The following is a 56371-nucleotide window of genomic DNA, read 5'->3' on the forward strand; positions in this document are numbered from 1 at the left end:
CGGAACCGGCAGTGAAGTGATGAGTCGCATCGCCGCGCCAATGGTCGGCGGGATGGTCACAGCTCCCTTGCTTTCCCTGTTTGTCATACCGGCAGCCTATCGTCTGATGCGCCGCCGACGCCTTCCAGTTGAACCCAACCTCCCTCAAGGAAAAGTCGTATGAAACTGACCCTGATTGCAGCTGCTAGCACCGTAGTTACACTGTCTTTTTCTGCCCTGGCGGAGGACATGCCGGGCATGAAAATGGACGGTATGGAGGGCATGCAGATGAAGCAAGAAACAAAGCAGGCTCCAGTAGCCACCGCCGACGGCACGATCAAGGCTATCGATCCTACGAAGCATACCGTGACCATTGCCCACGGCGCTGTTCCAGCCGTGCAATGGCCGCCGATGACCATGGCTTTTTCCGTTACGGAAGATCAGATGAAAGGGCTGACGACTGGAGACCGTGTATCGTTTTCCTTTCGCCTAGAGGGTGGCAAAGCCACAATTGTTTCTATAAGGAAATGAGCCTGCGATGATAAAAAACCGGCACGGTTCTTCGTGTCGGTTTGTCTCTTCAAAATCTCTCTTTGCTATGCGGACGCTCGATATACCTTCGAGACCTTCGCGTTATTCGGTTTCGATGGCATCTTGCTTCCCCCACGCTTCTTGATTCGCCTAGCAGCTCGTTAATCTTACTCGCGCGCTGCGTCGGCAGGCGTATAAGAACATCTTTCAGGTAAGCATATGGATCGTGCCCGTTTAGGCAGCCCCGCAAGGTTTGATGCTTTCAGGGATCAGTCCGAAATAAAGCAGGTTGTGATAGAGAGCGATGAGCCAGCCCATGACTGCTAATGGCAGTGCATAGCGCCAAACACCGGCGTCCGATAAAAAGCAGGCGACGCCCAATACAAGGACGAGTGGAAACATGAAGGCTCGTTGAAACCAACAGAGCACACAGGGCAGTTGCCCCATGACTTCACCAACGAATAGCACGGCGATTGTTGATACCAGAGCGAGCAACCAAGCACAGAGCAGTAGTGCCCAAGCTCCGGATTGATGCTGTTTTAACGGGGTTTCCATAGGATTCAGTCCGCTTTCTTTTGAGCGCGCGCAGATTTGCTTATCACCTAAGGCGCGTAGAATGAAGGTTCTAGCAACTATAAGGTCAAGCGAAATGAGTCCGACCACATATACAGTCGGAGCCTTGGCGAAGGCGACCGATACCAAAGCGGTAACCATCCGCTATTACGAGCAGGTCGGCCTCCTGCCCTCCGCAGGTCGTTCAGCATCGGGCTATCGCTTCTACACGGACGAGGAGCGCGACCGTCTACTGTTTATACGCCGTAGCCGCGCACTGGGCTTCAGCCTTGACGATGTTCGAGAGTTACTAGGCTTTGCTGATACACGCGACGCTTCCTGCGCTGGGGTGGACGCAAAAGTCGAAGGGCAGTTAGAGCAGGTTCGAGTGCGCATCCGAGACCTGCAAGGTTTGGAGTCGGAATTGGAGCGCTTGATAGCTTGTTGCGAGGGTGGCGTGATCGAGCAATGCCGCATTATCGAGTCAATGTCCAATCGTCGTTAGCCGTGCTAGGCGTGCGGCTTGAAGCTCTCTCGCTATGCCTGCAAGATGCGCGTAATTTCCTTAGACTTACTAGGGCAGGTTTAAATCACCAACCGCAGTGCTTGCAGAGCTGCAACGTGCCCCCGGATAAAACAATGGGCACCGCTGCCGGCGTCAGCAACTTCTGAGGCTTGTATGCCAACCAACTTGGAGAGCTGAAGCGGGTTACCCATAGCATTACCTCACGCCGCTGGATCGCATCGATGAGATTCGAGGGCTTATAGAACCCCACCTTATTTTCGGGAAAGTTTGGGCGTAGCAGTTCGATACTGCCGCTTACAAAATTGCAGCCGATGTACTCCTTCTCACCAATGGTGTGAAGTTTCCTTCCATGCCCTGGCTGACGCAGTAACGCTGTCCTACAAGGGGCAGGCCGGCACCCTCGTTCTTGAGACCAAATCTGATCGTCGTGCTGTGTGAGGTAAGCTGCTCATTGATGATTCAGGCGACGGCGAGATGGCTGCATGGGCAGGGGCGCGTGTCCTGACCGACAATCCCGGAGCGATGATGTATCCGTCCACGATGTTCCGCATAAACAATGTCACTGAATAACTGGATCAAAACCGAGGATAGGACAAGCTCTCCGCGCTCATGGCCGCGGAGGAAGAGCGGACTGACAAGCGCTTCCTGCGCAAAAGTCCAATCATCCGACTTAAAATTCATGGCATCTAGTGGTTGCCGATTTTGGTTCCGACGACTTCGTATGTGTTCGGATTTTTTTTGGATCTTCGCTTGACGCGGCTTACAGCTGGGCCAGTCGTAAGGAAAGACTACGATTGGTCTCAGGTAAATCATTCATCCGACACTTCCTTGACTCCTTACTTAGTGCTGGCTCCAAGGCTGGGAGTCTAAACTAATTTTATCCATGCGCTTATAACTGGTCGAGTACCGCGCATCCGCACCTCTCACGTGCGAATTAGAGATTTCTGGTCGCTAAGTGAGCACGGTGTAGCAACTAGCATTGTAAAAACTCAGAACCGTAAACGGTTGATCGCACGGTACGCGCGTGAACATTTCAAGAAAGCCGCCGAATATTACAAAATTGTAATTTCTCAATCATTCCCCCGTTATCTACAGATTGCAACGATACAACTCGGCGATGATACAGGAGGCGCGACCAGCTTCCTTCAAACAACAATTCCAGCCGAAGAGCTTTCTAGTTCTGCCGAACCGAAGGAGTGATTAATGATTAACAATACAAAATTTTCGATAGCCGCTATGGCAATGGTTGTCAGCTCTGTGCCGCCCATGGTGAATGCGGAAGAAAAAAACGGCGGCTTTATAGAGGGTAGTAGTCTTACCGTCCTTAACCGCAACTACTACTTCAATCGCGAACATCGTAATGGTGAGTCAAGCCCTACAGGCAATGGATATTCCGAAGCATGGGCAAACGCGATTATTACTAAATTCGAGTCTGGATTTACCCAGGGCACAATCGGTGTCGGAGTGGATGCGTTTGCTATGATTGGAATAAAACTCGACACGGGTGGCGGCCGTAATGGCGGCCGTAGTACATTTGATGTCCTTCCAGTCAATAGCAACGGAGAAGCAAGGGACGAATACACAAAAGTGGGAGGTGCTGCAAAAATTCGCGCCTTTGACACCGTAGTAAAAGTCGGTGACGTATTCCCATCCACCCCAGTTGTGGCTGCTGGCGACTCAAGACTACTACCGGAAAGTTTCACTGGTGTCACAGCAACAAATACTAGCATTGAAGGCTTGACCGTTCAGGGCGGTCGCCTACATGCCATGAGCCAGCCAGTTTCGAGCAACATGCGCGACAACTTTGCGACCTTCTATGCCGGGCCTGTTAACTCGCCTTGGGTAGGCTACTTTGGTGGCGATTATAACTTGAACAAAAACGTCACCCTTAGTCTTTACTCCAGTCGCCTCAAGGACGCATGGAATCAATACTATGCTGGCACCGGGCTAAACTACTCATTATCAAATGAGCTTTCCGTATTCGGAGGCCTTAACTATTATAAGGCTGTCGATGAAGGAAAAAAATTACTTGGCGATTTCGACAATAACATATGGAGCGGTAAAGTAGGCGTGAAGTATGGCGCGCACACACTTGCACTATCCCATCAGCGAAATAATGGAAATAACGACTTCGATTACCTGCGTCAGTCGGACTCAATCTTTCTTGATAACTCAATTCAGTACAGTGATTTTAACTCACCTAAAGAACGCTCTTGGATGGTTCGCTACGACCTCGACATGACATCGTATGGTGTGCCTGGCTTGTCGTTTATGACGCGTTACGGTCGTGGCACTGATGCTGATTACTCTAACGCCAATACGACGTACATGAGACGCGATGCGGATGGAAACCCACTTACTGACCAGAAACGTTGGGAGCGTGACATCGAAGTAAAATATGTCGTTCAGACAGGTACCTTGAAAGATATGTCTTTCCGCCTACGGCAAGCTAATACTCGCGCAACCACATTTGAGTCGGATCTGGATGAGGTTCGTGTGATTATTGAGTATCCATTAGCTATTCTTTAAGATCTGCGCAGGATGAATCGTCCTAGACGAACATTCCGTTTTAGCTGAAAAATTTCAAAAATGTAATTTTTCAATCATCTTCCTGTTAGCTTAAGTCACCTATAGTAAACTGGAGTTTAGAGCAATCTGCTAGCGCATCTGGCTAGATTGCTACAGGTAAGTAACACCCTTGCAACAACCTGGAACTCACTGCTGTCAAGTTGAAGCTCCGCATCCACTTTTAGATTACTCATCTAAATACGATGTATTTTAAGACGCCCTTCGGGGCGTCTTTTTTATGTCTGCAGTAAACACCCCCCACATTTTATGTCTTATGACGCACGTCAAAAATATGACCCCCTATGCCAAGAGCGTAGAGGCTAACCACCTTTACGGCATGTTCCGGCCACTGTGTATCTGACTGTATTCAGTACTCCTTCAGAGTCTTCGTATGTCATAGCTGCGGGCATCACCCCGCACCCTTCCGCTGGTCGTACCATGCTAACTACATTCACAACATCTAATTTCATTCCGTATTTATATTGCTTAGCTACGGGAATATTTTTTCCATGCCTAATCGCATACTGCTCCATAGCTACGGAGTTGGCACTCATTCTTTTTTCAAAAACCTTGTCACTATCTTTAGCAAATACGTTTGAAGAGATCGCAGCGACCACAATAAAAATAACAGAATTAATAGTCTTCACTTTTTGCACCTCACATGTCAATAAAAACCCCGCAACCGGAATCGGGGCGGGGCTTATGTGTAGCACCACTACATTTACTTACTAATCGGGCCCTTATCACCGCCTGACATTTTCGGAGGAGTTTTTTTCAGCTCTTTGGCTAAAAACTTCTCCATAGCCTGCTCGGTAGCTTGAGTAGCTCTAGCAATAGTCCGGTCTCCACCACCCTCAGCCAATGCAGTGGAAGAAAGAATCAATGCTCCTACAAGAGCGTAAATTTGTGCGATTTTCATTTCGACACCTCATATTAAATTCTGGTATTAGAGTATCAATACGAAGCTATCAATACGGTGGCACTAAGATTACATATCCGTCATCATTGATATAAGTAGCCCGCCAATGAGGATCAGCAGCGGGCTTTAAAAACAAACTGCTATACTATTTCTTGTTTTTCGCTGTCTGCCTCTTCATCTTTACGGTGTGCCCAGTGATATAACGCAGGAAGTATAAGTAGGGTCAACGCAGTGGAGGACAGTATTCCCCCGATTACAACGGTAGCTAGGGGCCGCTGGACTTCCGCGCCTGTTCCAGTAGCTAGAGCCATGGGGATAAAGCCAAGGGATGCCACCAACGCTGTCATTAATACTGGACGCAGCCGCGTTAGCGCTCCTTCATTGATCGCAGAATTCAACGAATGTCCCTCTTCTCGAAGGTTGCGGATAAAAGCAATCATCACCAGACCGTTCAGCACTGCCACACCCGACAATGCAATGAAACCAACACCCGCCGAGATCGACAGTGGGATATCACGTAGCCACAAAGCCATAACACCACCCGTCAATGCGAATGGAATCCCGGTGAATACCAGCATGCCGTCTTTGAGATTGTTAAACATCATGAACAGCAGGGTGAATACCAAGAGCAGAGCCACAGGGACAACTATCTGCAAGCGTTTGGCAGCTGATTGAAGTTGTTCAAACTGCCCACCCCAGGTAGCCCAATAACCGGCCGGAATCTCTACCTGTTGATCAATGGCGATGCTAGCCTCCTTAACGAATGAGCCGATATCCCGTCCACGTACATTCGCGCTGACAATGACCAGACGCTTACCGTTCTCACGACTGATCTGATTCGGGCCAAGTACAAGATCGAGGGTCGCCACTTCTGAAAGGGCAATAAAACCGATCTGATCGGCATTGCCATTGAGCAGCGCCGGGACTGGAATCAGCAGTGTGGACAACCCCTCAACGTCCTTACGCATGGCGTCGGATAAACGCACCACTATGTCGAAGCGGCGATCTCCCTCATACATCGTCCCGGCCTGGCGACCACCGACAGCCACCGCAATGGTGTCTTGAACGTCTCCAACGTTCAGACCGTAACGTGCGGCTTTGTCGCGATCTATGTTTATGGTCAGTACAGGTAGCCCCGTTGTCTGTTCGACTTTGACCTCGGAGGCGCCATCGACCCCCTGCATTGACGCGGCAATTTTCGCAGCGGTACTGTTAAGCACTGCCATGTCATCACCGAAGACCTTGACCGCCACATCACTTCGCACGCCTGAAATCAACTCGTTGAAACGTAGTTGGATAGGCTGGGAAAGCTCATAGTTGCTACCGGGCATAGCAGCCGCTGCTTTCTGGATCTCTTCTGTTAACGTCTCCCGGGACTTACTTGGATCAGGCCATTGATCCTTCGGCTTGAGCATCACATAACTATCAGAGATGTTCGGCGGCATTGGATCGGAAGCAATCTCTGCAGTACCGGTTCGAGCAAACATCCGTTCGACTTCAGGCACTTTTTCCAGCACAAGCTTTTCCAGGCGCTGCTGCATTTCCACCGATTGCGTCAGACTTGTACCGGGTACTCGTAATGCTTGCAGTGCAAAATCGCCTTCGCTGAGACTAGGTACAAACTCACTGCCCATTCGACTGGCGACCACGCCACTCGCAGCGATGACACCTAATGCCATGGCAAATGCCAGCGATCGATGACTCATGACCCAATCCAGCGCGGGGGCATAAGCCCGTCGCGCTCCTCGCATTATCACGTTCTCTTCTTCCTTGACTTTGCCCGTCACGAACATGGCAATTGCCGCAGGAACAAAGGTTACGGACAGCAGCATCGCGCCTAGCAAGGCGATCACGACGGTGAACGCCATGGGGTGGAACATTTTCCCTTCGACACCGGTCAGGGCAAAAATAGGTAGATAAACGACCATGATGATCAACTGCCCGAAAATCAGTGGTCGACGGGCTTCCTTGGCTGCTGCAAACACTTCGTGAAAGCGCTCGGAGCGAGTGAGGAGGCGCCCGTGATGGTGCTGCGCATTGGCGAGGCGCCGTATAGCATTTTCGACAATAACCACTGCACCGTCGACGATAATACCGAAGTCCAGAGCCCCCAAGCTCATCAGGTTGGCGCTGACTTTGTTGGTGAACATGCCTGTGAAGGTAAAGAGCATGGCTAGAGGAATGACCATGGCAGTGATCAGTGCTGCGCGAATATTGCCTAGGAATAGGAACAAAATCGCGATTACTAGGATTGCACCTTCAATCAGATTCTTCTTGACCGTGGCAATAGCCTTGTCTACCAAGTTAGTACGGTCGTAAACAGTGATCGCAACCACCCCTTTGGGCAGTGAACGGTTGATTTGCTCTAGTTTGACTGCAACGGCCTGAGAGACGGTACGGCTGTTCTCGCCTATCAGCATGAACACCGTGCCGAGTACGACTTCACGACCGTTTTCGGTCGCCGCACCGGTACGCATTTCACGCCCAATATCCACGGTCGCCACATTTTTAATACGTATAGGGGTGCCATCGACGTTGGCGATCACGATATTGGCGATGTCGTCGGTGGTCGCCACTTGGCCAGGGGCACGAATCAGTAGTTGTTCGCCACTGCGCTCAATGTAGCCGGCTCCTACGTTAGCGTTGTTGCTTTCCAGCGCGGTCACAATGTCTGTCAGGGTCAGCTTGTAAGCGGCCAAGCGTTTTGGATCCGGAGCAATCTGGTATTCCTTGGCGAATCCGCCAATGGTGTTAATTTCGGCGACCCCAGGAACGTTGCGCAGCTGAGGTTTAATAATCCAATCTTGGATTACCCTCAGGTCGGTCGGCGTATAGGGACTACCATCCTCTTTTACGGCGTCTTCTTGGGCCTCGACAGTCCACAGAAAAATCTCACCCAAACCGGTAGAAATCGGCCCCATGACAGCTTCCACGCCTTCGGGCAATTGTTCCTTTGCCATCTGCAATCGTTCATTGACCAATTGCCGGGCGAAGAATAGGTCGGTGCCTTCCTTGAAAATCACCGTAACTTGTGAAAGACCCGAGCGTGAGAGTGAACGCGTCTGCTCAAGTGCCGGCAGACCTGCCATGGCGGTTTCAATAGGGAAAGTGATGCGCTGCTCAGTCTCCAGTGGCGAGAAACCTGCGGCACCAGTATTGATTTGCACCTGGACGTTGGTGATGTCGGGCACGGCGTCGATCGGCAGCTTCTGGTAGCTAGCAATGCCGAGTCCGGCCATGAGGAGAACCGCGAGCAGGACGATTATGCGTTGCTCGATGGCAAATTGGATTAGGCGTTCGAACATGAGAACCTTCTCGTGGAAGTGGCGGATCAGTGGGCGTGTTCAGCCGAGGCTTTACCCAGTTCTGATTTCAGAATGAAGCTGCCGGCAGCAGCGACTTGAGCACCGGGCTCCAGGCCCTCTGTGATCTCAGCCAGACCTGCTGCACGACTACCTATTACTACTGCTTGCGCCTTAAACCCGTCATCAGTTCGAACGAAAACTGTTGGCCTATCCTCGACCGTCTGGATTGCTGCTTCTGGTACTGCGACTTTCGCCAGCCGGGTATCGGTATCAACCAGTACGGTTACGAACAGCCCGGGACGCCAAGCCCCTTGCGGATTCGCTATGGACACACGGACAGTGGCGGTACGAGTCTGCTCACCCAGTAAACTCCCAACGTAGGCCACGGCACCCGTAACTTCCGCATTCAACTCAGCGGCACTAACCGTGACAGACTTGCCCACCAGGACTTTGCTCAAATCCTTAGGGGAAACGCCAAAAGTCACCCAAACATGCGACAAGTCCGAGAGCGTGAACGCATTGCTGGTTTCACTGACAACCTCACCAAGGCCCAAGTGCTTTTCGACCACAACGCCATCGAACGGCGCACGCAGCTCATACCGGTTGCCACCACTGGTCACCGAACTGCCACTAAGTACGCTGATTTTTTGTCGGGCATTACTGACAGCGATTTCGGCCTCTTGCAGAGCCTGACGGGCTTGAAGGAAATCCTGTTCGGCAGAGATTTTGTCCTGCCATAACTGGCGTTCACGCTCGTAGGTAGTGCGCGCCAACTCTAGACGACGTTGCGCTGCGGCTTGCTCACTGCGCTGATCAGAAATTTGTTGACTGGCAATCACGGCTAGTAGCTGACCTTTTTTCACTGTTTGGCCAAGATTGACATGTACCGACTCGACGACACCAGGAACCCGGGGTACCACATGCGCAGTACGGTCTTCATCGAAACGGACTTCTCCAGGAAACGGCAATGAGAGGCTGATGCTCTGTTCCTTAGCTTCGATTAACTGAATGCCGGCAGATCTGATCTGATCGTCGCTCAGAGTCAGGTGACCTTCTTCTGCTTCCCCTTCTGCATGCCCGCCATCAACTGACTCCTTGGCCGCACCCTCGTTGCTGTGATCAGCATCGTGGCCCTGCTCTTCTTGCGTCTGTACGCCGGTGGACGCTGTTGACGTGCTACCCATCCAGAGCGAACCAACACATATGCCCACCGTGAGGGTCAGTGCGGTGACAAGGATTTGTTTTTTATCCATGGGACTCCCTACGCAGCTCAGTGGGCAGTCACGGATTACCGTGGCACTGCGATGCTGAGTAGCGGTTAAAAAAGTGTTATATGAAATTCAAGGGGTATGAGTGAGCTTGTCGACATCACCGAAAATTCGCTCGATACGCACCCAGGCGTCTGTCGCCTCGGCAATGGCCTGGATGTACTGACCGCGTGCGCTGATTAAGGTGCGCTGGGCATCTAGCACATCTAGGAAGTTGAATTTCCCCATTTCGAAACCACGGGTAGCGGTATCTACAGCACTTTGCGCGGCAGGCAGGATGGTTTGATTGAACGACGTGATTTCAGTGTTCGCTGTCTTCCACTGAGCTAGAGTGGTCTGAATTTCTGTGCGCAGGCGTAACTCGCTGGCATTGCGAAGGTCGCGGGCCTGATCAGTTCGGCGGGCGGCTGCCAACACATTGCCCTGATTACGATTGAATAATGGGATGGGCATCGACAGCCCTACGACATTCACGCGCTCACGCTCCCGTTCATCGTATTGGCTACCTAAACTTACGGTTAGGTCAGGAATGCGCTGGGCTTTCTCCAAGCCAAGTGAGGCTTCACGCTGGTCAATTTGCAGCTTTGCCAACCGTAACTCCGCAGTCTGACCGATGCGATTAAGGAGCAGCGAAGGTTCCGGTACAGTTGGCATTGGCTGACTTGAATCACTTACAGACGCAAACGCCGGCAAAGGCACACCCATGACTCGAGCGAGTTGTTGATAGGCATTTGCCTCATCTCGCTCTGCCCGGTTCAGCTCTAGGCGTACCTCCGACAACTGGACTTCTGCTCGCGTACCTTCAACAGGCGACGACTTGCCACTACTGATGCGACCTTGAGCTACATGCAAGCCACGCTGTGCGAGCTCAAGTGATTGACGTGATAACAGCAACCTTTGCTGAGCCGTAGATGTGTTGTAAAACGCCTGAATGACATCGGCACGTAGAGCATTACGCTTGCGCTCCAATTCAATCTCGGCTGCATCTTGCGCTCGACTTGCCACTTCGATCCTAGCGCCTCGCTTACCGCCAAGCTCGATCGGCTGATTGATCATCACCGTCGTAGTGCGCGAATTTCGCCGGGTATCCTCAGCCTCCCAAGACAACTCAGGATTGGGAATCAAGCTCGCCTGCTGCCGATCTCCCTGAGTGATACCAATTTCCCACTGTGCTGCCGCTAGGTCAGGATTGTTGGCAAACGCCATTTGAAGCACTTGATCCATTGTCAGCGCCTGTGAAGCCGAACCAGCGGAAAAAGCCGTGCCTGATAGTGCAAACGTGCAACTTAGGCCTATTACCAACAAGGATTTTATGATACGCAAGGGGGTAATGAACTTTCTAAGCCAACGCAATTTTATACTTCCTTTAAAGCGAATTTTCTCAACGTGGTAACTGTAGAGTTCTTCACTTATCAACAAGGTGACTGAAGGATTACAAATATGTTATCCAGCTCTACTGCTGTAGGTTTTGCTCTAAAATAGGAGGTGTTAAAAAAGAAAAAACTTAAGGCGGCAATATAATGAAACAAAAATTCAGCAATTATCTGCCGAAGCGCACTTGTCAAATTGGGGTATTCATATGAGCACTCGATGTGCTATATAGCCTCTGGATTATTTCCAGCGACATATTGTCGCAACCCTGGCTTTGGTGCCTCAAAACCGCAGCTTTGGCTTGACTCTGAAGCAGCTACAGGCTTTAGAGTGAGGGCTGTCATCTCGTAAGTTATTCAAACCATATGAGGATTGAAAATCCTATAAAAAGATAATACCAATCAGAAAACCACACTAATACGTTTATTATTTTTCTGAGCCCCCTTTAACTCTAGTCATTAAGAAGGTGAAATGTCATGCGAATCCTTGTAGTTGAGGACGAGCTCAAAACTGCCGAATACTTACATCAGGGACTGACTGAAAGTGGCTACATTGTTGATCGTGCGATAACTGGCGCGGATGGACTACATCTGGCGCGCCAATATGTTTATGATTTGGTGATACTTGACGTTAATCTTCCCGAACTTGATGGCTGGGGTGTTCTTGAACGTCTACGACAAAGCAGTAATGCCCGGGTCATGATGTTGACGGCCCGAGGGCGCCTAGCGGACAAGATACGCGGACTAGATTTGGGGGCCGATGATTATCTGGTTAAACCGTTTGAGTTTCCTGAGTTACTTGCACGGGTACGAACCCTGATGCGTCGCAGTGAGCACATACCTGTTCCGCAGGTACTAAAAGTAGCCGACCTGGAACTAGACCAAGGACGTCATCGTGCTTTTCGCGGTGAGCAGCGCATAGATCTGACAACCAAGGAGTTTGCGCTGCTGCACTTGCTGATGCGCCAAACTGGAGAAGTGCTTTCTCGCACCCAAATCATTTCACTGGTCTGGGATATGAATTTTGATTGCGACACTAACGTTGTCGAGGTTTCAATCCGTAGGCTGAGGGCCAAAATAGATGACCCCTTCGATAACAAGTTGATCCACACCCTTCGCGGTGTTGGTTACGTATTAGAGGCGCGTGTATGAAGCCGGTCAGCCTGTCAATGCGACTAGGTTTGACAGTAAGTATCTTGGGGGCGTTGTTGGTAGTGTTTTTGGCTGTCTTGGCCTTTTTTGCGCTGACGCATGAGCTGGATAAGTTGGCAAAAAACAGCCTGATCAATAAGATGGAGCAGGTAGAACATAGCCTCTCGCTATACGATGACACGGCCGACGTAAATTCAAAACCGCATTCGTTACTGGATCAGGTCATGGGACATGACAATCTGAATCTGACCATCTATGACCTGAAAAACCTCAGGGCGCCCTTACTGAAATTTGGGCCTGGATTGTCGGATCCGCGGACTGAGTTGAAAGCTGCGACTGCTGCCGTTGACAAGGTTTCCTATTCCACCAATTCAGATGGTGAAGGTCGACACTTCCTTACCGCATCCAAGCTCATCCCATTAAAGAATGGTGTAAACGTTCCCGTATTGCTGTCGATGGATTGTGCGAACGATGAAGCGCTGCTCAGCGCCTACTTTAGGTCGACGGTTATTGCACTACCGCTTTTACTGATACTCATCGGAGCAAGTGCTTGGGCCGTAGTACAACACGGACTTTCTCCACTGAGAGAGTTCCGGAAGGTCGCCGCCATGATCTCGGCTCAAGATCTCAACCATCGACTTTCTGTTGTTAAAATGCCTCAGGAGCTTAGTGAGTTGGCTCATGGCATCAACTTCATGCTGCACCGGCTCGACAGCGGTATTCAGCAGCTGTCGCAATTTTCAGATGACTTAGCCCATGAATTACGATCCCCGATCACCAATTTGATGGGCAAGGCCCAGGTTACGCTTTCTCGGGAGCGTCCGGCAGAAGAATACAAAGCTGTGCTGGAGTCATGCACCGAGGAGTTGGGCCGTGTCACGCGAATTGTCTCGGATATGCTCTTCTTAGCTCAGGTCAGCCATCCCGCGGCACTTGCCCCGTTCGAAACAATTACCTTAGAAGATGAAGCATTTAAGGTGGTCGATCTGTTTTCACTGTCTGCGGAAGAGAAACGTATCACCCTGAATGTTACCGGAAATGGCAAGATCATTGGCGACAGGTTAATGATACAGCGAGCAATATCCAATCTATTGTCCAACGCAATACGCCATTGCCCTGCGGGACAATCTATTTCAATTATTATTGAAAACTATGCCAAACAGGTATCGCTACTTGTAGGCAACCCTGGAGCAGGAATCGAACCTCAGCATCTGCTGCACTTGTTTGACCGCTTTTATCGAATTGATACAAGTCGCTCGCGTGCTGAGGGTGGCACTGGTCTTGGCTTAGCTATTGTTCGATCGATCATGAGCCTCCACCAGGGAACTGCGGATGTTCAAAGCATGCCTGGCAGCATGACCGTTTTCAGGCTGAGCTTCCCAAACCTCGACGGACAGACCACTTGGCAACAGGCTAGAAAGGTTCAAGGGTAAATTCCCGCAACAAACCTGTGCAACCCTCCCTGCACCACTGGATATGCGCCTGTGGTCAGGTTTTTTAATGTCCGCTGAGTTCTGAGTACATCGCAACAGCCCCTACTCCGACATGAGATGTTTGCAAGATCCCGCTCTAGTGCTGCATGCCTTCGTTTTCTTCAAGCGTTGCATGAAACTGCAAGTTTTCCAATTGAAGAGTCGTATGGCTGATATGGAATACCTCGCTCATCAGCCGAGTCACTTCAGCCAATATATCTTGCTCAGCTCGGGAGCTACGCAGGATTACAAGGTGAGCACTCATGACATTCTTGCCGCTGGTCAGGGCCCAGATATGCAGGTCATGGATATCCTCAACGCCTTCAACCGCCCTGATGCACGCTTCCACTTCAGCGATATCGATGCCATCCGGAACCCCCTGCAACAGGATGTTCATGCTTTCTTTGAGCAAAACCCAGGTTCTGGGAAGCACCCACAGGCCGATAGCTGCGGCAACGATCGAGTCAACCCAAGTGAATCCGGTAAAACGAATGATCAATGCCGCCCCTATTACGCCCATGGAGCCCAACATGTCGCTCCATACTTCTAGGTACGCGCCTTTTACGTTAAGACTTTCGGCACTGGCAGACATTAGCAACCGCATTGAAACAAGGTTCACAACTAGTCCGATCACTGCGACGATCAGCATCCCTGTCGATTGGATTTCTGTCGGGGCTTTAAACCGCTGATAAGCTTCATACAAGATGTACATCGCCACCATGAACAACAAAATCGCGTTAAAAGCAGCTGCGAGGATCTCAAATCGTGCATAGCCGAATGTCCGCTTTTTATCCGCAGCGCGTTTGGCAATTTGAATAGCTATCAATGAAATAGCCAAGGCAGTGGAATCGGTTAGCATGTGAGCCGCATCGGATAACAACGCCAAGCTGCCTGTCACGAAAGCCCCAATGACCTCCGCGATCATGAAGCTTGTCGTTAACGCCAAAGCGATCCACAATTTTTTCTCGTGTCCTGCACGAGCTTGACCGTGACTATGACCAGCGCTCATATGACTCTCCATGTGGGTGAAAGGATGCGGTAACTACTCAAAATATCGTCAGCGGGTCAATCTTCGTCAAGAAGAGATTTCGGTTTTGGAGAGAGGCATCAACTGAAAAGCGCTTATTTTGGCGCGACCTGTGTTCCCCCAAGGCACCCATACTCTAGAAAATAGCAGCACTGCAAATACGCGTATTATTTGTACCAAAACTTCCCGGAATCCCACCTGTCATGATGCCTACGCGCAACATCCAAACATGGGATTATGTATGCAGGAGGGTACGACGTTACGTAAGGATATGCGCACGTTCCAGCCAACAGTAGCCGCCCCCATAATCCTTGGAACGAATCGCTATACGGGCTTCGCCGAAGCCCTCATGAAGGTCAGTCGTCTCCCCACGGATCGAATTTGTCCCCATACCTAGCGTGTAAGGCACGATTGCGTTCGATCCGCCTAATCCACGGATCGTAGTCCTCTGGCAATGCGGCGAGCTTAGCGCTGATGATCATTTGCACCGTTTCGTCACGCAGTAACCTGCTGGTCAGCTCGCGGTATTCGCCACGCGTAACCACACCATAAATGGCGTGATTGTCCTTTACATAGAGGTCGGTCATCCCCACCCGCATATGGCCATATTTTTCTACGTCATCGGGGTAGATGTCCTCTAGGCTGAGGTATCCCATATCGAACTCCTAGCTAAGAACTTACTCGCTGAATAGCACTTTATGTACGCTCCACAATGTTCAAAGGCGCCACCGATAGCGTGCAACAACATTAAATTCGGCCCTTCGCGTCAGCGCCTACAAAAAACCAGCCAGCAGCAGGCGATATAGTGTGCGCATGATAACTTCAGCTCAGACATCACTGTTCTGAGAACCCACCTTGAGCACAGCCACCGTACACAACGATTTCAATACACTGATCAATGCACCAAAATTTTCGGACGACCCGGTTGGTCGGCGTCAAATGAAGCGGTGGCAGCTCATCGCGGAAGACATCTACAAAAGCACTTCAACAGAGGCGTTGCTCGAAGCTAGAGACAGAGCTGAAGGCTACATCCATGGCCTTGTGGACGCTGGGCATCTGACGACGAGAGATTCCGACCGTGACTACCTCATTTTGAGCATTGTCCAACGCAGGCGTGAGTTTTTGCAGAAACTGCTGAACGAGTTTGGTTATTAAACCAAGGCGAGCTATGAATTCATCCGATGGAAAAATGGGTTCCACCGGATAGCGGCAATTTGAAGCGCTCCGCACGTCTAACTCGGAGCGCTGCTGATCAAAACCGTAATTGCAATTCAGCGCTCATCAACTGCCATGTGCTGAACCCGCATCCGCCTTCTTCCCTCCAGATCTTGCCTTTGTCATCCACTCTCCCGTTCATGAATTTCAATCTGCTGCTGATCCAGGGAAATCACTCGGATTGCGACGACATAGCGCACCCTACTTCATCTAGCATATCGGGGAGGTGGGTAAAGAAATCGCAGGATGATGGAGCTAAAGGGGAAGAAGGAGCAGGAGCATCAATGCCTTGTGGGCGGTGATTGATTATCCTGATAAGCAAAAGCAGAAACAGAACAAATCAGCAAATCCTTGATGCTATCGGTTCGGTGCAAAGAGACCGCTCAGCACGAGAGGAATAATCATGTTCATCTTAGATGTATCAGGCATTGGTTGCGTCAGCAAAATCACTAAAGCAATTCAGTCCTTGGACAACAAAGCTACGATTTCCGTGGATCGGTCCGCCGGAAAGGTGAGTGTTGAAAGTAGCGAAAGCTCAGAGCAAATTCGTAAAGCTGTCGAGGCGTTAGGTTTTCCTTCCCAAATCAGCACTTGAATGCTGACACCTACCCTTGGCCCATAGTCAGCGCCCCTTATGCAGATGGCTCACAAGACCCTGCGCTACTAATCTCCTCGCAGAGCTTTGAGCAAACCTTTGAATGCACCATTCAAACGAGTAAAAGCGGCATCGAAACGTATCCCATTTTCTGTGTATTTTGCGACCTCAACCTGCTGATCGACAGTATTTTGATCGATGGCAGGTTGAACCGGAGTGCTGTAAAGCAAACCGCTTCCGTAAATATCACTTGCTGAATCTTTTCCGGCAATATGTTTTACATTTGGCGTTTTCATAGAAAACGTATTAGCAAGGTTTTCTCTATTCTGACTTGCAAGCACAGTAGAGAAGTCCACATCTCGAGCCTTGAAGTTCGGCGTATCGGCGTTTGCGATATTATTACTCAGGATTTCAGCTCTTTGACTACGATAAAATAACGCTCTTTCTGATGTGCCAAGTGCTTTCTCAAAGTTAATGCTCACACTCAATCACCCTTGATGGCTCAATTTTTTTCCAGGAACAACTAATACTTTGATTTTGCCGCAGTGCATCTAGGTTCATACACGAAGCTCCGGCATAGAAATCTAAAAACGACTTCACCTTGAAAGCACCTAAACCAAATCAATTACCCACCTAAAGCTGAGGCTAAATAAACAGCCGTGCGACTCGAAAAGATCGATACTTTACGTATTGAATAGCGTATTCCTCAAGAGAAATATGCCAACCTGACACAACTGTAATATTCAGCTAAGGCTTCTGACAGGGCATGAGTTTTATAGTCCTATTGAGCCTTAAGCTCTCCCCTAAGAATCATCGTTTGATGTGGATTTAGGGATTACCAATACTCCCAGAGGACACTAAAATGAAATCCATCAAAGCTTTGTTCATCATTGCAGCCCTAACCGTCTCTTCTTTTGCTATGGCTGAAGGCGGTGGTGATCGGACGTTCGCCCGCATGGAAGTAGCTAGGAATAATTCAATGGAATCGTATCAAGTAGCCCAACAACAGAGCACCCAGCCCCCGATCGCAGAAAGCAAAGTCAAAGCGATGGGCCACAAGAATTGCTGAATAGCTTACTGCGCATCAAAACTGACAGAAATGTAATCACTGTGATGGTTCAAATGTGGCAATTTCTGAGCTCGCTTGCCGTAAACACTCGTTTTTAGTGACGGCGAGCTAAGCTCATTCGGGCGCATCCCCCCGAGAGAGTTCCTTCAACCTGTTGAGCAACTCATTGGTTGTTTCGCACGGCTTCCCTTTTTCACTGATCGGACGTAAACGGCATGAATTCCAAAACCTCTAGGCGGACATTCGTTAAAGGCCTGGCCGCTGGTGGCGTTCTCGGCGGCCTTGGTCTGTGGCGCACTCCTGTATGGGCAGTGACCAGTCCTGGTCTGCCGAGCATTCTCACCGGTAACGAATTTGATCTGTTTATTGGTGAAACCCCTGTAAATATTACTGGCTCGCCGCGCACAGCCATGACCATCAATGGTTCGTTGCCCGGACCTTTGCTTCGTTGGCGCGAAGGCGAAACGGTCACACTGCGTGTGAAAAACCGCCTAGACCAAGACACGTCGATTCATTGGCACGGGATCATTCTGCCCGCCAATATGGACGGTGTACCGGGGTTGAGTTTCCATGGCATCGCGCCCGACGGGATGTACGAGTACAAATTCAATGTGCATCAAAACGGCACATACTGGTACCACAGCCATTCAGGCTTGCAGGAACAGGCAGGCGTATACGGTCCAATTGTCATCGACTCTAAAGAGCCTGAACCTTTTCAATACGATCGCGACTATGTGGTGATGTTGACTGACTGGACCGATGAAGATCCTAGTCGTGTCATGGCCAAGCTCAAGAAGCAATCGGACTACTACAACCACCACAAACGTACCGTGGGCGACTTTATCGGCGACGTCAGCAAGCAAGGTTGGTCTGCTGCTGTGGCCGACCGCAAGATGTGGGCTGAAATGAAAATGAACCCCACTGATCTCGCAGACGTCAGTGGGGATACTTACACCTATCTCATGAATGGCCAAGCGCCTAACGGTAACTGGACCGGTATTTTCAAGCCGGGCGAGAAGCTGCGCCTGCGCTTTATCAACGGTTCAGCTATGAGCTATTTCGACGTTCGCATCCCTGGTTTGAAAATGACCGTTGTGGCGGCTGACGGTCAACATGTCAAACCAGTCAGCGTCGATGAATTCCGCATCGCCGTGGCAGAAACGTATGACGTGATCGTAGAACCTACCAGCGAAGAGGCTTACACAATCTTTGCCCAGTCCATGGATAGAACCGGTTATGCACGTGGAACCTTGGCAGTTCGCGAAGGTTTGAAAGCACAGGTACCTGCGATCGATCCTCGGCCGCTTTTGACCATGGATGACATGGGTATGGGCGGTATGGAGGGCATGGACCATGGCGGCATGGCTGGTATGGGCGGCGATATGAAGCAAGGTGAAATGTCAGGCATGGCTGGCATGGATCACAGCAAGATGACGGGGATGAACCAAAGCGACATGACCGGCATGGACAGCGGTGACATGTCTAACATGGCCGGCATGGATCACAGCAAGATGGCGGGAATGGACAAAGGCGACACGTCCAATATGGCCGGCATGGACCACAGCCAGATGGCTGGGATGAGCGATATGAGTGGCGAAATGCAGGCCCATCCAGCATCCGAAACCAACAACCCCTTGGTTGATATGCAAGCCATGAGCCCTACGCCAAAGCTAAACGACCCTGGCATAGGTTTGCGGAATAATGGTCGTCGAGTCCTCACCTACTCTGATTTGAGAAGCACTTTCCAAGACCCTGACGGCCGCGAGCCCAATCGCACTATTGAACTTCATCTGACCGGTCACATGGAGAAGTTTTCGTGGTCCTTCAACGGAATCAAATTTTCAGACGCAGAGCCGCTTCGTCTGAAGTATGGGGAGCGTCTTCGGATCACCCTGGTGAATGACACCATGATGACCCATCCCATCCACCTTCACGGCATGTGGAGCGATCTTGAAGACGAAAATGGCAAGTTCATGGTGCGCAAGCACACAATTGACATGCCACCAGGTACTAAGCGCAGTTATCGAGTCACCGCTGATGCCTTAGGTCGCTGGGCCTATCACTGCCACCTACTTTTCCATATGGAAATGGGCATGTTCCGTGAAGTACGGGTTGATGAGTAAAGGAGACGATCTGTGAGCACATACGTAAATCGTAATAAATCGCTGGTGGGTTGCCTCTTTGCCGTTGGTCTGATGGGCGGACTCTCTTCTGTGGTGATGGCAGGAGAAGATAGTAGTGATCATTCATCTACTGCGAAAGCAACTAACAAACCTGCAACTACGGCAAACGAAACTAAGCCCGATCACGGTTCAATGGACCACAGCAAGATGGGGTCTATGGATCACAGTAAGATGAGCATGGACGACGGGGAAATGGAAGGTATGGAAAGCATGGATGGAGGAGCGACCGCCACGAGTCGAACCCCGATCCCTGTACTTACCGACGCTGACCGTGCAGCCGCCTTTCCAGATGTGGCAGGTCATGGTGTCCACGACAAACAACTCAACTCCTTCATGCTGCTGGATAAGTTTGAGTACCAGGATGCTGATAACGGTAGTGCACTGGCCTGGGATGCGAAAGGATGGATCGGCGGTGACGTTGACCGATTGTGGTTGCGCTCGGAAGGCGAACGTACCAATGGTGTAACGGAAAGCGCTGAACTCTCCGCACTTTGGGGACACGCCATCGGTCCGTGGTGGGATGTCGTCACCGGCGTACGGCAAGACTTCAAGCCCGGGTCGCCACAAACTTGGGGAGCGCTCGGTATACAGGGCATGGCCCTGTATAACTTTGAAGCCGAAGCCACTGCCTACATCGGTGAGAACGGTCAGACCGCTGCTCGATTTGAGGGCGACTACGACATTCTGCTGACCAATCGCCTGATCTTGCAGCCTACAGCCGAAGTAAATTTATACGGGAAAAATGATCCTCAGCGTGGCATTGGGTCTGGATTGGCTAACACCGAAGTAGGGTTGCGATTGCGTTACGAGATTGTTCGCCAATTTGCCCCCTACATTGGAGTTAGCTGGAACCGCTCCTACGGCAAGACGGCCGACCTGGCGAGCGATGAAGGAGAAAGGACCAGCGAGGCTCGATTTGTTGCCGGTATTCGGATGTGGTTCTGAGTGCATGACATGAAAAACATTGACCTCTGCTGGTGTGTTCGCCGCAATAGTAGCTGCCGGTAAGGTGCTCCCTCTGGATATCTTCATGCAGATGCAGCCGAAGAGGTAACCGAAGCAGAGGACCATCATGGCGAGAGACAGCGACTACGGTGAGGTAGCAGCACCTTCTCAAGATGAAAGTACCCAACATACCCATCCTTAGGGGGGCGAGGCTTCACATGACGCGTCTTCAACTCCGACCGCTTAGCCAAAAAATCATACCCATGCTGATGGGAAGGAACATACCCATGCGAAATAACATTTTTCGTCCTGGTCGGGCACTGCGCCTCGCTGCACTCTCGGTTCTGTTTATCAGTTCCGCAGGTCATGCCACAGAATTGCTGACGATCAACGTCCATCGTGACGCTAACTGTGGATGCTGCAAGAAGTGGATGGAGCACCTTGACGCCAACGGTTTCACCGTCGTTGATCATGTAGAAACCAACATGAGCAGAGTCAAGAAAGACTTGGGTGTTATTCCGCGTCTCTCGTCATGCCACACCGCTATGATCAACGGAAAATTTGTTGAAGGCCATGTACCTGCCGAGCAAATAGTTGCTTTGATCAAACGCGACGACCTTATCGGGATTGCTGTACTTGGCATGCCGACAGGCTCGCCTGGTATGGAGGTCGGTGGAAAGCAGGATACTTATCAGGTCATTGGCCTGAGCAAAGCAGGTATTAACCAAGTGATTGCCGAATACCCGGCAAACTAGTTTTCAAACTTTCCTTAATTCTTGCGTGGTCACTGCCCTTGATCATGCAAGTGACGGAGTGCTTATTCTAATGAACTATCAAAACTGAGACGGACTCCGCACTGGCTATAACCACCCACCTGAAAGTTGGCAAAAAGCTATGGAGCATTTGTAGCCGTATGGGTGACACACCATAAAAAAGGCGCCACTAGGGCGCCTAAACCATCTCCACAACCAAAGGAGAAACACAGAGATGGGGTGTATCTGGTAAGCGAACATTTGTTGCTAGCTAGCGTTCGTTAATGGAGTGGCAGTGGTTACTCAGCAACAAATAGAACCCAATCCAAATAAGATTCGAAAATGTCTGCACTCGTCGTTACTTGGCAACCATTAAACACATGCGCTTCAGAGAACCTACCATGGCTACCTTAGTCTATCTTCCGTGTGGGCAGTTAGTACCCATAACTCTGTACTCTACAGTGTTGAGCTTGCCAGCCGAATCTTCAAAGGTCATACGCGAAGGCGCAACAGCACAGTTTATATTGGCTTGCGTCATACTGACGACCTTATGAATATCTAGGTCCATACCATATTTATAATGAACAATTTCAGGGTTAGACTTCCCGTTTTTCAAGGCGTACTGCTCCATCGCCTGTTGGTTCTCTTGCATCATCCGACCGTAAACGCGATCACCACCTCCTTCAGCTATTGCCAAAGACGACAAGGCCAATATTGAAATGGTAAAAAATGCTTTAAATACTTTCATGATTGTCTCCTAGTGCTCACTTACTTCTGACTAGAGGATAAGGAATCATACCTTTCAGAAAGCTGCCGCGAATATTACTTATGTGTCAGGCATTGTGAGATCAACCTTGTTGTGAGCACATTTCCCCCAAACGTTTTCGCAGCTCTGTTTGTGTCTGGGTGGAGCCGAGTCCAAGGTCTGGTGCGCAGGCAATTAGATGTTGCGCCGAGCCCTTTGCCCAGTCTTGGACATCGTCATCAAGGGCAATCCAGTGCCGTAGCTGTGATCGGGCAGCGTAGCGGCAGATCTGGTCGTATCTTGTCTTTCCGTCCCATTGATTTTCATCCGTCCAGCCTTTAGCCATCGAGCTGTGCCACGTGGCACCGATAACTCGCTCTTGCAGCTCGCGAGGCAGATAGCAAAGTGCTCGCTTATAGCCAAGATGCCGGACCCAACTGGTGCTCAATACCAGGGATGTGGTTGGAAAATCATCGAGTAGACGGGCAAGAATCGGTGCCCACATGAAAAGGGTACCTTCGGCCTTCAGTGTCGGCCCTTGGCGACTCAAGTAGACGGCGTCGGGGTGTAAGACGCCATCAAAATCAAGGAAAAGGATGTGCGTATTCTTCGGCATTGGGGTTACTCCCGTGAATGGCCCTCTCCAAACAGCTTGGGCCCGATGGGGTATGGCGTGTTTTCACTTTGCTTTTTCCGGTTTTTTCCGGCGGGAGCGGAGTTATTGACCTAAACACATGAGATAGGGTATCCACGAAAAGCTTAAGAGCCGCGCCATAAGCTAAATAATGCTCAACTACAGCTCCTTGAAGCGCAAAGCGGGAAGGTAGGAGAAGATTGGTACAATGACTGTCATAGAGCAAGCTGTAGACGTACTGCAGAAAGCCAAGAAGGTGGTCTTTTTCACTGGAGCGGGTATCTCCGCCGATAGTGGTATCCCCACGTACGGCGAAAAACTTTCTGGAATCTGGGCAGGATACGATCCGAGGGATTTAGAGACGGCCAAGGCCTTTAGGGAAAACTCAGCACTGGTATGGGGATGGTATCTATGGCGGCGACTCCGAGTAGCTCAAGCAGAGCCAAATGCGGCACATCTTGCGGTAGCCCGCATGGCCGACTCACAACGCCAAGTTTCTGTTATCACCCAGAATATTGACGACCTTCATGAGCGAGCCGGGTCGTTGGATGTTGTGCACTTACACGGCAGTTTGGTAATGCCCAAGTGCTTCGCCTGCCATCGGTCCGCAGTTGCACCACCAGATCAATCAGCTGTGCCAGATAATGGCGCTTTGATCGAGCCTCCTAGGTGCCTGCGCTGTAACGGCAAAATGCGTCCTGCGGTGGTCTGGTACGGAGAGCATTTACCGCCCCAAGCTTGGAAGGCCGCGGTGCTCTTGGTGAAGGATTGCGATCTTTTGATCTCAGTAGGCACCTCTGGGATCGTCATGCCTGCCGCAGGCCTTCCCGATCTTGCGTTGGCATCTGGAGCTTCAGTCATTCATGTGAATAAGGCTGACGTCTCAATGGGTGGGCAGAAGGAGTTCATGCTGGTGGGGGCTGCAGCCGAAGTACTTCCGATGCTGCTCGAAAGGATAGAGACTGGTAAGTTTCAGGGGACTTGAGCTTTACGCTGCGTTTCGAGCACGCGTTTGTGCACTGCCCATTCGACCACTAGGCGTCAGAAGGCGTGTTTGCCGGACGCTTACGAATAAGGTTTATAAGGAATTATAGAGCGATTCTGGCCGAGCATCCGCCGATGCAGGATTGCCTCAGGCACGGATAGGTCAACGACCAGATCTGCCTCTTCAATAAATACCCACCCTAGGTGAGGTTCTGACAGGATATTGTGGTGCTATCGCAGCAACGACCTGGATGACGGGCTAGGCCTTGCCGTGTTCGACTATCAGCCCGGACGCAGCGGAGAGTATGTGCGTGCGTTCCTGAAGGGCTGGAAAGGTCATATGGTGGTCGACGACTATGCCGGTTACAAAGCGTTGTTTGGTCTTGGCATTACGGAAGTGGGCTGCATGGCCTATGCGCGGCGCAGATTCTTCGAGTTGCATGCGAGCAATCAGAGCTCAGTGGCCGCAGAGGCCTTGCGAAGGATCGCCGAGCTTTACGAGATTGAAGGGCGCGGCAGGAAACTCGACGCAGAACAGCGGCAACAACTGCGCGCTCAAGAAACAAGCCTCAAGCGCTGGCCGGCACTGTCGCGCTACGCACTGAGCGGTAACTTGCCCATTGATAATAACCCCGTCGAGACCGTCATTCGGCCGATCGTTGTCGGTATGAAAAACTGGTTGTTTACCGGGTCAGAGCGCGCGAGTCGACGGGCGGCGGCGATCCAAAGTTTGCTGAAGCGTCGGGCTTTAAAGGGAAGGCCCATAATTGGCCTTCCAAAGCACAACCGCCCGCCGTGCAACATCCCTCTTGATGCCCATCAACCCACCCAGGGAGTCGGTGGTGACGGCGATGTTGTTGACGAACAGGTAATTAGCGGCTGCAACGACCTCCTCATACGACGGAAGGTATGGCCTCGTGTCTAGGTGACGTGCAACTTGAAGCTGCAGCCAGTACGGATGAATATGAAGGTTGTCGCTAAAACGAGACCGAGTGAAACCCTCTCCCTGGAAAACTTCCAGAAAGCGTGATGGCCAGTCCGAGATTAGCCACAGGCCGGTTGTCAGCAAATTAAAGCGCGTGATCGTGCTCTGGTACTCAAAATCCCGATTCGGCTCAATGTCGAAACTCAAACCCAGACGCTCACAAAGAGCCGCCCGAACCCTTTTACCATTACGTCCCCCAATGGCGCCGAGCAAAATTCGCAGCCCATTGAAAAATGATAAGCTGGAGCACAGAGCGAGCGGCCCACCGCTCCACGCGTTTCCTTCCAGCATATTCAGCATGTCACACATGAGCTCTCGGGATTGCGCATCGGGCCAACTAACTTGTGCTGGCTTGGCCATTCCCAGATCGAAACCACAGTGGTGGCATAAGCGAATCGAAAAAGGCGCGGGGGATTTAAGCCACCCCATTCCATGGCGATGAAAGGCCACGGGAGACTCACAGTAAGGACAGTGCTGCAGCATTAGACAGCTATGTTCTCGGCAGACAGTACAGAATGCGAGTCGCCAAGCGCGCCGGTAGAAGGGCTCGGAATCACTTTGAAGACACAAAGGGCAGAATTGCATTCCCTCCCGGCGCCGAGTGCGGTGATAGATACCTGCGGGCAACAACCAAATTGCATCGCCACAGACGGGCAACGTTTCGAACAACATTCCCTCGTAGTAACTGAGAGTCATGGATTGGATAGCAAGCTCCGATTGCTGAGTGTGATTCTTCAAAACCTCCAGTAGCGCTGGTGGAGGGTGCCGATCGATATCCCGGTTCCAGATCGGTGCCTTGTATTCCAGCAGACTGAAATAAAAGGTGTGCAGCGCAAATACGTTTGAGAATGCCAACCTCACCATCCAGGACGAAAGTAGTTCGCCCTGACGTGGTTGAGGGTGAACAGGGAGCAACATCAGATCCTCGATGCCAGCCGAGTTCGCTCATCCGGCGGAATGTAGCGACACTCGTTCATCACCTCCATCGTGATCTGCTCGGTTCCTGTAATGATTGCATGCTCGGTGGCAGCGTTCAGGAGCAGTGAGAGCTCACCAATTGTTCCACCACACATTGCTAACGCTTTAGCTGCTAAACGTGCCTCGTGTAGCCCAGAAGGCTTACGCAACGGAAGCAGGCGCTCGAACGACGCCAACAATTGCCTGAACTCCTTGTCCATTTCCCATTTGGGCAAAAAATCTGGCTGAAAGCGGTTCTGGATCTGTGGGTCGATACTCACAGCCCGCAGGAGATCACCTGTCCCACAACCAACAATTGAAATCTGCAATTCATTGCTCAGATATTTGAGCATATTAAGATATTGCTGTTGCTTCACGGACGAGCCCGCAAGCATATTGTGCAAGTCGTCGATAATCAGAATTTTTAGCTGCACTTTTCTCATCACCCTAATCGCTCGCAGACGTTTAATATCTAGTGATGAGCGTGGGACACTTTCATACAAGTGAATGAGAATTTCAGAGTAGATGCTTGTTTCAGATGGAGTCGATGGCGACTCAATTCTCAGCACAGGACAAACAATATTCTCACCTTCTGGATTTTCCTGTGGGCGATTGCGCTCATAAAAATAGTTGATTAAATTTGACTTTCCATTGTTACTACTTCCAATCAGAAGCATATTCGGCATTCGTGTCTGCCGAGGGAAATTCAATAACCGGTCGAGCTTGCTCAATGTATCAAGCGCTCGGGGATAGCCAATCCAGCGAGGCTGATCGAGCCAACGAAGACGAGACTGCCCGTCGAGCTCGATACACCCTAAGGTGTTAGGATGTAAATGGGCGTATGTGGTCATCTTGAAAACTTCCCAACTTCAATGTTGTCGAATGGCTTAATGTCATCTTCAGAAAAATCTGACTCGCTAATCTTGTCAATTGATGGGTTCATAGCTGCTCGTTTTTGTTGGACGACACTCCAATGTTTCATTTTTTCCTTGCGTCTTAGACTTCTTTTTTCAGAGGAGCGCCGCTGCTTCGCCAGGCGGGTTCTCTCGATGGCCTCGTCTATCATGTTCCGCATAATTTTGACGCCTTTGAATATCATGTCTTCATTAATATGCGCATGCGGGTTCTCCTTTTCTTTTTTGACTACAGCTCTCAATTCCCAGAGGCTTATGGCAGCGTGAGCACTATTCAGATATGGGATCTGCACGTAGGTATGGGTATCAGGATCTAGAAAATGAACTGAGCTAATATCCCGAGGGTCGTAAGCAAATACGAATTTGCGAGATTTTTTTGAAAGTGGATCTGTAACACCAATCCATTTCCGCAGAACCGGTGAATAGTAATTGATATAATTTATCAAAACCCCGCTTTGCTGAACCGTCCTTTCCACATAAGGAGTAAAGTCAAGCCGAAAGGTTTCCTCGTCCTGCACAGGGAATGGCAGGCCCACCCCAAGCTGAGTTTCCGTACCATGGACGAAATTGTTATAAATATTTATTGGAGGGACATCGTTTATCCCAGCGTGAGCCTTATGGTGATACCGATAAACTATAAACACAGTAAACCACAATTCAAGCTCTTCTAAAGTCATACAAGCACGACTCTCAGAGTCGTACTTCATCTTTGATTTTACATTAGAAAATGTCGTGCCTGGAATAGTGTGAGTTTCTTGCATGAACGTTCTAAATGCACGCTCCACATGCGGGCCATAGTTAGGCTGTTTTCTAGGTCTGAACTCAAGGATTATATTATGTTGATCACAGGCTCGCTTGAGCATGCTCCCTTGAAACTCCTTGGCATTATCAACGTGAATCTTTGTCATTTTGCCATATATAGGCCAGTCTGCGAGAATATCCCGTTTGGCAAGCCACGTTTCTTTTCTCAGTACAGCATGAGCTATGCACAAGCCAGCGGACATGGCGCTTGGATTGTCTAGTGTCAAGTAAAAACCGGTAAGCATCTTCGTCGCCACATCTATAGCAATGGTCAGATACGGACGACCGATCGGTAATCGATGTGTTTCATCAACGATAATGATATCCATTGGTGTATGATCAATTTGGACAACAGCATTCGGATAATCCCCCCCAGGAAAACTACCGCGATGCGGAGTAAGATCATCTCTGACCTTTTCAGAACCATAACGCTCCCGAGTCAGCGTTTCCTTGTCAATATTTTTTACTCTAAAATATATTGTATTTAAATGGGGTGATGGCAATCCCGCTGCACGACAAACGACACTAATCTCATTGCAGAGGTTAGGCACTTTAGGTCGTTCCTTCGTAAGGTAAAAGTTCTTAATTTTATCTTGTATAATATATTCGACTTCTTCGTTCAAGCGTCGCCCGCCTTTATCCGCACGTTCGGCGCGCGCAAGGGAAGACACCAGTTCTTTATCGTTATATTTTTTTAACCAGCGATAGATGGTGGGGACACTTACTCCCGAAGCATCTGCAACTTTTTTCACATCTTCCGCCACTCGCCCCTTGCTGTTCAAAAGAGGGCGTATTATCTCGAACCGGCTAACAGTCTTATTCCATTCCTCGCTTTTACTGAGCAGCAAGGGCGACTTTGCTGATTTTGTGCTCAGCAGGTTAAGTGATAAATCACTCACACGAACCAACTCAGTTGCTCCAGTTTCTAAAATTCGGACAATTGCCTCCGTGAGCCCTTTAATCTCAATCAGCACCGCTGCGTCTGTATGCCGGTACACTAGCTGACCTGGGACCAACGTCTTCATATCAATCCTCCAGCTTCCAAATTTTGGAAGCCATGCATAACGGCTTTTCTAGATCGCACCCTATTTTGCCCACGGCAATCAGGTGCCATAACACCGGTATCAGCTCGATTCTGCTCGCAGTGCTTTGCGATAGGTAAATCAATATAGATTCAGGGGTGGCCTCTCCTCGCTCGGCAAGAGCAGAAATCAATCGGTCAGCCGCGCTTGGAGAAGGAGTCCGATCCAGAAACGACCAAAGAAATTTTGTATTGGTCAAATAAGGGGTTCTGATCTCGCGCTCAGTGAAGACCTGAAACCGCCAGCCTCGCAGGGCGCAATAGGCCTTAGCTGCCCGAAATTTTGGCATCAGGATTTTCCACTGCTCACGAAAATCGCTTCTAAACTTGACCTCGTAGAGCACCGATGGCTGCTGGGGCTCACCTTCGTTGAAATGGATGAGTCCATCTGGCGTAAATTTGCGCTTCCCGCCATCGGCCGTTCTATATTCGATAGTCAGAGGCTGTGCGAGGAAGCTGCGAACAGTCGGATTAAATCGAATCAGCTCCATCAAATCTCGTTCCAGCGTGGACTCATACTGCCCCATTTTGGGAACAGTGCCTCTCACGCTCCGATGCTTGACTCCAATTTTTCGGACAGGCTGATTTTTGACTTCGCGCTTCATTCGCAGATATCCCTAGAATTTTCTCTATATTCTCATTTATTAATAGGTTTTACAGGCGGCTCCAAGCCGCAACCCGGCGAGATCACCCTCGCCCATCACGGGGTGTTGTTTCTCGATGAGTTCCCCGAGTTCGACCGCAAGGTGCTGGAAGTGTTGAGAGAGCCCATGGAGTCAGGCTTTATCGTGATCGCCCGTGCCCGGGATCGCATGCGCTTTCCGGCGCGCTTCCAGCTGGTTGCGGCGATGAACCCCTGCCCCTGTGGATATCTGGGTGAACCCACGGGCCGCTGCCGCTGCACCCCGCAACAGATCCAGCGTTACCGCAACAAACTCTCTGGCCCTTTGCTCGATCGCATTGATCTGCATTTGACCGTGGCCCGCGAAAGCACCGCCCTCAACCACCCTCTCGCCCCGGACGACACCACGGCCAGTGCGGCCGTGCGGGTGGCCGCGGCCCGTGAGCGCCAGTTGCAACGCCAGGGCTGCGCCAATGCTTTTCTCGACCTGCCAGGCGTGCGGGCCCAATGCACGTTGAGTGACGTCGACACTGCATGGCTGGAGGCGGCCTGTGAGCGAATGACCTTGTCACTTCGGGCCGCTCACCGGTTGCTCAAGGTGGCGCGCACCCTGGCGGATCTGGAGCAGGCGGCGAGCATTGAGCGCAAGCACCTGGCAGAGGCATTGCAGTATCGACCGGTGAGCGGGTGATGGGGCCGGCTTACCCCAACCGCTGCACCACCGGCAGTTCCATCGCAGCGACTTCATGCTGCAAAAAGTCGCTGAGACGCCGCAGGCGCTCGCCGCCGGGACGGGTCTTGGGCCAGACCAGATAATAATTCTCACCACTGGCCACCGCGGCCTTGAACGGCAGGCTCAAGCGGCCCTGGGCAACGTCTTCGGCCACCATCAGCAAGTCGCCCATCGATACGCCATAGCCCCGGGCAGCGGCAATCATGCCCAGCTCCAGGGTGTCGAAGACTTGCCCGCCCTTGAGCGACACCTGGCCGCCAAGGCCCATGCAGTCAAGCCAGCGGCGCCAGTCCCGGCGATCAGGCGTGGGGTGCAGCAACTCAGTGGCGGCCAGTCGCTTGGCGTCCCAGGGGTGTTCATCCTGCAAGTTGGGGGCACCGACCGGGATCAGCATCTCCGGGAACAGCAGCGTGGCCTCCCAGTCAGGCGGGAAGTGGCCGTTGCTCAGCAGCACGGCGCAGTCGAACGGTTCCTGGTTGAAGTCCACATGGTCGATGTCCATCCAGGCGCTGGTCAGTTGCACCTCGTTACCGGCCTGCAAGTGACGAAAGCGGCTCAGGCGGGCCAGGAGCCAGCGCATGGTCAAGGTGGAAGGGGCTTTCATACGCAAGATGTCATCTTCGGCGCGCAAGGTAGTGCAGGCCCGTTCCAGGGCGGCAAAGCCTTCGCGAACACCCGGCAGCAGCAGGCGGGCGGCTTCGGTGAGTTGCAGGCTGCGGCCATTGCGCTGAAATAATCGGCAGGCGAAATGCGCCTCCAGGGTTTTGATATGGCGGCTGACGGCACTCTGGGTGATCGACAGCTCTTCGCCCGCCCGCGTAAACGAACTATGGCGAGCCGCAGCCTCAAAGGCGCGCAAGGCATAAAGCGGAGGAAGACTACGAGACATGGAGAATTGTCCTGTTGTGAAACGGATGTGTGGTCTTGGCCGAATCAGCTTTAGCATGAGTTTTAATCATGCCAATGATCGTTTTTATCCCTTTGCTTAAAACACTCAACGCGCCGAGAATCAAGCCCTTCAACGCACCCATAGAAATAGAACAGATGACCAAACAGCATCCTGCACGTATCGAACTCAAGGCCATCATGCGGCTTGCAGGGCCGCTGATCGCTTCGCAGTTGGCTCACATGCTGATGGTGCTCACCGACACCCTGATGATGGCGCGCTTGAGCCCCGAGGCTCTGGCAGGCGGCAGCCTGGGGGCCGCCAGCTACTCATTTGTGTCGATTTTCTGTATCGGTGTGATTGCGGCCGTAGGCACGCTGGTCTCGATTCGCCAGGGCGCGGGCGATATTGAAGGCGCGACCCGTCTGACCCAGGCGGGGATCTGGCTGGCGTGGGCGCTGGCGCTGGGCGGCGCGATCATGTTGTGGAACATCAAACCCATATTGCTGCTGTTTGGGCAAACCCCGAGCAACGTTGAAATGGCGGGGCAGTTTTTGATGCTGCTGCCGTTTGCCCTGCCCGGCTACATGACCTTCATGGCCCTGCGCGGTTTTACCAGCGCCATGGGCCGGCCCATGCCGGTCATGGTGATCAGCCTGATCGGCACCGTGGCCAACTTTTTACTCAATTACGCCCTGATTACCGGCATGTTCGGCCTGCCAAAACTGGGGTTGATGGGCATCGGTCTGGTGACGGCGATTGTGGCGACCTGCATGGCACTGGGTCTGGCCTGGCATATCCATCGCCACCCGGCCTACGACGCGTATCCAATCAGCAAAGGCCTGTCGCGGATCAATCTGACTTACCTGCGGGAGCTGTGGCGTCTGGGCCTGCCGATTGGGGGCACTTACGCGGTGGAGGTTGGGCTGTTTGCCTTCGCGGCGCTGTGCATGGGCACCATGGGCAGCACCCAATTGGCGGCGCACCAGATCGCGCTGCAGATCGTGTCGACGGCATTCATGGTACCGGCGGGGATGTCGTACGCGATCACCATGCGCATCGGTCAGCATTATGGCGGCGGCGACTTGCTGCGGGCGCGGTTGGCCGGCCGGGTCGGTATCGGTTTTGGCGCATTTGTGATGCTCGGGTTTTCGGTGGTGTTCTTGTTCTGGCCAAATGAACTGGTGGGCTTGTTTCTGGATTACAACGACCCGGCATTCCGCCCGGTATTTGAACTGGCCGTCAGCCTGCTGGCAGTGGCCGCATGGTTTGAGCTGTTCGATGGTGCGCAAACCATCGCCATGGGCGCGATTCGCGGGCTCAAGGATGCCAAGACCACCTTTCTGGTCGGGCTGTTTTGCTACTGGGCGATTGGTGCACCGATGGCCTGGATGCTGGCCTTTACCTTTGGCTGGGGCCCGTCCGGTGTCTGGTGGGGGCTGGCGGTGGGGCTGGCCTGTGCGGCGATCAGCCTGACTCTGGCATTCGAATGGAAAGTGCGGCGCATGCTCAAACGTGAACGCAAGGCGGCGAAAACGGCGGCGCTAGAGGCGGCGTGACGCACGACCTGTAGCCGCAGGCCTAGATTGCCTGCGGCATCACCTTTTGTTGGGCGCCAAAGGTCAAATACTCCACCAGCTCTGCCAGCGGCAGCGGTTTGCTGATTAAGTAGCCCTGCACCTGGTCGCAGCCAAATGCCCTCAAAAGAGCAAGCTGCTCGGGGGTTTCGACGCCCTCGGCGACCACTTCCAGTTTGAGGTTGTGAGCCAGGTTGATCATGGCGTGGACAAGCTTGCGATTTTCTTCGCGGCTTTCCATGCCCCCCACGAAGCTTTTATCGATCTTGAGCAGCGCAATCGGCAGGCTGTTGAGGTGCACAAACGATGAAAAGCCGGTGCCGAAGTCATCCAGCGAAAAGCGCACCCCGAGTCGGCCCAGGGCATCCATGGTTTGCTTGACCAGATCGCTGCGTCGCATGACGGCCGTTTCGGTCAGTTCGAACTCCAGCCACTGCGCCTCAACCCCCCGTTCGGTAATCAGGCGGCTGAGGGTCGAGAGCAACTGACTGTCCTGGAACTGGCGGAAAGACAGGTTGACCGCCATATGCAACGGCTCCAGCCCGCGTTCGCGCAGCGCCTGCATATCGCGCAGGGCCCGGGAGATGACCCAGTAACCCAGTGGCACGATCAGCCCGCTTTGCTCGGCCAGCGGCACGAACTCGCTGGGTGCGAGCAAGCCGCGCTCGGGGTGACGCCAGCGAACCAGCGCCTCGAGCCCGACGATCTGGCCCGTGCCCAGATCCAGGCGCGGCTGGTAATGCAGTTCCAGTTCGTCACGACGCAGGGCCCTGCGCAGCTCGCTTTCGAGGTCGGCCAGGCTGCGGGCATTGCGATTGATGCGTTCGTTAAACACATGAAAGGTGCAGCCCTGGGTGCTTTTGGCCTGTTGCATGGCGATATGCGCGTGCCACATCAACGGGTCGGCCCCGGCGCTGGCCCGTGCATGGGCGATGCCCAGGCTGCAGCCGATCAGCAGGCTTTCGCCATCGACCCAGTAGGGCTCTGCCATGACCTCGGTTATGCGCTCGGCCATCCATTCGGCCCGCTCCGGGGCGCGATGGGTGTTGATCAGGAGGGCGAACTCATCGCTGCCCAGCCGGGCCAGCTGGTCGCCGGCTTCAAGCTGGCTTTTGAGACGCGCCACCACTTGCAGGATCAAACGGTCGCCGGCCTGATGGCCCAACGCGTCGTTGGCGTGTCGAAAGTTGTCCAGGTCCAGGTGCCCGAGGGCGATGCCGCGGCCGTCACTTTCGGCCAGGCGTACGGCCAGCAGGGTCTGGAAGCCCTGGCGGTTGGCGATGCCGGTCAGCGGGTCTTCTTCGGCCAGGCGCAGCAACGTGTGTTCCAGCACGCCGCGTTCGCGTACATGCCGCAGGCAGCGACGCAGCACGTCGGTTGTCAGGGTGCTGCTGACCAGCCAGTCGCTGACACCTTGGGGCGCCGCTGCAGGCTCAGTGTCGAGCAACAAAACAGTGGGCAAGCGACAGCGGCCCGCTGAAGGCTGCAGAGCCGGGGTGGTCAGGAGCAGCGCATTTCGATCGTTCTCGAACAGATGGCTGACAGACTCCCGGCTTGGCGCGCAAATGATGACGGCCGTGCTTCCCATAGGCCTCAGACACTCGCGCAATAACGCTGCCCAAGATGGCTCTTCGGCCAGTAGCAGCAAACGCAAGGGTTCGACAGGCGTAGACAAGCTAGCTCCCTAGACTCTGCAAAATATCAGGCGATGGGCATTATGCCGTGCCGACAACCAACGGCAAATGATATTGGTTATCAAGTACTTATTTGCAGCATAAACCTTACGGTAGCCGCCAATACGCTTGGCATCCTGCGCGAAACTGACAAAAGCGGCAAATTTAGATGATGTGCGTGTCACACCGTCGCACAGAGGCAGCAATATCTGCTCATCCTGTTAAAATGCCCGCCCTTTTTATAAACGACCCCTAATCTCGCCATGTCCCGACTCAATCCCCGGCAGCAAGAAGCCGTGAGCTACGTCGGCGGTCCTCTTTTGGTGCTCGCCGGCGCGGGCTCGGGCAAAACCAGCGTGATTACCCGCAAAATCGCGCACTTGATCCAGAACTGCGGCATCCGTGCCCAGTACATCGTCGCCATGACCTTTACCAATAAGGCTGCTCGCGAGATGAAAGAGCGGGTCGGCACTTTGCTCAAAAAGGGTGAAGGTCGCGGCTTGACGGTGTGCACGTTCCACAACCTGGGGCTGAACATCATCCGCAAGGAGCATGCGCGGCTGGGCTACAAGCCAGGGTTCTCGATCTTTGACGAGGCCGATGTCAAAGCGCTGATGACCGACATCATGCAAAAGGAATACTCGGGCGACGACGGGGTCGACGAGATCAAGAACATGATCGGCTCGTGGAAAAACGACCTGGTCCTGCCGCCGCAAGCGCTGGAAAACGCGCGAAGCCCTAAAGAGCAGACGGCGGCCATTGTCTACACCGCCTATCAGCGCACGCTCAAGGCCTACAACGCGGTGGACTTTGACGACCTGATCCTGCTGCCGGTGAAGCTGTTCGAAGAGCACGCCGACATCCGTGAAAAGTGGCAGAACAAAGTGCGTTACCTGTTGGTGGACGAATATCAGGACACCAACGCCAGCCAGTATTTGCTGGTCAAATACCTGATTGGCACGCGCAACCAGTTCACCGTGGTAGGTGATGACGACCAGTCGATCTACGCCTGGCGTGGTGCCCGCCCGGAAAACCTGATGCTGCTCAAGGACGATTATCCGTCCCTGAAAGTGGTGATGCTGGAGCAAAACTATCGCTCCACCAGCCGCATTTTGCGCTGCGCCAACGTGCTGATTTCGAACAACCCCCACGAATTCGAGAAGCAACTGTGGAGCGAAATGGGCCACGGCGACGAAGTCCGGGTCATTCGCTGTCGCAACGAAGACGCCGAAGCCGAGCGCGTAGCCGTCGAAATTCTTACCCTGCACCTGCGCACCGACCGGCCCTATAGCGACTTTGCGATCCTGTATCGCGGTAACTACCAGGCCAAACTGATCGAGTTGAAGCTGCAGCACCATCAGATTCCCTACCGTTTGTCGGGCGGCAACAGCTTCTTCGGGCGTCAGGAAGTTAAAGACTTGATGGCCTACTTTCGCCTGATTGTGAACCCGGACGACGACAACGCGTTCTTGCGGGTGATTAACGTCCCGCGTCGCGAAATCGGTTCCACCACGCTGGAGAAGCTCGGTAACTACGCCACCGAGCGCAAAATCTCGATGTATGCCGCCACCGATGAAATTGGTTTGGGTGAACATCTGGACGCTCGTTTCACCGATCGTCTGGCGCGCTTCAAGCGCTTCATGGACCGCGTGCGGCAACAATGCTCGGGTGAAGATCCGATTGCGGCGCTGCGCAGCATGATCATGGACATCGACTACGAGAACTGGCTGCGCACCAACAGCTCCAGCGAAAAAGCGGCGGACTACCGCATGTCCAACGTCTGGTTCCTGGTCGAGGCGTTGAAAAACACCCTCGAAAAAGACGAAGACGGGGCCATGACCATCGAGGAAGCCATCGGCAAGCTGGTCTTGCGTGACATGCTTGAGCGTCAGCAAGAAGAGGAAGACGGTGCTGAAGGCGTGCAGATGATGACCTTGCACGCCTCCAAGGGGCTGGAATTTCCCTATGTATTCATCATGGGCATGGAAGAAGAAATCCTGCCGCACCGCTCCAGCATCGAGGCGGATACCATTGAAGAAGAACGGCGTCTTGCCTACGTAGGCATTACCCGTGCCCGTCAGACGCTGGCCTTTACCTTCGCCGCCAAGCGCAAGCAGTACGGCGAGATCATCGATTGTGCGCCGAGTCGCTTCCTCGATGAGTTGCCACCGGACGATCTGGCCTGGGAAGGCAACGACGATACCCCCACCGAAGTGAAGGCGGTTCGCGGAAATACGGCATTGGCCGATATACGCGCGATGTTAAAACGCTAGAATCGACTATTTTTTACTCTACCTTCAGCGCATAAGCGCTATTTGAGGACGTTACGTTGGAAGCACTGCACAAGAAAATTCGCGAAGAAGGCATCGTGCTTTCCGATCAGGTTTTGAAGGTTGATGCCTTTTTGAACCACCAGATCGACCCAGCGCTGATGAAAGAAATTGGCGACGAGTTTGCGCGTTTGTTCAAGGATTCGGGCATTACCAAGATCGTCACCATCGAAGCGTCGGGTATTGCCCCTGCCGTGATGACTGGCTTGAACTTGGGTGTACCTGTGATTTTCGCGCGTAAGCACCAGTCCCTGACCCTGACTGAAAACTTGCTGTCGGCCACGGTGTATTCGTTCACCAAGCAGACTGAAAGCACCGTTGCGATTTCCCCGCGTCACCTGCAAAGCACTGACCGCGTGTTGGTGATCGACGACTTCCTGGCCAACGGCAAGGCGTCCCAGGCGCTGATTTCGATCATCAAACAAGCCGGCGCTACCGTTGCCGGTCTGGGCATCGTGATCGAGAAGTCGTTCCAGGGCGGCCGGGCCGAGCTGGACGCACAGGGCTACCGCGTAGAATCCCTGGCCCGGGTCAAATCCCTGGCAGGCGGTAAAGTGACCTTTATCGAGTAAGCCCGCTATGTAGCCGCTGCCGCAGGCTGCGATAAGTGCCGCAGGACCTTGCCTTCAAAAGCCGGGGCCGCTGCGTTGCCCATCGCATCCTCGCTTCGCTCCTCAGCGGCTACATTCAGCGTTTGGTTGCTTGCAACCCCGCCAGCAGCAAGCGCTGATACAGCTCTTCGCGCAGCCCGTCAGGCTTGGGCAGCTGCATGCGCGTGAGGTGTTCAGGGAATGCCTGCGGCGAGGGCGCGTCCAGCGTGGCCTTGCCCAGCTGGTAAATCTGCGTGAGCTTGAATTTGCTCTTGAGCCAGTTCAACGCTCGTAGCAGGTCCTGTTCCTGCGCGCTGAAATCGCTGCCCAGCGGGTACTCCGGGAACAAGTGCGGGTGCTTCGCGGCAATCCCCTGCAAGCGTTCCGGGTTGTTGTCGGCAAACCGTGGATCAAGGCAAAAGTCCTTGGGCAGTTTGCCGACTTGTTGCGCCTGGGCGATCAGTTCGCTCTGGAAGCGCGAGTCGCTGATATTGAGCAGCGCTTCGATCACGTTGCGGTCGGTTTTGCCGCGTAAATCGGCGATGCCGTATTCAGTGATCACGATGTCGCGCAAATGCCGAGGGATGGTGCAATGGCCGTATTCCCAGACGATGTTGGAACTCACATCACCGCCCGACTCACGCCAGCTGCGCAGGATGATCACTGAGCGTGCGTCATGCAGCGCGTGGCCCTGGGCGACGAAGTTGTATTGCCCGCCGACACCGCTGAGCACTCGTCCGTCTTGCAGCTGATCGGCTACGGCAGCGCCGAGCAAGGTGGCGGTGAAGGCACTGTTCACGAAGCGGGCATCGCGCCGCTGCAGGCGCTTGAGCGTCTCCTGGCCGAACAGTTCGTTGATGTAGCTGATGGCGGTCATGTTGAATTCGGCGCGCTTGCTGTGAGGCAGTTCCCGTAGCCGCTGGTAAAAGCTCTGCGGGCCGAGAATGAAGCCGCCGTGGATGCTCACGCCGTCGCTGTGCAGGCTTTCGTCCAGGGTGCCCGCATTGGCCTGCGCTTGCCGCTCGGCATCGGGGTAGACCTTGCGTCGCACAATCCCGGCATCCGCCAGCACCATCAGCCCGTGTACAAACATTTCGCTGCAACCGTACAAGCCCCGGGCGAATGGTTCGACCCCGCCCTGCTGCTCAATCAGCGTGCGCCAGGGCGTGATATCGATTGCGTCGAGCAAGGCGCGATAGCCCTCGTTGTCGCCATGACGCGCGAGCAAGGCAGCACTCAGGGCATCCCCCATAGAGCCGATACCAATCTGCAATGTGCCGCCATCGCGTATCAGGGTGCTGGCGTGCACGCCGATGAAGTGGTCTTGCAGGGTCACGGGCATGTTGGGGGTAGAAAACAGCGTGGTGCGCTCATCGTCGTCGATCAGGTAGTCAAAGTCGTCGGCATTGAGTTCTGAGTCGCCGGGCATATAGGGCAAGTCACTGTGCACGTGGCCCAGCATCAGAATGGTTTCGCCCGCGGCTCGGCGCTTGGCGATCATGGGCAATAAATCGAGGGTGATGTCGGGGTTGCAGCTCAGGCTCACGCGCCGTGCATCTTGCGGGTCGCGGGCAATCAGTTGCGCTACCAGATTGAGGCCGCTGGCATTGATATCGCGGGCCGCGTGGCTGTAATTGCTGCTGACGTAATCCTGCTGGGCCGCAGGGCTGTTGAGCAGGCTACCCGGCTGCATGAAGAACTGCTCGACGTGGATGTTCTCGGGCATGTGGTTGCGATGCAGGTCGGCGAGATAGTCCAGTTCGATGTAGTCGCCAAATACCCGCTCGACAAAAGGCTCCAGAAACAGTCGTTGCAAACCGTCCCCCAGTGGCGGGCGGCCCAGACTCAGGGCGGTGTAGATCGTCAGTTGCCGCTCGGGCAGCTGCTTGATCCGCTGATACAAGGCGTTGACGAACCGGTTGGCCTTGCCCAGGCCCAGAGGCAGGCCAAGGTGAATATGCATCGGCAGGCGCGCCAGCACATCATCGACTGCGCGCTCGATCGAACAGGACTGCACCATCTGACCCTCCAAAACCATCCGTGTATAGAGATGTGACAGAGACTGACCGGTCTTGGTTGCAAAGAGCAAGGGGCTTCGGGTGTGTGCCTGCTCAAATCCCGGGCACAAAAAAGCCGCCCATCAGCGGCTTTTTTAGAGAGTGTCGGCTTATTTCAAACCGGACATCTTCTCGATGGCACCTTTGAGGTCTTCATCGGAGCACGTCATGCAGGTGCCTTTAGGCGGCATGGCGTTGATACCGGTGATGGCCTTGGCCAGGATGCCATCAAGGCCGCCCTGGTGATCGGCGCGTTCTTTCCAGGCTGCGGTGTCACCGATTTTCGGTGCGCCCAACAGGCCGGTGCCGTGGCAGGCGCTGCAGTGCTTGGCAATGATGTCATCTGCCGACATACCACCGCCGCCGCCTACAGAGGCTGTTACTTCCATCCCTTTGCATTCCTGGCCTTGAACACAGACTTTGCCGACTGGCTCAAGACGTTTTGCGATGTCATCGTTCGTTGCTGCCTGAGCGTTGACTGCCCATAGGGCCACTACTGCTGCTGGTACGGCCAGCATTTTCATAATTAGGTTCACGCGTACACCCTCAATGGTGGCTAGTCACGCCCACAACCACGGTTTCGCGGGCGGGCGAAAGTATAACGGTTAGCCCGCCACTCTGAAACAACCCTAAAGACAAAGGGGGAATAGAGGTGGCGAAATGCAGCATCGGGTGCCTCTGCATGCAGGCAGGGCGCCTCTGTTTTTAGAAGTTCGCCGGGGTAGCTGCGCTGATTAGTCGCGCCGCAACGTCGAACGGATTACGGAAACGGTGTGGCTTTGAGCTTTCAAAATAGTAGCTGTCACCGGCCTCAAGCAGGAAAGTCTCAAGACCTACGGTCAACTCTAGGCGACCTTCGAGCAAAATCCCGGTTTCTTCGCCTTCATGGGTCAACATTTCGTCCCCGGTATCGGCGCCCGGTGGGTAGATCTCGTTGAGAAACGCAATGGCCCGGCTCGGATGTGCTTTGCCGACCAGTTTCATGGTCACGGCACCATCGGAAATGTCGATCAGTTCATTGGCTTTGTAGACAATCTGGGTCGGGTTTTCTTGAAGGATTTCTTCGGAAAAAAATTCGACCATAGATATGGGGATGCCACTCAGCACTTTTCTCAGGGAGCTTATTGAAGGGCTCACGCTGTTCTTTTCGATCATCGAAATGGTGCTGTTGGTGACGCCCGCGCGCTTGGCGAGTTCACGCTGTGACAGGCCTTTGAGTTTGCGGATGGATTGCAGTCGTTCACCGACGTCCAATGCGGGAGCCTCCTGGGGTCAGATTCAGGTCGAGAAGTCGCCATCATGGCGATAGCGTTCAGTATTTACAACACTTCGACTTCAAACCTGGGTGCCCATTTGGCCCCGCCTATTGGATACAACCCATCAGCTCCCGGAATAGAGGCGTGGCGCTCGTTTCAGGTTGCAGAAAATCTGGTAAGGAATGGTGTCTGCCTTGGCGGCCACTTCACTGGCGAGGATGTTTTTGCCCCACAGTTCAACCGTTGAGCCAAGCCCTGCCTGGGGTACATCGGTGAGGTCGATGCACAGCATGTCCATCGATACCCGGCCCAGCAATTGGCTACGCACGCCGGCCACGAGTACCGGAGTGCCGGTCGGTGCCTGACGCGGGTAGCCGTCGGCATAACCCATGGCCACCACGCCAATACGCATGGGTTTGGGGGTGATGAATTTCGCGCCATAGCCCACTGGCTCGCCGGCAGGCAATTCACGTACGCAGATCACTTTTGACTCCAGGGTCATCACCGGCTGCAGGCGTGATGCAGTGGCCTGGGGCTCTTCAAATGGCGAGGCGCCGTACAGCATCAGGCCCGGCCGTACCCAGTCACTTGGCACACGTGGCCAGCCGAGTACCGCCGGCGAGTTGCGCAAGCTGATTTCAGCCGTCAAGTCGGCGCGGGCTCCCAGGAACACAGCGACTTGCTCTACGCTGCGGGTGCAATCCAGCTCATCGGCGCGGGCAAAGTGGCTCATCAGCACGATTTTGGTCACGTTGGCGCTGGCTTGCAGGCGCTGGTAAGCGGCTTTGTAGTCGCCCGGGTGCAGGCCGACGCGGTGCATGCCGCTGTCCAGCTTCAGCCATACGTGGATCGGCCTGGCGAGCTTGGCCTGCTCGATTGCATCGAGCTGCCACAGCGAATGCACCACGCACCAAAAATCGTGTTCGACGATCAGTGGCAGTTCATCCGCTTCAAAAAAACCTTCGAGCAGCAGGATAGGCGCACGAATACCGGCGGCGCGCAGTTCCAGTGCTTCTTCAATACAGGCGACGGCAAAACCGTCGGCTTCAGCCTCAAGGGCCTGGGCGCAGCGCACGGCACCGTGGCCGTAGGCATCGGCCTTGATCACAGCGAGGGCTTTGGCCCCCGTGACTTCACGGGCCAGTTGGTAGTTGTGACGCAGGGCTTGGAGGTCGATCAGGGCACGGGCTGGGCGCATGGTGGCGGGCTTCTAACGGCTGCTGAATAAAAAACCGGCGCTGGCCTGCGGCGTTAACCGCGTGCCGCGCCGGAAGAGGGACATGTTACTGAAGCAAAAAGGTTATGGCAGTGCCGCGACGACAGACAGTTCGACCAGGATTTCCGGTTCGCACAGTTTGGCTTCAACGGTAGCGCGGGCCGGCGCGACGCCTTTAGGCAGCCACTGGTCCCACACGCTGTTCATGCCGACAAAATCGGCATCGATGTCTTTGAGGTAGATGGTCACCGACAGAATGCGGCTTTTGTCAGTGCCCGCCAGGTCCAGCAAGTGTTCGATGTTGGCCAGTGTTTCGCGGGTTTGCTGCTCAACCCCGGCGTTCATGTCGTCGCCGACTTGCCCGGACAGGTAAACAGTCCCGTTATGGGCAACGATCTGGCTCATGCGGTCATTGGTGAGCTGGCGCTGGATTGCCATGTTTTGCAGTCTCCTGGTGGTTGCCGTAGCGGGAAATATCAAGGCCTTCGGCGCTGATTTGCGGGGTCTTCCTGGCCATCACGTCCGCAAGGAAACGACCGGAACCGCAGGCCATGGTCCAGCCCAGTGTGCCATGACCGGTGTTCAGGAACAGGTTTTTGAACGGGGTTGCGCCCACGATCGGTGTACCGTCCGGTGTGGTCGGGCGCAGGCCGGTCCAGAAACTGGCCTGGCTCAGGTCACCGCCCTGAGGATAAAGGTCGTTGACGATCATCTCCAGGGTTTCGCGTCGACGCGGGTTCAGCGACAGGTCAAAACCGGCGATTTCAGCCATGCCGCCAACGCGGATGCGGTTGTCGAAACGGGTGATCGCGACCTTGTAGGTTTCGTCGAGAATGGTCGAGGTCGGGGCCATGTCCGGGTTGGTGATCGGAATGGTCAACGAATAACCCTTGAGCGGGTAAACCGGAGCCTTGATCCCCAATGGCTTGAGCATTTGTGGCGAGTAGCTGCCCAGTGCCAGTACGTAACGATCGGCGGTTTCGAGTTTGCCGTCGATCATCACGCCATTGATGCGGTCGCCCGCGTAGTCCAGACGTTGAATGTCCTGGCCGAAGCGGAACTCGACACCCAGATTCTTGGCCATTTCAGCCAGGCGGGTGGTGAACATCTGGCAGTCGCCGGTCTGGTCATTCGGCAGGCGCAGAGCACCGGCCAGAATATCGGTGACGTTGGCCAGTGCCGGCTCAACCCGGGCAATACCGGCGCGGTCGAGCAGCTCGAAAGGCACGCCGGACTCTTTGAGTACGGCGATGTCCTTGGCCGCGCCATCCAGTTGGGCCTGGGTGCGGAACAGTTGAGTGGTACCCAAGTTGCGGGCCTCGTAGGCAATACCGGTTTCGGCGCGCAGTTCATCGAGGCAGTCACGGCTGTACTCGGACAGGCGAACCATGCGCTCCTTGTTCACGGCATAGCGGCTGGCGGTGCAGTTGCGCAGCATCTGCGCCATCCACAGGTACTGGTCGATATTGGCAGTCGCCTTGATGGCCAGGGGCGCGTGGCGCTCCAGCAGCCATTTGATCGCTTTGAGCGGCACGCCCGGCGCGGCCCATGGCGAAGCATAGCCCGGGGACACCTGGCCGGCGTTGGCGAAACTGGTTTCCATTGCAACGGCTGGCTGACGGTCTACAACGACCACATCGAAACCGGCTCGGGCCAGATAATAGGCGCTGGCAGTACCAATAACGCCGCCACCCAATACCATAACTCGCATATTCATATCCCTCATCGCGGCCAGCCGCTGACGTTTATTGTTCAAAGCGAAGATGAGCGCAGTATATGAAGCATTGGCTAGTGGAATTCACTGTATAAGAAGCTATATTTGGCGACAATTCTCGGCCAAAACCCTTTTCACGGAGGAGATTCTCCTATGCGTACAAATCATCAAACAAAGCGTGAACTGGACAAGATTGATCGCAACATTCTGCGCATCCTTCAGGTCGATGGCCGCATTTCGTTTACCGAGCTGGGAGAGAAGGTCGGGCTGTCCACTACGCCCTGTACCGAGCGGGTGCGCCGCCTGGAGCGCGAAGGGATCATCATGGGTTACAACGCCAGGCTCAACCCGCAGCAACTGCAGGGCAGTCTGCTGGTGTTCGTGGAGATCAGCCTTGATTACAAGTCGGGCGATACCTTCGACGAGTTTCGTCGGGCAGTGCTGAAGTTGCCTCACGTGCTGGAGTGCCATCTGGTATCAGGGGATTTTGACTACCTGGTGAAAGCACGGATCAGCGAGATGGCCTCATACCGCAAGCTGCTGGGCGACATCCTGCTCAAGTTGCCCCATGTGCGGGAGTCCAAGAGCTATATCGTGATGGAAGAAGTGAAAGAGAGTTTGTGTTTGCCGATTGCGGATTAAAAGCGCCCGGTGAGGGACTTTTTAAACCAGCACCTGCCGCGTACTGGCGATGTATTCGTGCACCAGCTTCTCGGCACTGGGGTGAATCATCTCCACCGGGCGTCGGCCGTTGGGGCAAGGCAGGGTCGGCGTGGTACCGAACAGACGGCAAATCAGCGGCCGCTCCTCATACACCGTGCAGCCATTGGGCCCCAGATGCACACAGTCAAGCTCGTCCATCGCAGCTTCCTGCTCGGCGGCTGTCTTGCGCGGCAAGCGGGCCATTTCTTCGGATGAGGTGGTCACGGGCCCGCAGCAGTCATGGCAACCCGGCACGCATTCGAACGAGGGAATTTGCTGCCGAAGAAAGCGGATCTTGTGACTGTTGCAGCTCATCCAGGATTTACCGATTTTGAAAAGGCCGTAGAGTCTGCCTGAAAACCCTTACCCTAGACAGCGCCGCCCGGCTGTTCTTGCCCCTTTGGAATGGCACGGCTTATGCTCCGTCAAATTTTCCAAACATCAATAATCAGGATTACGCACATGAGCGCCCCGGTTCAGCGCAGCCAGCACACTGCTTCTTATTACGCCGCCAGCAGCTTGCCGCAGCCCGATCATCCGGTGCTGCAAGGCGAACTGATAGCTGATGTGTGCGTGGTAGGCGGTGGCTTTTCTGGCCTGAATACTGCGCTGGAGCTGGCCGAGCGCGGCATGAGCGTGATCCTGCTCGAAGCCTGCAAGATCGGTTGGGGTGCCAGCGGGCGCAATGGCGGTCAGTTGATTCGCGGTGTCGGCCATGGCCTTGAGCAATTTGAAGGCATTATCGGCAAGGATGGTGTCCGGCAAATGAAGCTGATGGGGCTGGAGGCGGTGGAGATCGTTCGCCAGCGCGTCGAGCGGTTCAACATTGCATGCGACCTGACCTGGGGTTATTGCGACCTGGCCAATAAACCACGGGACCTTGAAGGCTTTGCCGAAGAAGCCCAAGAGCTGCGCAGTTTGGGCTATCGCCATGAAACCCGGCTGCTGCAAGCCAACGAAGTCCACAGTGTGGTGGGCTCTGATCGTTATGTCGGGGGGCTTGTCGACATGGGGTCGGGGCATTTGCACCCGCTCAACCTTGCCCTGGGCGAAGCGGCGGCAGCTGCGCAACTGGGTGTGAGGCTGTTCGAAAATTCCGCGGTGACCCGGATAGATTATGGCCCCGAAGTGCGGGTACACACGGCGCAGGGCTCGGTGCGGGCCAAAAGCCTGGTGCTGGGTTGCAACGCTTATCTCAAGGATCTCAACCCGCAACTCAGTGGCAAAGTGCTGCCTGCGGGGAGTTACATCATCGCTACCGAGCCGTTGAGTGAAGCTCAGGCCCGGGCTTTGCTGCCGCAAAACATGGCAGTGTGCGATCAACGTGTAGCGCTGGATTACTACCGGCTTTCGGCGGATCGACGCTTGCTGTTTGGTGGCGCCTGCCATTACTCGGGGCGCGATCCGCAGGATATTGCGGCGTATATGCGCCCCAAAATGCTCGAAGTGTTCCCGCACCTCAAAGACGTGAAAATTGATTACCAGTGGGGCGGCATGATCGGTATCGGTGCCAACCGCTTGCCACAAATCGGCCGCCTGCATGATCAACCCAACGTGTATTACGCCCAGGCGTATTCAGGGCACGGGGTTAATGTGACTCACCTGGCGGGCAAGTTGCTGGCCGAGGCCATTAGTGGCCAGCACAGTAACGGCTTTGACCTGTTCGCCAAGGTCCCGCACATCACCTTCCCCGGCGGCAAATACCTGCGCTCGCCGCTGCTGGCGCTGGGGATGCTCTGGCATCGGCTTAAAGAGCTGGGTTAACAGCCCAAAGCCGAACGGGTGGGAGCGGGCTTGCTTGCGATGGCATCAGCGCGGGGGTTCTTAAAGGCCACGGCGCCTGCATCGCGAGCAAGCCCGCTGCCACAACAAAGCCAGTTTTGTGTAGGCATCTGTATCTTCACGAACGCCAAAACGGTTTGCAGCCTTCTCGCTGGGCCATTTCGCGACTCAAACCCACGTCCCGCAGTTGCTGTGCGTCCAGGTTGAGCAACACGCGGCGGCTGCGCGCGCGGTGCCAGAACAGGCCCCAGCGCCCAAGGCTGGCAGGGGTGCTGACGATTTGACGGGTTTCATGCTCAGCCAGTAATTCCTGGCTGCGCAGTGTCAGGCGCACATCACTCAAACCATTCATCAAACAGCTCCTTTTGACTCGATTCCCATGAGTCAGCATGATGGCCTTGTGCTGAAAACCATGACAGATTCAGCAAAATCCTTTTACATGCATACAGATTCGGCTTTTCAGGCGCTGAATCCTCTGTTTCCCTTCGATCTGTACTGGTCCACCCTTCGGGAGCTCTGCCATGACCCTTTACGTCAACCTCGCCGACTTGCTGGGCACGCGCATCGAGCAGGGGTTTTATCGCCCTGGCGACCGCTTGCCTTCGGTGCGGGCGTTAAGCGCCGAGCATGGCGTGAGCCTGAGCACAGTGCAGCAGGCGTATCGGTTGCTGGAGGACAACGGCCTGGCTTTGCCGCGGCCCAAGTCCGGGTACTTTGTGCCCGTGGACCGTGAGTTGCCGGCGTTGCCCGGCATGGGTAAACCGGCCCAGCGGCCGGTGGAAATTTCGCAGTGGGAACAGGTGCTGGAGCTGGTGCGTTCCGTGCCACAAAAGGACGTGATCCAGCTGGGGCGCGGCATGCCCGACGTCACCACGCCGACCATCAAGCCCCTGTTACGCAGCCTGGCGCAGATCAGCCGGCGCCTGGATTTACCTGGCCTGTATTACGACAACGTCTACGGGGTGCTGGGCTTGCGCGAACAGTTGGCGCGCCTGCTGCTCGACTCGGGCTGTCAGCTTGGGGCCGAGGACCTGGTGATTACCACGGGATGCCATGAAGCGCTGTCGTGCAGCATTCGCGCAGTGTGCGAACCCGGTGACATCGTGGCGGTCGACTCGCCGAGCTTTCATGGCGCCATGCAAACCCTCAAAGGGCTGGGGATGAAAGCGCTGGAGATCCCCACCGATCCGCTGACGGGCATCAGCCTCGAAGCGCTGGAGCTGGCGCTGGAGCAGTGGCCGATCAAGGCGATCCAGATCACGCCCAGCTGCAACAACCCGCTGGGCTACATCATGCCCGAGGCCCGCAAACGGGCGCTGGTGACCCTGGCCCAGCGTTTTGATGTGGCCATTATCGAAGACGATGTGTACGGCGAACTGGCCTACACCTACCCTCGCCCGCGCACGATAAAGTCCTTCGATGATGATGGCCGGGTCCTGCTGTGCAGTTCATTCTCCAAAACCCTGGCCCCCGGTTTGCGCGTGGGCTGGGTTGCGCCGGGGCGCTATCTGGAGCGGGTGCTGCACATGAAATACATCAGCACCGGTTCCACGGCGCCGCAACCGCAACTGGCGATTGCCGACTTTTTGAAGAACGGCCATTTCGAGCCGCACCTGCGCAAAATGCGCAGTCAATATCAGCGCAATCGCGACCTGATGCTGGGCTGGATCAGTCGCTACTTTCCGCCCGGAACCCGTGCCAGCCGGCCCCAGGGCAGTTTCATGCTGTGGCTGGAACTGCCGCAAGGTTTTGACAGCCTGCGCCTGAACCGGGAGCTGCTGGAGCAAGGGGTGCAGATTGCGGTGGGCAGCATTTTCTCGGCCTCGGGCAAGTACCGTAATTGCCTGCGCATGAACTACGCTGCAAAGCCTACGCCGCAGATCGAAGATGCGGTGCGCAAAGTGGGGATGGCGGCCAGTAAGCTGTTGGCAGAAACTGTTTAATCATCCCCCGTGACGCTGCCCTGAGGCTCTACACGTTGAAATCACTCTGTGCATTGTTTTTGGCTGTATCGCTGGGAGGTTGTGTCACCTTGGACGTACCCCGTGAGTCAACCCAGGCGTTGCCGGCCGCAGACTCGGCCTTTGGCCGTTCGATCCAGGCCCAGGCCGCGCCCTATCAGGGCCGCTCGGGGTTCCGCCTGTTGCCCAACAGCGGTGAGGCCTTCAGGGCGCGGGCGGAGCTGATCCGCAACGCCCAGAGCAGCATCGATTTGCAGTACTACATCGTCCACGACGGGCTCAGTACGCGCATGTTGATAGACGAACTGCTCAAGGCGGCAGATCGCGGGGTGCGGGTGCGAATCCTGCTCGATGACACCGCCAGTGACGGGCTGGACGATATTCTGGCAACCCTTGCGGCTCATCCCAATATCCAGGTCCGGCTGTTCAACCCGCTGCAACTGGGGCGCAGTACGGGTGTAACCCGGGCCATGGGGCGGCTGTTCAACCTCTCGCGCCAACACCGACGCATGCACAACAAACTCTGGCTGGCCGATAACAGCGTGGCGATTGTGGGCGGGCGCAATTTGGGCGATGAGTATTTCGATGCCAAGCCCGAGCTGAATTTCACCGATATCGACTTGCTCAGCGTTGGCCCGGTGGCCGAGCAATTGGGCCACAGCTTCGATCAATACTGGAACAGCGCCCTCAGTCAGCCCATTGGCGACTTTGTGTCGTCGCACGTGTCCGCGCATGAGCTGAGCAAGGCGCGCAAAAAACTGGATGCTTCGCTCAAGCGGGCGCAGCAGCGCAACACCGCGCTGTACCAGCAACTGGCCTCTTTTGAGAGCAACCCGCAACTGGAGGTGTGGCGCAAAGAGCTGATCTGGGCCTGGAATCAGGCGCTGTGGGATGCGCCGAGCAAGGTGCTGGCCCGGGACGAGCCTGACGCTCACTTGCTGCTGACTACGCAACTGGCGCCGGAACTGGCCGGGGTGAACAAGGAGCTGATCCTGGTTTCGGCCTACTTTGTACCGGGTGAAACCGGCCTGGTGTACCTCACAGGCCGTGCCGATGCGGGGGTCGATGTACGTTTATTGACCAACTCCCTGGAAGCCACAGACGTGCCCGCAGTGCACGGCGGTTATGCGCCCTATCGCAAAGCGTTGCTGGAGCATGGGGTCAAACTCTTCGAGCTGCGACGCCAGCCGGGCAGCAGCGCGGGCAGCGGCCCGCATTTGTTCAAGCACGGGATGAGTTCGGATTCGAGCCTGCACAGCAAGGCGATGATTTTTGATCAGCAGAAATCGTTCATCGGTTCGTTCAATTTTGACCCGCGTTCGGGCCTGTGGAACACCGAGGTCGGCGTGTTGGTGGACAGCCCTGAACTGGCCGCCGAGGCCCGCAAGCTGGCGCTGCAAGGCATGGCCCCGGCCTTGAGTTATGAGCCGCAGTTGGAGCAGGGCAAGATCGTATGGGTGACTGAAGACAATGGCCAGTTGCACACCTTGCACCATGAGCCGGGCAACTGGTGGCGCCGGCTCAATGCGTGGTTCAGCAAAAGTGTGGGGCTGGAAAGGATGTTGTAGCTTACGACGCAGTTGCCTGCTCTGCCCCGAATGCCCCTTGGCGCAGCACCAGAATCACCAGCACCAAAGCCCCGGCGGCCATGAACAGCGGCAAGGAATGCCCGCTGATCCACTGGCTGCCCGCGCCTGCGGCCAATGGCCCGATCAGGCAGCCGATGCCCCACAGTTGCGCGACATGGGCGTTGGCGCGCACCAGGGCGTCGTCGCGGTAGCGCTCGCCGATCAGGATCAGCGACAGGGTGAACAGGCCGCCGGCGCTGGCACCGAAGATCACCCACAACGGCCAGATCAGCAGCGTATTGAGCAGGAACGGTACCGCCAGGCTCGACAGCATCAGCAGCACTGCGCAGCCGGTAAACAATGACCGGCGGGACAGGCGGTCGGCCAGCGCGCCAATCGGCAGTTGCAGCAGGGCGTCGCCCACTACCACGGTGCTGACCATCGCCAGTGCGATATCGGCGGTAAAGCCCTGGCGCAGGCAGTAGATGGGCAACAGCGTCAGAATCATCGCCTCAAAGGCAGCAAACAGCGCTACGGCCCATGCAATCGCCGGCAAGCCCCGACAGAACCCCAGTAAATCCTTGAAGGTCACGCTGCATGATTCAGTAGTAGGCGCGCCGTCGCGACCCATCAGCAGCAAGGGTGCCAGGGTCAGCAACGCAACGCCGATCCAGAACCCGTAGTCGTCTTCGGAGCCGACAAGGCCCAGCAGCAGCGGCCCGGACAGTTGGCTCAAGGCATAGGCCGAGCCATACAGCGCCACCAGGCGGCCACGCCATTGCTCGACCACCAGCTGGTTGATCCAGCTTTCGCCGAGAATAAAGATGATCGTGAGCACCACTCCGATCAGCAGTCGCAGCACCAGCCACACCGGGTAGCTGGGCAATATGGCCAGCAAGCCGATGGACAGCGCACCACACCACAGGCACAAGCGCATCAGGCCGGGCGTGCCGAAGCGGGCGGCCAGTTTGCTGGCCACGCTGGCGCCGACGAGTACGCCTATGGCCGGCATGGCTGCCATCACGCCAATCGCAAACCCGCCATAGCCCCAGCTTTCGAGCCGGAACGATACCAGCGGCATGCTCACGCCCAGTGCCAGGCCGACACTGAGAACCGAGGCCAGCACGGCGAAATAAGTCGCCCAACGCATGTCTGTGCTCCTGTGGATAACTAAATTCTGTTGTGTAAAACCAGTGTGGGAGCGAGCCTGCTCGCGAAGAAAGCACAGCGGTCTGTCAGTCAGACCCGGTGCTGCCATCGCGAGCAGGCTCGCTCCCACAAGGTGTAGCGTTTAGATTTTTACAGCTTGATCCAGGTGGACTTCAGCTCGGTGTATTTGTCGAACGCGTGCAGTGACTTGTCACGGCCGTTGCCCGACTGTTTGAACCCGCCAAACGGAGCGGTCATGTCGCCGCCATCGTACTGGTTGACCCAAACGCTGCCGGCACGCAGTGCCTTGGCGGTCAGGTGAGCCTTGGAGATGTCCGCTGTCCAGACCGCAGCGGCCAGGCCGTAGGGCGTGTCGTTGGCAATCTGGATGGCTTCTTCGGCTGTGTCGAAGGTGATAACCGACAGCACCGGGCCGAAGATTTCTTCCTGGGCGATTTTCATCGCGTTGCTAACGCCGTCGAAAATGGTCGGTTCAACATAGGTTCCGCCGGTTTCTTGCAGGATCTGATTCCCGCCTGCTACCAGTTTTGCGCCTTCGCTGTGGCCGGACTTGATGTACGACAGCACGGTATTCATTTGCTGGGTATCCACCAGGGCACCCACGGTGGTGGCCGGGTCCAGCGGGTTGCCGGGCTTCCAGCCTTTGAGGGCTTGGATCACCAGTGGCAGGAACTTGTCCTTGATCGAACGCTCGACCAGCAGGCGCGAACCGGCGGTGCAGACTTCGCCCTGGTTGAAGGCGATGGCGCTGGCCGCAGATTCGGCCGCAGCTTGCAGGTCCGGGGCGTCGGCGAAGACGATGTTGGGGCTCTTGCCGCCGGCTTCAAGCCAGACGCGCTTCATGTTGGACTCGCCGGAATAGATCATCAGTTGCTTGGCGATCTTGGTCGAGCCGGTGAACACCAGGGTATCGACGTCCATGTGCAGGGCCAGGGCTTTGCCTACGGTGTGACCATAGCCCGGCAGCACGTTGAGCACGCCCGAAGGGATACCGGCTTCAACGGCCAGAGCTGCGATACGGATGGCAGTCAGCGGGGATTTTTCGGACGGCTTGAGGATCACCGAGTTGCCGGTCGACAGTGCAGGCCCCAGTTTCCAGCAGGCCATCATCAGCGGGAAGTTCCACGGCACGATGGCCGCAACAACGCCCACTGGCTCGCGAGTCACCAGGCCCAGCTGGTTGTGCGGAGTGGCAGCGACTTCATCGTAGATCTTGTCGATGGCTTCACCGCTCCAGCTCAACGCACCGGCGGCGCCAGGTACGTCGATGCCCAGGGAGTCACTGATGGGCTTGCCCATGTCCAGGGTTTCAAGCAAGGCCAGTTCTTCGGCATTTTGCTTGAGCAGGCCGGCGAAACGAATCATGGTGGCTTTGCGCTTGGCCGGAGCCAGTCGCGACCACACGCCGGACTCAAAGGTTTTGCGTGCGTTTTCTACGGCGCGCTGGGCGTCGGCGGCATCGCAGCTGGCAACTTTACCCAGCAAGCGGCCATCAACCGGGCTGAGGCACTCGAACGTTTCATTGGAGACTGCGGCGGTGTATTCACCGTTGATGTAGGCGCGGCCTTCGATCTTCAGCTGTTGGGCCCGTTGTTCCCAGTCAGCACGCGTCAGGGTGGTCATTCGAGTGTCCTCCTCTTATTGAAATGGAAGTGCCACCCTAAACCAGTGGCCCTGGAACTTTCAATATATTTGACACATGCGGCGCAAACGGCATGGCTTGTTCGTTTTAATAAACATAGACTTTGGTCTTTCTGGCCACATACACCGCAATTTCGGGGGGACAAGAACCATGAGCATCGCAACCATCGTCGATTTCAGCACTGCCAACACCCAGGCTGACCGCTTCAGCCCGGCACCGGAAAAAGTGCTCAAGGGCGCCCCCGAACAAGTTATCCACAACCACTACAACAGCCCGTGCGGGCAGATGAGTGCCGGGGTGTGGGAAGGGGCTGTGGGACAGTGGACGGTCAATTACACCGAGCACGAATATTGCGAAATCGTGCAAGGCGTTTCAGTTCTTCGTGACCATGAAGGTAACGCCAAGACCCTCCGGGCTGGCGATCGTTTTGTCATACCGGCAGGGTTTAGCGGGACATGGGAAGTGTTGGAGCCGTGTCGGAAAATTTACGTAGTCTTTGAACAGAAGTCTTGAAACTACTGATTTAGAGCGCCTGAAAGCCCCGCCATCTGTTGATGGCGGGGCTTTTTTGTTTCCGTCCCCCGGGCCTTCGGGGCATAAATTCAGAAACACCTCGGCATAACCGGCGGCACCAATTTGGGCCAGTATCTGGAGGTGCCAACAACGGCACGGGGCACCCATGGAATGGACAGGCCCTTGGCGTTATCGCTCATTCTTGACGTTATTAAAAAGGAAGCCTTATGTCTGACTCTACTGTTTCAAGAGGTCTTGTTCTGGCGGTCAGTGTTGTTCTGGGCGCTTGCTCGATGCCGGCGATGGCTGACCAGCCCGGGCAGTGCAAAGCCTTTACCATCAACTTTCCGGTTGCGCCTGAAGCAACGCCTGCCCTGCTGGAAATGCTGCGCAAGGAATCGGGTGCAACAGAGGTTCGCCTTGAAGTGCCCGGCAAGGGTTATACGAAGGACTATCGGTATGATCGTCTTCGCGTGATCGTCGATGAGAACAACATCATGCAGAAGTACATGTGCGGCTGAGGATGGCGGCACAGGCTGAATGACAGGCAACAAAAAAGGCCCGTATCGTGAGATATGGGCCTTTTTTGTAAGAAGTAAAACCAATTACTTGATTTTGGCTTCTTTGTAGATCACGTGCTTGCGTACCCGCGGATCGAATTTTTTGATTTCGATTTTGTCCGGAGTGGTGCGCTTGTTCTTATCAGTGGTGTAGAAATGGCCTGTACCAGCGCTCGACACCAAACGGATCAATTCACGCATGATTAGCTCCCTTAGATCTTGCCAGCACGGCGGATTTCGGCCAGCACGACAGTAATGCCACGCTTGTCGATGATACGCATGCCTTTAGCAGATACGCGCAGACGCACGAAACGTTTCTCTTCTTCAACCCAGAAGCGGTGATGCTGCAGGTTCGGCAGGAAACGACGACGGGTTTTGTTATTTGCGTGGGAAATGTTATTCCCAGTCACCGGACCCTTACCGGTAACTTGACAGACTCTCGACATGCCTCAGCCCTCTAAAACCACATGCCCAACCCGGCATGGGTTGGCCGCTTAATCTCTCAGTCATGGCGCCAGGCGCCGCGTTTCTTTAAGGGTCTTACCGGCTACACCTACAAAAGCAGGAACCGGGCCCCTAGAAAAGAGCGCTGCTTTATACCAGAAAGACTAAAGAGCAACAACAAGCAGTGTGATTTGGTGTGATTAATGAAGCTGCCATTTTAACGCCAATCCACGCGGCGTCTATGCCTGACTGGATTTTACCGCTCGTCGCAGGGTGCGATGTTTGAGGTGCAAATGTCATCTTGTAGCCGCTGCCGAAGGCTGCGATCGAGCGCGTAGCGGTCGCGTTTTCACGATTATTCAAGGCCCTGCGGGCCTTTTCGCAGCCTGCGACAGCGGCTACAGAGCATCGTCTGCCATTAAAAAGTAGTCATTTGAGTATCGGAACACTAGGGTAGGACTTTTCCAGACTGCACTTGCAGATGGTCCTCATCGACTTGTACAGGAAACAGATCATGCGCCTCGCTGCCATCCCCTTTTTGCTTGCCTTTGGCTTGAGCCCGTTGGCCCAGGCAGCCACCTTGAGCGTTTGCACCGAGGCCAGCCCTGAAGGGTTCGATGTGGTGCAGTACAACTCTCTCAGTACCACCAATGCCTCGGCAGACGTGCTGATGAACCGTCTGGTGGGCTTTGACGCCCAGGCAGCCCGGTTGATGCCGGAGCTGGCGCAAAGCTGGTCAGTGTCCCCTGATGGGCTTGTGTACGACTTCAAGCTGCGCCCCGGGGTCAAGTTTCACAGCACACCTTACTTCACGCCAACCCGTGAGTTGAATGCAGAAGACGTGCGCTTCAGCTTCGAGCGCATGCTGAACCCCGCCAACCCGTGGCACAAGGTGGCGCAAAGCGGTTTCCCCCACGCGCAATCCTTGCAGTTGCCTGAGCTGATCAAGAAGATCGAAACCCCGGACCCGCTGACGGTTCGCTTTACACTCAGCCGCCCGGATTCAACCTTTTTGCCGGCGCTGAGCATGGGTTTTGCGTCGATCTACTCGGCCGAATACGCCGACAAGCTGATGAAAGCCGGCACCCCGGAGCTGATGAACAGCCAGCCGATCGGTACCGGGCCTTTCGTGTTCAACCGTTTCCAGAAAGATGCCGTGGTGCGCTACAAGGCCAACCCGGACTACTTTGCGGGCAAGCCCGCGGTTGATGGACTGATTTTTGCCATCACCCCTGACGCCAACGTGCGTCTGCAAAAACTGCGGCGCAATGAGTGCCAGATTGCACTCTCGCCCAAGCCGCTGGATGTGGAAGCGGCCAGCAAAGACCCCGAGTTGTCGGTGACTCGAACCCCGGCCTTCATGACGGCGTTTGTGGCCATTAACAGCCAGCATCCACCACTGGACAAGCCAGAGGTGCGCCAGGCCATCAACCTGGCCTTCGACAAGAACACCTACCTCAAGGCCGTATTCGAGAACAGCGCGCAGGCGGCCAACGGCATTTATCCCGCCACCACCTGGAGTTATGCCAAGGACTTGCCAGGGTATGCCCATGACCCGAAAAAGGCCCGCGAACTGCTGGCCAGGGCCGGGCTTAAAGACGGGTTTAAAACCACTATCTGGACGCGCCCCACCGGCAGCGTGCTAAACCCTAACCCGAGTCTGGGCGCGCAGTTGCTGCAGGCTGATCTGGCTCAGATCGGGATCAAGGCGGATATCCGGGTTATCGAGTGGGGCGAGTTGATCCGCCGCGCCAAGGCGGGCGAGCACGACCTGCTGTTTATGGGCTGGGCGGGTGACAACGGCGACCCGGATAACTTCCTGACGCCGCAATTTTCGTGTGCGGCAGTGAAGTCCGGAACCAACTTTGCGCGCTATTGCGACAAGACTCTGGATGGTTTGATCAGCCAGGGCAAAACCCTCAGCGATCAGGACAAGCGCAGTGCGCTGTATCAAAAGGCTCAAGAACTGATTCAGCAGCAGGCCTTGTGGCTGCCGCTGGCACATCCAACGGCCTACGCACTAACCCGAAGTGATGTGCAGGGCTATCAGGTGAGTCCTTTTGGACGTCAGGACTTTTCGACGGTCAGCCTTAAGCCCTGAGCCTTACATACAGCCGTATTCGACCATCGAAAGCGGTTCGCCATCACCGACGATGAAGTGATCCAGCACCCGCACTTCGATCAGATCCAGCGCCTCGGTGAGGCGCTTGGTCAGCGTGCGGTCGGCCTGGCTGGGGTCGGTGATGCCCGAGGGGTGGTTGTGGCAAAAGATCACCGCTGCCGCGTTATGAGCAAGGGCGCGCTTGACCACCTGGCGCGGGTAAACGCTGGCGCTGTCGATGGAGCCCCGAAACAGCACTTCAAAGGCCAGCATGCGGTGTTTGGAGTCCAGGAACAGACAGCCGAAGACTTCGTGGGGCTCATGGCGCAGAAGCGACTTCAGGTAGTCGCGAACCGCTTGCGGGCTCTCTAGCGCGGAGTCGCGGCGCAGGCGTTCGGCCAAGTGGCGACGGCTCATTTCCAGTACCGCTTGCAGCTGGCTGAACTTGGCGGGCCCCAGCCCGAGCTGGCGGCAAAATGCCTGAATATCGGCCTCCAGCAAGGCCCGCAGGCTGCCGAATTCACAGAGTAAATGACGCGCCAGGTCGACTGCGCTTTTGCCCGAAACCCCGGTACGCAGGAAGATGGCCAGCAGTTCGGCGTCGGAAAGGCTGGCTGATCCGTGCTCCAAAAGCTTCTCTCGCGGACGTTCCGCCGCGGGCCAGTCTCTTATGCTCATAACACCTCCTTGTGAGTTCCCTGACGGTCGCTGTGTTATCTTAGCCCATCATTTTTGCGTGGCATTT

General features: G+C 54.7%; 53 protein-coding genes and 3 pseudogenes. 24 read left to right on the plus strand and 32 right to left on the minus strand.

Annotated features, from left to right (window positions below; translation table 11 throughout):
* Positions 1-159: 159 nt before the first annotated feature.
* Positions 160-510, plus strand: coding sequence for a copper-binding protein (locus ACZRMS_RS04655; RefSeq protein ID WP_153404061.1), 351 nt, complete (start codon positions 160-162; stop codon positions 508-510).
* Between the two features lie 151 nt (positions 511-661).
* On the opposite strand, the pseudogene ACZRMS_RS04660 reads toward ACZRMS_RS04655, so the two are convergent.
* Both ACZRMS_RS04660 and ACZRMS_RS04665 read right to left on the minus strand, forming a co-directional pair.
* Positions 662-748, minus strand: a pseudogene (locus ACZRMS_RS04660) (transposase domain-containing protein); the annotation flags it as partial.
* Positions 749-750: 2 nt separating this feature from the next.
* Positions 751-1065: pseudogene (locus ACZRMS_RS04665) on the minus strand (disulfide bond formation protein B); the annotation flags it as partial.
* A gap of 94 nt (positions 1066-1159) precedes the next feature.
* Here ACZRMS_RS04665 and ACZRMS_RS04670 point away from each other — a divergent pair.
* The gene (locus ACZRMS_RS04670; protein WP_153404055.1) at positions 1160-1567 is read left to right on the plus strand and encodes a MerR family transcriptional regulator; all 408 of its coding nucleotides are present in this window, start codon (positions 1160-1162) and stop codon (positions 1565-1567) included.
* Between the two features lie 1224 nt (positions 1568-2791).
* A complete protein-coding gene (locus ACZRMS_RS04675; protein ID WP_463994343.1) occupies positions 2792-4117 on the plus strand; it encodes an OprD family porin in 1326 nt (441 codons plus the stop codon).
* A gap of 359 nt (positions 4118-4476) precedes the next feature.
* On the opposite strand, the gene ACZRMS_RS04680 is transcribed toward ACZRMS_RS04675, so the two are convergent.
* The 5 genes from ACZRMS_RS04680 to ACZRMS_RS04700 form a co-directional block, all read right to left on the minus strand.
* Positions 4477-4803: a DUF2790 domain-containing protein gene (locus ACZRMS_RS04680; RefSeq protein ID WP_323370239.1), complete on the minus strand. Its 327-nt coding sequence runs from the start codon at positions 4801-4803 to the stop codon at positions 4477-4479.
* 74 nt (positions 4804-4877) lie between these two features.
* Entirely contained in the window at positions 4878-5075 is a 198-nt protein-coding gene (locus tag ACZRMS_RS04685) for a co-regulatory protein PtrA N-terminal domain-containing protein (protein WP_016779311.1), read from the minus strand.
* A 140-nt stretch (positions 5076-5215) separates the two neighbouring features.
* Positions 5216-8380 (minus strand): CusA/CzcA family heavy metal efflux RND transporter, encoded by a 3165-nt coding sequence (locus ACZRMS_RS04690; RefSeq protein ID WP_153404047.1) that lies wholly within the window; start codon positions 8378-8380, stop codon positions 5216-5218.
* Positions 8381-8406: 26 nt separating this feature from the next.
* Positions 8407-9633 (minus strand): efflux RND transporter periplasmic adaptor subunit, encoded by a 1227-nt coding sequence (locus tag ACZRMS_RS04695; protein WP_010655500.1) that lies wholly within the window; start codon positions 9631-9633, stop codon positions 8407-8409.
* Between the two features lie 87 nt (positions 9634-9720).
* Positions 9721-10944, minus strand: coding sequence for a TolC family protein (locus ACZRMS_RS04700; RefSeq protein WP_323370240.1), 1224 nt, complete (start codon positions 10942-10944; stop codon positions 9721-9723).
* Between the two features lie 551 nt (positions 10945-11495).
* Between ACZRMS_RS04700 and ACZRMS_RS04705 the strand changes: the two genes are divergently transcribed.
* Positions 11496-12170 (plus strand): heavy metal response regulator transcription factor, encoded by a 675-nt coding sequence (locus tag ACZRMS_RS04705; protein ID WP_153404041.1) that lies wholly within the window; start codon positions 11496-11498, stop codon positions 12168-12170.
* Complete coding sequence (locus ACZRMS_RS04710) at positions 12167-13603, plus strand: heavy metal sensor histidine kinase (protein ID WP_153404038.1); 1437 nt, start codon at positions 12167-12169, stop codon at positions 13601-13603. Before ACZRMS_RS04705 ends, ACZRMS_RS04710 begins: the two co-directional genes overlap by 4 nt.
* 136 nt (positions 13604-13739) lie before the next feature.
* On the opposite strand, the gene ACZRMS_RS04715 is transcribed toward ACZRMS_RS04710, so the two are convergent.
* The 3 genes from ACZRMS_RS04715 to ACZRMS_RS04725 all read right to left on the minus strand — a co-directional run bounded on the left by ACZRMS_RS04715 (position 13740) and on the right by ACZRMS_RS04725 (position 15325).
* Positions 13740-14651 carry a cation diffusion facilitator family transporter gene (locus ACZRMS_RS04715; RefSeq protein WP_153404035.1) on the minus strand — a complete coding sequence of 304 codons (912 nt, stop codon included), beginning with the start codon at positions 14649-14651 and terminating at the stop codon, positions 13740-13742.
* Between the two features lie 66 nt (positions 14652-14717).
* Positions 14718-14867 (minus strand): DUF3703 domain-containing protein, encoded by a 150-nt coding sequence (locus ACZRMS_RS04720; RefSeq protein WP_306452953.1) that lies wholly within the window; start codon positions 14865-14867, stop codon positions 14718-14720.
* 158 nt (positions 14868-15025) lie between these two features.
* Positions 15026-15325 (minus strand): hypothetical protein, encoded by a 300-nt coding sequence (locus ACZRMS_RS04725; protein WP_153404032.1) that lies wholly within the window; start codon positions 15323-15325, stop codon positions 15026-15028.
* Between the two features lie 199 nt (positions 15326-15524).
* Between ACZRMS_RS04725 and ACZRMS_RS04730 the strand changes: the two genes are divergently transcribed.
* Positions 15525-15824, plus strand: a complete 300-nt coding sequence (locus ACZRMS_RS04730; RefSeq protein WP_153404030.1) for a hypothetical protein — start codon at positions 15525-15527, stop codon at positions 15822-15824.
* A 463-nt stretch (positions 15825-16287) separates the two neighbouring features.
* Entirely contained in the window at positions 16288-16479 is a 192-nt protein-coding gene (locus tag ACZRMS_RS04735) for a cation transporter (RefSeq protein ID WP_153404028.1), read from the plus strand.
* A gap of 68 nt (positions 16480-16547) precedes the next feature.
* Here ACZRMS_RS04735 and flgB read toward each other — a convergent pair whose 3' ends face one another.
* Entirely contained in the window at positions 16548-16961 is a 414-nt protein-coding gene (flgB, locus tag ACZRMS_RS04740) for a flagellar basal body rod protein FlgB (protein WP_133076983.1), read from the minus strand.
* Between the two features lie 380 nt (positions 16962-17341).
* Between flgB and ACZRMS_RS04745 the strand changes: the two genes are divergently transcribed.
* The 4 genes from ACZRMS_RS04745 (at position 17342) to ACZRMS_RS04760 (ending at position 21431) form a co-directional block, all read left to right on the plus strand.
* On the plus strand, positions 17342-17548 hold the full coding sequence (locus ACZRMS_RS04745; RefSeq protein ID WP_048401421.1) for a co-regulatory protein PtrA N-terminal domain-containing protein: 207 nt from the start codon (positions 17342-17344) through the stop codon (positions 17546-17548).
* A gap of 215 nt (positions 17549-17763) precedes the next feature.
* Positions 17764-19671: a copper resistance system multicopper oxidase gene (locus ACZRMS_RS04750; RefSeq protein WP_010655521.1), complete on the plus strand. Its 1908-nt coding sequence runs from the start codon at positions 17764-17766 to the stop codon at positions 19669-19671.
* A 72-nt stretch (positions 19672-19743) separates the two neighbouring features.
* Positions 19744-20676 carry a copper resistance protein B gene (locus ACZRMS_RS04755; RefSeq protein WP_082149386.1) on the plus strand — a complete coding sequence of 311 codons (933 nt, stop codon included), beginning with the start codon at positions 19744-19746 and terminating at the stop codon, positions 20674-20676.
* Between the two features lie 287 nt (positions 20677-20963).
* The gene (locus ACZRMS_RS04760) at positions 20964-21431 is read left to right on the plus strand and encodes a DUF411 domain-containing protein (protein WP_153404022.1); all 468 of its coding nucleotides are present in this window, start codon (positions 20964-20966) and stop codon (positions 21429-21431) included.
* A gap of 412 nt (positions 21432-21843) precedes the next feature.
* Here the strand turns inward: ACZRMS_RS04760 and ACZRMS_RS04765 are convergent, their stop codons facing one another.
* A complete protein-coding gene (locus ACZRMS_RS04765; RefSeq protein ID WP_153404018.1) occupies positions 21844-22176 on the minus strand; it encodes a DUF2790 domain-containing protein in 333 nt (110 codons plus the stop codon).
* 100 nt (positions 22177-22276) lie between these two features.
* Positions 22277-22789, minus strand: coding sequence for an HAD domain-containing protein (locus ACZRMS_RS04770; protein ID WP_153404015.1), 513 nt, complete (start codon positions 22787-22789; stop codon positions 22277-22279).
* A 226-nt stretch (positions 22790-23015) separates the two neighbouring features.
* Between ACZRMS_RS04770 and ACZRMS_RS04775 the strand changes: the two genes are divergently transcribed.
* Both ACZRMS_RS04775 and ACZRMS_RS04780 read left to right on the plus strand, forming a co-directional pair.
* Positions 23016-23792, plus strand: a complete 777-nt coding sequence (locus ACZRMS_RS04775; protein ID WP_153404013.1) for an SIR2 family NAD-dependent protein deacylase — start codon at positions 23016-23018, stop codon at positions 23790-23792.
* A gap of 222 nt (positions 23793-24014) precedes the next feature.
* Positions 24015-24548: pseudogene (locus tag ACZRMS_RS04780) on the plus strand (IS66 family transposase); the annotation flags it as partial.
* Here the strand turns inward: ACZRMS_RS04780 and ACZRMS_RS04785 are convergent.
* Genes ACZRMS_RS04785 through ACZRMS_RS04800 form a run of 4 tightly spaced genes read right to left on the minus strand, consistent with a single transcriptional unit; the run spans position 24540 to position 29134 of the window.
* The gene (locus ACZRMS_RS04785; protein WP_153404008.1) at positions 24540-25694 is read right to left on the minus strand and encodes a TniQ family protein; all 1155 of its coding nucleotides are present in this window, start codon (positions 25692-25694) and stop codon (positions 24540-24542) included. The pseudogene ACZRMS_RS04780 and the gene ACZRMS_RS04785 overlap by 9 nt on opposite strands.
* Positions 25694-26584 carry a TniB family NTP-binding protein gene (locus ACZRMS_RS04790; protein WP_153404005.1) on the minus strand — a complete coding sequence of 297 codons (891 nt, stop codon included), beginning with the start codon at positions 26582-26584 and terminating at the stop codon, positions 25694-25696. The genes ACZRMS_RS04785 and ACZRMS_RS04790 overlap by 1 nt, the downstream gene beginning before the upstream one ends.
* Complete coding sequence (locus ACZRMS_RS04795) at positions 26581-28473, minus strand: Mu transposase C-terminal domain-containing protein (RefSeq protein ID WP_153404002.1); 1893 nt, start codon at positions 28471-28473, stop codon at positions 26581-26583. Before ACZRMS_RS04795 ends, ACZRMS_RS04790 begins: the two co-directional genes overlap by 4 nt.
* Before the next feature lies 1 nt (position 28474).
* Positions 28475-29134 (minus strand): TnsA endonuclease N-terminal domain-containing protein, encoded by a 660-nt coding sequence (locus ACZRMS_RS04800; RefSeq protein WP_153403999.1) that lies wholly within the window; start codon positions 29132-29134, stop codon positions 28475-28477.
* Between ACZRMS_RS04800 and ACZRMS_RS04805 the strand changes: the two genes are divergently transcribed.
* Positions 29084-29842, plus strand: a complete 759-nt coding sequence (locus tag ACZRMS_RS04805) for an ATP-binding protein (RefSeq protein WP_463994344.1) — start codon at positions 29084-29086, stop codon at positions 29840-29842. The two genes, ACZRMS_RS04800 and ACZRMS_RS04805, sit on opposite strands and share 51 nt — an antisense overlap.
* A gap of 10 nt (positions 29843-29852) precedes the next feature.
* On the opposite strand, the gene ACZRMS_RS04810 is transcribed toward ACZRMS_RS04805, so the two are convergent.
* Complete coding sequence (locus ACZRMS_RS04810) at positions 29853-30773, minus strand: LysR substrate-binding domain-containing protein (RefSeq protein ID WP_463994345.1); 921 nt, start codon at positions 30771-30773, stop codon at positions 29853-29855.
* Between the two features lie 155 nt (positions 30774-30928).
* Between ACZRMS_RS04810 and ACZRMS_RS04815 the strand changes: the two genes are divergently transcribed.
* Entirely contained in the window at positions 30929-32329 is a 1401-nt protein-coding gene (locus ACZRMS_RS04815) for a NorM family multidrug efflux MATE transporter (RefSeq protein WP_463994626.1), read from the plus strand.
* A 22-nt stretch (positions 32330-32351) separates the two neighbouring features.
* Here ACZRMS_RS04815 and ACZRMS_RS04820 read toward each other — a convergent pair whose 3' ends face one another.
* Positions 32352-34022, minus strand: coding sequence for a putative bifunctional diguanylate cyclase/phosphodiesterase (locus tag ACZRMS_RS04820; RefSeq protein ID WP_463994346.1), 1671 nt, complete (start codon positions 34020-34022; stop codon positions 32352-32354).
* A gap of 261 nt (positions 34023-34283) precedes the next feature.
* Here ACZRMS_RS04820 and rep point away from each other — a divergent pair, with 261 nt between their 5' ends.
* Positions 34284-36293 carry a DNA helicase Rep gene (rep, locus tag ACZRMS_RS04825; protein ID WP_463994347.1) on the plus strand — a complete coding sequence of 670 codons (2010 nt, stop codon included), beginning with the start codon at positions 34284-34286 and terminating at the stop codon, positions 36291-36293.
* Between the two features lie 56 nt (positions 36294-36349).
* On the plus strand, positions 36350-36922 hold the full coding sequence (locus tag ACZRMS_RS04830) for a xanthine phosphoribosyltransferase (protein WP_048361393.1): 573 nt from the start codon (positions 36350-36352) through the stop codon (positions 36920-36922).
* Between the two features lie 115 nt (positions 36923-37037).
* Here ACZRMS_RS04830 and ACZRMS_RS04835 read toward each other — a convergent pair whose 3' ends face one another.
* From ACZRMS_RS04835 to dadA, 6 genes are all read right to left on the minus strand, one after another.
* The gene (locus ACZRMS_RS04835; protein ID WP_463994348.1) at positions 37038-38960 is read right to left on the minus strand and encodes an acetyl-CoA hydrolase/transferase C-terminal domain-containing protein; all 1923 of its coding nucleotides are present in this window, start codon (positions 38958-38960) and stop codon (positions 37038-37040) included.
* Positions 38961-39107: 147 nt separating this feature from the next.
* A complete protein-coding gene (locus tag ACZRMS_RS04840) occupies positions 39108-39521 on the minus strand; it encodes a c-type cytochrome (RefSeq protein WP_463994627.1) in 414 nt (137 codons plus the stop codon).
* Positions 39522-39702: 181 nt separating this feature from the next.
* Complete coding sequence (locus tag ACZRMS_RS04845) at positions 39703-40251, minus strand: cupin domain-containing protein (protein WP_048361390.1); 549 nt, start codon at positions 40249-40251, stop codon at positions 39703-39705.
* A 126-nt stretch (positions 40252-40377) separates the two neighbouring features.
* Positions 40378-41451, minus strand: coding sequence for an alanine racemase (gene alr, locus ACZRMS_RS04850; protein WP_463994349.1), 1074 nt, complete (start codon positions 41449-41451; stop codon positions 40378-40380).
* A 102-nt stretch (positions 41452-41553) separates the two neighbouring features.
* A complete protein-coding gene (locus ACZRMS_RS04855; RefSeq protein WP_048361388.1) occupies positions 41554-41907 on the minus strand; it encodes a RidA family protein in 354 nt (117 codons plus the stop codon).
* On the minus strand, positions 41879-43180 hold the full coding sequence (gene dadA, locus ACZRMS_RS04860) for a D-amino acid dehydrogenase (protein WP_133075049.1): 1302 nt from the start codon (positions 43178-43180) through the stop codon (positions 41879-41881). The genes ACZRMS_RS04855 and dadA overlap by 29 nt, the downstream gene beginning before the upstream one ends.
* Positions 43181-43336: 156 nt before the next feature.
* Between dadA and ACZRMS_RS04865 the strand changes: the two genes are divergently transcribed.
* Positions 43337-43825, plus strand: a complete 489-nt coding sequence (locus ACZRMS_RS04865) for an Lrp/AsnC ligand binding domain-containing protein (protein ID WP_463994350.1) — start codon at positions 43337-43339, stop codon at positions 43823-43825.
* Positions 43826-43846: 21 nt separating this feature from the next.
* Here ACZRMS_RS04865 and ACZRMS_RS04870 read toward each other — a convergent pair whose 3' ends face one another.
* Entirely contained in the window at positions 43847-44200 is a 354-nt protein-coding gene (locus tag ACZRMS_RS04870; RefSeq protein WP_463994351.1) for a YkgJ family cysteine cluster protein, read from the minus strand.
* 147 nt (positions 44201-44347) lie between these two features.
* Here ACZRMS_RS04870 and ACZRMS_RS04875 point away from each other — a divergent pair, with 147 nt between their 5' ends.
* Complete coding sequence (locus ACZRMS_RS04875) at positions 44348-45649, plus strand: NAD(P)/FAD-dependent oxidoreductase (protein WP_463994352.1); 1302 nt, start codon at positions 44348-44350, stop codon at positions 45647-45649.
* Between the two features lie 136 nt (positions 45650-45785).
* On the opposite strand, the gene ACZRMS_RS04880 is transcribed toward ACZRMS_RS04875, so the two are convergent.
* Positions 45786-46019: a DUF1127 domain-containing protein gene (locus ACZRMS_RS04880; RefSeq protein ID WP_463994353.1), complete on the minus strand. Its 234-nt coding sequence runs from the start codon at positions 46017-46019 to the stop codon at positions 45786-45788.
* A gap of 169 nt (positions 46020-46188) precedes the next feature.
* Between ACZRMS_RS04880 and ACZRMS_RS04885 the strand changes: the two genes are divergently transcribed.
* Entirely contained in the window at positions 46189-47610 is a 1422-nt protein-coding gene (locus ACZRMS_RS04885) for an aminotransferase-like domain-containing protein (protein WP_463994354.1), read from the plus strand.
* A 35-nt stretch (positions 47611-47645) separates the two neighbouring features.
* Positions 47646-49196, plus strand: coding sequence for a phospholipase D family protein (locus tag ACZRMS_RS04890; RefSeq protein ID WP_463994355.1), 1551 nt, complete (start codon positions 47646-47648; stop codon positions 49194-49196).
* 1 nt (position 49197) lies between these two features.
* Here the strand turns inward: ACZRMS_RS04890 and ACZRMS_RS04895 are convergent, their stop codons facing one another.
* Both ACZRMS_RS04895 and ACZRMS_RS04900 read right to left on the minus strand, forming a co-directional pair.
* Entirely contained in the window at positions 49198-50346 is a 1149-nt protein-coding gene (locus tag ACZRMS_RS04895) for an MFS transporter (RefSeq protein ID WP_463994356.1), read from the minus strand.
* A gap of 149 nt (positions 50347-50495) precedes the next feature.
* Complete coding sequence (locus ACZRMS_RS04900; RefSeq protein ID WP_463994357.1) at positions 50496-51989, minus strand: aldehyde dehydrogenase; 1494 nt, start codon at positions 51987-51989, stop codon at positions 50496-50498.
* A gap of 169 nt (positions 51990-52158) precedes the next feature.
* Between ACZRMS_RS04900 and ACZRMS_RS04905 the strand changes: the two genes are divergently transcribed.
* Positions 52159-52521: a cupin domain-containing protein gene (locus tag ACZRMS_RS04905; RefSeq protein WP_463994358.1), complete on the plus strand. Its 363-nt coding sequence runs from the start codon at positions 52159-52161 to the stop codon at positions 52519-52521.
* Positions 52522-52748: 227 nt separating this feature from the next.
* Positions 52749-53042, plus strand: a complete 294-nt coding sequence (locus ACZRMS_RS04910) for an I78 family peptidase inhibitor (protein ID WP_463994359.1) — start codon at positions 52749-52751, stop codon at positions 53040-53042.
* Positions 53043-53126: 84 nt separating this feature from the next.
* Here the strand turns inward: ACZRMS_RS04910 and rpmG are convergent, their stop codons facing one another.
* Positions 53127-53282 carry a 50S ribosomal protein L33 gene (gene rpmG, locus ACZRMS_RS04915; RefSeq protein WP_003437824.1) on the minus strand — a complete coding sequence of 52 codons (156 nt, stop codon included), beginning with the start codon at positions 53280-53282 and terminating at the stop codon, positions 53127-53129.
* An 11-nt stretch (positions 53283-53293) separates the two neighbouring features.
* The gene (gene rpmB / locus ACZRMS_RS04920) at positions 53294-53527 is read right to left on the minus strand and encodes a 50S ribosomal protein L28 (RefSeq protein ID WP_019410280.1); all 234 of its coding nucleotides are present in this window, start codon (positions 53525-53527) and stop codon (positions 53294-53296) included.
* 512 nt (positions 53528-54039) lie between these two features.
* Here rpmB and ACZRMS_RS04925 point away from each other — a divergent pair.
* Positions 54040-55626, plus strand: a complete 1587-nt coding sequence (locus tag ACZRMS_RS04925) for an ABC transporter substrate-binding protein (protein WP_463994360.1) — start codon at positions 54040-54042, stop codon at positions 55624-55626.
* Between the two features lie 3 nt (positions 55627-55629).
* Here the strand turns inward: ACZRMS_RS04925 and radC are convergent, their stop codons facing one another.
* The gene (radC, locus tag ACZRMS_RS04930) at positions 55630-56304 is read right to left on the minus strand and encodes a RadC family protein (RefSeq protein WP_463994361.1); all 675 of its coding nucleotides are present in this window, start codon (positions 56302-56304) and stop codon (positions 55630-55632) included.
* Positions 56305-56371: the final 67 nt, after the last annotated feature.

The organism is Pseudomonas sp. B424 (assembly GCF_055408345.1).

Bases quoted from the DNA above. Each gene is read 5' to 3' on its own strand.
- ACZRMS_RS04800 (WP_153403999.1), bottom strand. From the start codon at position 29,134: ATGAAGCGCGAAGTCAAAAATCAGCCTGTCCGAAAAATTGGAGTCAAG.
- ACZRMS_RS04880 (WP_463994353.1), bottom strand. From the start codon at position 46,019: ATGAATGGTTTGAGTGATGTGCGCCTGACACTGCGCAGCCAGGAATTA.
- dadA (WP_133075049.1), bottom strand. From the start codon at position 43,180: ATGCGAGTTATGGTATTGGGTGGCGGCGTTATTGGTACTGCCAGCGCC.
- ACZRMS_RS04925 (WP_463994360.1), top strand. From the start codon at position 54,040: ATGCGCCTCGCTGCCATCCCCTTTTTGCTTGCCTTTGGCTTGAGCCCG.
- alr (WP_463994349.1), bottom strand. From the start codon at position 41,451: ATGCGCCCAGCCCGTGCCCTGATCGACCTCCAAGCCCTGCGTCACAAC.
- ACZRMS_RS04875 (WP_463994352.1), top strand. From the start codon at position 44,348: ATGAGCGCCCCGGTTCAGCGCAGCCAGCACACTGCTTCTTATTACGCC.
- ACZRMS_RS04760 (WP_153404022.1), top strand. From the start codon at position 20,964: ATGCGAAATAACATTTTTCGTCCTGGTCGGGCACTGCGCCTCGCTGCA.
- ACZRMS_RS04695 (WP_010655500.1), bottom strand. From the start codon at position 9,633: ATGGATAAAAAACAAATCCTTGTCACCGCACTGACCCTCACGGTGGGC.
- ACZRMS_RS04900 (WP_463994357.1), bottom strand. From the start codon at position 51,989: ATGACCACCCTGACGCGTGCTGACTGGGAACAACGGGCCCAACAGCTG.
- ACZRMS_RS04855 (WP_048361388.1), bottom strand. From the start codon at position 41,907: ATGGCAATCCAGCGCCAGCTCACCAATGACCGCATGAGCCAGATCGTT.
- ACZRMS_RS04655 (WP_153404061.1), top strand. From the start codon at position 160: ATGAAACTGACCCTGATTGCAGCTGCTAGCACCGTAGTTACACTGTCT.
- ACZRMS_RS04815 (WP_463994626.1), top strand. From the start codon at position 30,929: ATGACCAAACAGCATCCTGCACGTATCGAACTCAAGGCCATCATGCGG.
- ACZRMS_RS04725 (WP_153404032.1), bottom strand. From the start codon at position 15,325: ATGGGATACCTCAGCCTAGAGGACATCTACCCCGATGACGTAGAAAAA.
- ACZRMS_RS04790 (WP_153404005.1), bottom strand. From the start codon at position 26,584: ATGACCACATACGCCCATTTACATCCTAACACCTTAGGGTGTATCGAG.
- ACZRMS_RS04810 (WP_463994345.1), bottom strand. From the start codon at position 30,773: ATGTCTCGTAGTCTTCCTCCGCTTTATGCCTTGCGCGCCTTTGAGGCT.
- ACZRMS_RS04735 (WP_153404028.1), top strand. From the start codon at position 16,288: ATGTTCATCTTAGATGTATCAGGCATTGGTTGCGTCAGCAAAATCACT.
- ACZRMS_RS04705 (WP_153404041.1), top strand. From the start codon at position 11,496: ATGCGAATCCTTGTAGTTGAGGACGAGCTCAAAACTGCCGAATACTTA.
- ACZRMS_RS04710 (WP_153404038.1), top strand. From the start codon at position 12,167: ATGAAGCCGGTCAGCCTGTCAATGCGACTAGGTTTGACAGTAAGTATC.
- ACZRMS_RS04685 (WP_016779311.1), bottom strand. From the start codon at position 5,075: ATGAAAATCGCACAAATTTACGCTCTTGTAGGAGCATTGATTCTTTCT.
- ACZRMS_RS04795 (WP_153404002.1), bottom strand. From the start codon at position 28,473: ATGAAGACGTTGGTCCCAGGTCAGCTAGTGTACCGGCATACAGACGCA.
- rpmG (WP_003437824.1), bottom strand. From the start codon at position 53,282: ATGCGTGAATTGATCCGTTTGGTGTCGAGCGCTGGTACAGGCCATTTC.
- ACZRMS_RS04750 (WP_010655521.1), top strand. From the start codon at position 17,764: ATGAATTCCAAAACCTCTAGGCGGACATTCGTTAAAGGCCTGGCCGCT.
- ACZRMS_RS04690 (WP_153404047.1), bottom strand. From the start codon at position 8,380: ATGTTCGAACGCCTAATCCAATTTGCCATCGAGCAACGCATAATCGTC.
- ACZRMS_RS04840 (WP_463994627.1), bottom strand. From the start codon at position 39,521: ATGAAAATGCTGGCCGTACCAGCAGCAGTAGTGGCCCTATGGGCAGTC.
- ACZRMS_RS04770 (WP_153404015.1), bottom strand. From the start codon at position 22,789: ATGCCGAAGAATACGCACATCCTTTTCCTTGATTTTGATGGCGTCTTA.
- ACZRMS_RS04865 (WP_463994350.1), top strand. From the start codon at position 43,337: ATGCGTACAAATCATCAAACAAAGCGTGAACTGGACAAGATTGATCGC.
- rep (WP_463994347.1), top strand. From the start codon at position 34,284: ATGTCCCGACTCAATCCCCGGCAGCAAGAAGCCGTGAGCTACGTCGGC.
- ACZRMS_RS04670 (WP_153404055.1), top strand. From the start codon at position 1,160: ATGAGTCCGACCACATATACAGTCGGAGCCTTGGCGAAGGCGACCGAT.
- ACZRMS_RS04905 (WP_463994358.1), top strand. From the start codon at position 52,159: ATGAGCATCGCAACCATCGTCGATTTCAGCACTGCCAACACCCAGGCT.
- ACZRMS_RS04745 (WP_048401421.1), top strand. From the start codon at position 17,342: ATGAAATCCATCAAAGCTTTGTTCATCATTGCAGCCCTAACCGTCTCT.
- ACZRMS_RS04675 (WP_463994343.1), top strand. From the start codon at position 2,792: ATGATTAACAATACAAAATTTTCGATAGCCGCTATGGCAATGGTTGTC.
- ACZRMS_RS04715 (WP_153404035.1), bottom strand. From the start codon at position 14,651: ATGAGCGCTGGTCATAGTCACGGTCAAGCTCGTGCAGGACACGAGAAA.
- ACZRMS_RS04870 (WP_463994351.1), bottom strand. From the start codon at position 44,200: ATGAGCTGCAACAGTCACAAGATCCGCTTTCTTCGGCAGCAAATTCCC.
- rpmB (WP_019410280.1), bottom strand. From the start codon at position 53,527: ATGTCGAGAGTCTGTCAAGTTACCGGTAAGGGTCCGGTGACTGGGAAT.
- ACZRMS_RS04895 (WP_463994356.1), bottom strand. From the start codon at position 50,346: ATGCGTTGGGCGACTTATTTCGCCGTGCTGGCCTCGGTTCTCAGTGTC.
- ACZRMS_RS04885 (WP_463994354.1), top strand. From the start codon at position 46,189: ATGACCCTTTACGTCAACCTCGCCGACTTGCTGGGCACGCGCATCGAG.
- ACZRMS_RS04835 (WP_463994348.1), bottom strand. From the start codon at position 38,960: ATGGTGCAGTCCTGTTCGATCGAGCGCGCAGTCGATGATGTGCTGGCG.
- ACZRMS_RS04785 (WP_153404008.1), bottom strand. From the start codon at position 25,694: ATGTTGCTCCCTGTTCACCCTCAACCACGTCAGGGCGAACTACTTTCG.
- radC (WP_463994361.1), bottom strand. From the start codon at position 56,304: ATGAGCATAAGAGACTGGCCCGCGGCGGAACGTCCGCGAGAGAAGCTT.
- ACZRMS_RS04775 (WP_153404013.1), top strand. From the start codon at position 23,016: ATGACTGTCATAGAGCAAGCTGTAGACGTACTGCAGAAAGCCAAGAAG.
- ACZRMS_RS04755 (WP_082149386.1), top strand. From the start codon at position 19,744: ATGGGCGGACTCTCTTCTGTGGTGATGGCAGGAGAAGATAGTAGTGAT.
- ACZRMS_RS04805 (WP_463994344.1), top strand. From the start codon at position 29,084: ATGCTTGACTCCAATTTTTCGGACAGGCTGATTTTTGACTTCGCGCTT.
- ACZRMS_RS04765 (WP_153404018.1), bottom strand. From the start codon at position 22,176: ATGAAAGTATTTAAAGCATTTTTTACCATTTCAATATTGGCCTTGTCG.
- ACZRMS_RS04910 (WP_463994359.1), top strand. From the start codon at position 52,749: ATGTCTGACTCTACTGTTTCAAGAGGTCTTGTTCTGGCGGTCAGTGTT.